This window comes from Kitasatospora sp. NPDC101108, from assembly GCF_055584725.1.
On the sequence record NZ_JBVJLM010000015.1, the window covers coordinates 101,111 to 155,603 of the forward strand.

Annotated in this window: 49 protein-coding genes and 1 riboswitch; of the genes, 27 read left to right on the forward strand and 22 right to left on the reverse strand. The window is 72.6% G+C overall.

What is annotated here, in order from left to right; translation table 11 throughout:
• Positions 1-119 precede the first annotated feature (119 nt).
• Positions 120-392 carry a DUF6343 family protein gene (locus tag ACZ6Z8_RS27995; RefSeq protein WP_465612796.1) on the reverse strand — a complete coding sequence of 91 codons (273 nt, stop codon included), beginning with the start codon at positions 390-392 and terminating at the stop codon, positions 120-122.
• Between the two features lie 76 nt (positions 393-468).
• Between ACZ6Z8_RS27995 and ACZ6Z8_RS28000 the strand changes: the two genes are divergently transcribed.
• Positions 469-687 carry an I78 family peptidase inhibitor gene (locus ACZ6Z8_RS28000; protein WP_465612797.1) on the forward strand — a complete coding sequence of 73 codons (219 nt, stop codon included), beginning with the start codon at positions 469-471 and terminating at the stop codon, positions 685-687.
• A gap of 35 nt (positions 688-722) precedes the next feature.
• On the opposite strand, the gene ACZ6Z8_RS28005 is transcribed toward ACZ6Z8_RS28000, so the two are convergent.
• A complete protein-coding gene (locus ACZ6Z8_RS28005; protein WP_465612798.1) occupies positions 723-1,565 on the reverse strand; it encodes a phosphatase PAP2 family protein in 843 nt (280 codons plus the stop codon).
• A 232-nt stretch (positions 1,566-1,797) separates the two neighbouring features.
• Positions 1,798-2,565 carry a 3-oxoacyl-ACP reductase FabG gene (fabG, locus tag ACZ6Z8_RS28010; RefSeq protein ID WP_465612799.1) on the reverse strand — a complete coding sequence of 256 codons (768 nt, stop codon included), beginning with the start codon at positions 2,563-2,565 and terminating at the stop codon, positions 1,798-1,800.
• Between the two features lie 402 nt (positions 2,566-2,967).
• On the opposite strand from fabG, the gene ACZ6Z8_RS28015 reads away from it, so the two are divergent.
• On the forward strand, positions 2,968-3,834 hold the full coding sequence (locus ACZ6Z8_RS28015; protein WP_465612800.1) for a MarR family winged helix-turn-helix transcriptional regulator: 867 nt from the start codon (positions 2,968-2,970) through the stop codon (positions 3,832-3,834).
• Positions 3,835-4,057: 223 nt separating this feature from the next.
• On the opposite strand, the gene ACZ6Z8_RS28020 is transcribed toward ACZ6Z8_RS28015, so the two are convergent.
• A complete protein-coding gene (locus ACZ6Z8_RS28020) occupies positions 4,058-4,921 on the reverse strand; it encodes an aldo/keto reductase (RefSeq protein ID WP_465612801.1) in 864 nt (287 codons plus the stop codon).
• A gap of 466 nt (positions 4,922-5,387) precedes the next feature.
• Here ACZ6Z8_RS28020 and ACZ6Z8_RS28025 point away from each other — a divergent pair, with 466 nt between their 5' ends.
• From ACZ6Z8_RS28025 to ACZ6Z8_RS28075, 11 genes are all read left to right on the forward strand, one after another.
• Complete coding sequence (locus ACZ6Z8_RS28025) at positions 5,388-7,148, forward strand: ABC transporter transmembrane domain-containing protein (protein WP_465612802.1); 1,761 nt, start codon at positions 5,388-5,390, stop codon at positions 7,146-7,148.
• A 73-nt stretch (positions 7,149-7,221) separates the two neighbouring features.
• Positions 7,222-8,994, forward strand: a complete 1,773-nt coding sequence (locus ACZ6Z8_RS28030) for an ABC transporter ATP-binding protein (protein WP_465612803.1) — start codon at positions 7,222-7,224, stop codon at positions 8,992-8,994.
• 138 nt (positions 8,995-9,132) lie between these two features.
• On the forward strand, positions 9,133-9,378 hold the full coding sequence (locus ACZ6Z8_RS28035; protein ID WP_465612804.1) for a LapA family protein: 246 nt from the start codon (positions 9,133-9,135) through the stop codon (positions 9,376-9,378).
• A gap of 47 nt (positions 9,379-9,425) precedes the next feature.
• The gene (locus ACZ6Z8_RS28040; RefSeq protein WP_465612844.1) at positions 9,426-10,154 is read left to right on the forward strand and encodes an amino acid ABC transporter ATP-binding protein; all 729 of its coding nucleotides are present in this window, start codon (positions 9,426-9,428) and stop codon (positions 10,152-10,154) included.
• 10 nt (positions 10,155-10,164) lie between these two features.
• Positions 10,165-11,100, forward strand: coding sequence for a glutamate ABC transporter substrate-binding protein (locus ACZ6Z8_RS28045; RefSeq protein WP_465612805.1), 936 nt, complete (start codon positions 10,165-10,167; stop codon positions 11,098-11,100).
• A gap of 12 nt (positions 11,101-11,112) precedes the next feature.
• The gene (locus ACZ6Z8_RS28050; RefSeq protein WP_465612806.1) at positions 11,113-11,757 is read left to right on the forward strand and encodes an amino acid ABC transporter permease; all 645 of its coding nucleotides are present in this window, start codon (positions 11,113-11,115) and stop codon (positions 11,755-11,757) included.
• Positions 11,754-12,620 carry an amino acid ABC transporter permease gene (locus ACZ6Z8_RS28055; RefSeq protein ID WP_465612807.1) on the forward strand — a complete coding sequence of 289 codons (867 nt, stop codon included), beginning with the start codon at positions 11,754-11,756 and terminating at the stop codon, positions 12,618-12,620. The genes ACZ6Z8_RS28050 and ACZ6Z8_RS28055 overlap by 4 nt, the downstream gene beginning before the upstream one ends.
• A 141-nt stretch (positions 12,621-12,761) precedes the next feature.
• A complete protein-coding gene (locus tag ACZ6Z8_RS28060) occupies positions 12,762-13,667 on the forward strand; it encodes a LysR family transcriptional regulator (protein WP_465612845.1) in 906 nt (301 codons plus the stop codon).
• Positions 13,668-13,777: 110 nt separating this feature from the next.
• Positions 13,778-14,359, forward strand: a complete 582-nt coding sequence (locus tag ACZ6Z8_RS28065; RefSeq protein WP_465612808.1) for a cysteine dioxygenase family protein — start codon at positions 13,778-13,780, stop codon at positions 14,357-14,359.
• 14 nt (positions 14,360-14,373) lie between these two features.
• Complete coding sequence (locus tag ACZ6Z8_RS28070; RefSeq protein ID WP_465612846.1) at positions 14,374-15,432, forward strand: YeiH family protein; 1,059 nt, start codon at positions 14,374-14,376, stop codon at positions 15,430-15,432.
• Positions 15,433-15,592: 160 nt separating this feature from the next.
• A complete protein-coding gene (locus tag ACZ6Z8_RS28075) occupies positions 15,593-16,303 on the forward strand; it encodes a spermidine synthase family protein (RefSeq protein WP_465612809.1) in 711 nt (236 codons plus the stop codon).
• Between the two features lie 145 nt (positions 16,304-16,448).
• Here the strand turns inward: ACZ6Z8_RS28075 and ACZ6Z8_RS28080 are convergent, their stop codons facing one another.
• The 3 genes from ACZ6Z8_RS28080 to ACZ6Z8_RS28090 all read right to left on the reverse strand — a co-directional run bounded on the left by ACZ6Z8_RS28080 (position 16,449) and on the right by ACZ6Z8_RS28090 (position 19,985).
• Complete coding sequence (locus ACZ6Z8_RS28080) at positions 16,449-18,320, reverse strand: hypothetical protein (RefSeq protein WP_465612810.1); 1,872 nt, start codon at positions 18,318-18,320, stop codon at positions 16,449-16,451.
• A gap of 139 nt (positions 18,321-18,459) precedes the next feature.
• Complete coding sequence (locus tag ACZ6Z8_RS28085; RefSeq protein ID WP_465612811.1) at positions 18,460-19,335, reverse strand: TetR/AcrR family transcriptional regulator; 876 nt, start codon at positions 19,333-19,335, stop codon at positions 18,460-18,462.
• A 131-nt stretch (positions 19,336-19,466) separates the two neighbouring features.
• Entirely contained in the window at positions 19,467-19,985 is a 519-nt protein-coding gene (locus ACZ6Z8_RS28090; RefSeq protein ID WP_465612812.1) for an NUDIX hydrolase, read from the reverse strand.
• Positions 19,986-20,070: 85 nt separating this feature from the next.
• Between ACZ6Z8_RS28090 and ACZ6Z8_RS28095 the strand changes: the two genes are divergently transcribed.
• Positions 20,071-21,291 (forward strand): serine hydrolase domain-containing protein, encoded by a 1,221-nt coding sequence (locus tag ACZ6Z8_RS28095; RefSeq protein ID WP_465612813.1) that lies wholly within the window; start codon positions 20,071-20,073, stop codon positions 21,289-21,291.
• A gap of 18 nt (positions 21,292-21,309) precedes the next feature.
• On the opposite strand, the gene ACZ6Z8_RS28100 is transcribed toward ACZ6Z8_RS28095, so the two are convergent.
• The 3 genes from ACZ6Z8_RS28100 to ACZ6Z8_RS28110 form a co-directional block, all read right to left on the reverse strand.
• Positions 21,310-21,633, reverse strand: coding sequence for a nuclear transport factor 2-like protein (locus tag ACZ6Z8_RS28100; RefSeq protein WP_465612814.1), 324 nt, complete (start codon positions 21,631-21,633; stop codon positions 21,310-21,312).
• 248 nt (positions 21,634-21,881) lie between these two features.
• Positions 21,882-23,405 carry an acetaldehyde dehydrogenase ExaC gene (exaC, locus tag ACZ6Z8_RS28105; protein ID WP_465612815.1) on the reverse strand — a complete coding sequence of 508 codons (1,524 nt, stop codon included), beginning with the start codon at positions 23,403-23,405 and terminating at the stop codon, positions 21,882-21,884.
• Between the two features lie 272 nt (positions 23,406-23,677).
• Positions 23,678-24,625, reverse strand: a complete 948-nt coding sequence (locus ACZ6Z8_RS28110; RefSeq protein ID WP_465612816.1) for a terpene synthase family protein — start codon at positions 24,623-24,625, stop codon at positions 23,678-23,680.
• 337 nt (positions 24,626-24,962) lie between these two features.
• Here ACZ6Z8_RS28110 and ACZ6Z8_RS28115 point away from each other — a divergent pair, with 337 nt between their 5' ends.
• Both ACZ6Z8_RS28115 and ACZ6Z8_RS28120 read left to right on the forward strand, forming a co-directional pair.
• Positions 24,963-27,962, forward strand: a complete 3,000-nt coding sequence (locus ACZ6Z8_RS28115; protein WP_465612817.1) for a helix-turn-helix transcriptional regulator — start codon at positions 24,963-24,965, stop codon at positions 27,960-27,962.
• A 237-nt stretch (positions 27,963-28,199) separates the two neighbouring features.
• Positions 28,200-29,276 (forward strand): aldose epimerase family protein, encoded by a 1,077-nt coding sequence (locus tag ACZ6Z8_RS28120; RefSeq protein WP_465612818.1) that lies wholly within the window; start codon positions 28,200-28,202, stop codon positions 29,274-29,276.
• Here ACZ6Z8_RS28120 and ACZ6Z8_RS28125 read toward each other — a convergent pair.
• Positions 29,269-29,781 (reverse strand): GNAT family N-acetyltransferase, encoded by a 513-nt coding sequence (locus ACZ6Z8_RS28125; RefSeq protein WP_465612819.1) that lies wholly within the window; start codon positions 29,779-29,781, stop codon positions 29,269-29,271. The genes ACZ6Z8_RS28120 and ACZ6Z8_RS28125 overlap by 8 nt on opposite strands.
• 311 nt (positions 29,782-30,092) lie before the next feature.
• Between ACZ6Z8_RS28125 and ACZ6Z8_RS28130 the strand changes: the two genes are divergently transcribed.
• The 5 genes from ACZ6Z8_RS28130 (at position 30,093) to ACZ6Z8_RS28150 (ending at position 36,218) form a co-directional block, all read left to right on the forward strand.
• A complete protein-coding gene (locus tag ACZ6Z8_RS28130) occupies positions 30,093-31,373 on the forward strand; it encodes an extracellular solute-binding protein (protein WP_465612820.1) in 1,281 nt (426 codons plus the stop codon).
• 79 nt (positions 31,374-31,452) lie between these two features.
• On the forward strand, positions 31,453-32,454 hold the full coding sequence (locus tag ACZ6Z8_RS28135; protein WP_465612821.1) for a carbohydrate ABC transporter permease: 1,002 nt from the start codon (positions 31,453-31,455) through the stop codon (positions 32,452-32,454).
• Between the two features lie 39 nt (positions 32,455-32,493).
• Entirely contained in the window at positions 32,494-33,402 is a 909-nt protein-coding gene (locus ACZ6Z8_RS28140; protein ID WP_465612822.1) for a sugar ABC transporter permease, read from the forward strand.
• Between the two features lie 55 nt (positions 33,403-33,457).
• Positions 33,458-35,173 (forward strand): glycoside hydrolase family 13 protein, encoded by a 1,716-nt coding sequence (locus ACZ6Z8_RS28145; protein WP_465612823.1) that lies wholly within the window; start codon positions 33,458-33,460, stop codon positions 35,171-35,173.
• Between the two features lie 25 nt (positions 35,174-35,198).
• A complete protein-coding gene (locus ACZ6Z8_RS28150) occupies positions 35,199-36,218 on the forward strand; it encodes a LacI family DNA-binding transcriptional regulator (protein ID WP_191093550.1) in 1,020 nt (339 codons plus the stop codon).
• An 83-nt stretch (positions 36,219-36,301) separates the two neighbouring features.
• Here ACZ6Z8_RS28150 and ACZ6Z8_RS28155 read toward each other — a convergent pair whose 3' ends face one another.
• The 3 genes from ACZ6Z8_RS28155 to ACZ6Z8_RS28165 form a co-directional block, all read right to left on the reverse strand.
• Positions 36,302-36,502: a hypothetical protein gene (locus ACZ6Z8_RS28155; protein WP_465612824.1), complete on the reverse strand. Its 201-nt coding sequence runs from the start codon at positions 36,500-36,502 to the stop codon at positions 36,302-36,304.
• A 315-nt stretch (positions 36,503-36,817) separates the two neighbouring features.
• Positions 36,818-38,158, reverse strand: coding sequence for a transglycosylase family protein (locus ACZ6Z8_RS28160; RefSeq protein ID WP_465612825.1), 1,341 nt, complete (start codon positions 38,156-38,158; stop codon positions 36,818-36,820).
• A 7-nt stretch (positions 38,159-38,165) separates the two neighbouring features.
• Positions 38,166-38,336, reverse strand: a riboswitch (cyclic di-AMP (ydaO/yuaA leader).
• A gap of 455 nt (positions 38,337-38,791) precedes the next feature.
• Positions 38,792-39,742, reverse strand: coding sequence for a sirohydrochlorin chelatase family protein (locus ACZ6Z8_RS28165; RefSeq protein ID WP_465612826.1), 951 nt, complete (start codon positions 39,740-39,742; stop codon positions 38,792-38,794).
• Between the two features lie 557 nt (positions 39,743-40,299).
• On the opposite strand from ACZ6Z8_RS28165, the gene ACZ6Z8_RS28170 reads away from it, so the two are divergent.
• The gene (locus ACZ6Z8_RS28170; RefSeq protein WP_350512811.1) at positions 40,300-40,563 is read left to right on the forward strand and encodes a DUF397 domain-containing protein; all 264 of its coding nucleotides are present in this window, start codon (positions 40,300-40,302) and stop codon (positions 40,561-40,563) included.
• 308 nt (positions 40,564-40,871) lie between these two features.
• Here the strand turns inward: ACZ6Z8_RS28170 and ACZ6Z8_RS28175 are convergent, their stop codons facing one another.
• Positions 40,872-41,516 carry an ATP-binding protein gene (locus ACZ6Z8_RS28175; RefSeq protein WP_465612847.1) on the reverse strand — a complete coding sequence of 215 codons (645 nt, stop codon included), beginning with the start codon at positions 41,514-41,516 and terminating at the stop codon, positions 40,872-40,874.
• A 367-nt stretch (positions 41,517-41,883) separates the two neighbouring features.
• Between ACZ6Z8_RS28175 and ACZ6Z8_RS28180 the strand changes: the two genes are divergently transcribed.
• Entirely contained in the window at positions 41,884-42,750 is an 867-nt protein-coding gene (locus ACZ6Z8_RS28180) for a helix-turn-helix domain-containing protein (RefSeq protein WP_030281333.1), read from the forward strand.
• Between the two features lie 127 nt (positions 42,751-42,877).
• Here ACZ6Z8_RS28180 and ACZ6Z8_RS28185 read toward each other — a convergent pair whose 3' ends face one another.
• Positions 42,878-43,483 (reverse strand): TetR/AcrR family transcriptional regulator, encoded by a 606-nt coding sequence (locus ACZ6Z8_RS28185; RefSeq protein ID WP_465612827.1) that lies wholly within the window; start codon positions 43,481-43,483, stop codon positions 42,878-42,880.
• Between the two features lie 228 nt (positions 43,484-43,711).
• Positions 43,712-45,226: an MFS transporter gene (locus tag ACZ6Z8_RS28190; RefSeq protein ID WP_465612828.1), complete on the reverse strand. Its 1,515-nt coding sequence runs from the start codon at positions 45,224-45,226 to the stop codon at positions 43,712-43,714.
• Positions 45,227-45,313: 87 nt separating this feature from the next.
• On the opposite strand from ACZ6Z8_RS28190, the gene ACZ6Z8_RS28195 reads away from it, so the two are divergent.
• Positions 45,314-45,760, forward strand: a complete 447-nt coding sequence (locus ACZ6Z8_RS28195) for a MarR family winged helix-turn-helix transcriptional regulator (protein WP_465612829.1) — start codon at positions 45,314-45,316, stop codon at positions 45,758-45,760.
• Positions 45,761-45,901: 141 nt separating this feature from the next.
• Here ACZ6Z8_RS28195 and ACZ6Z8_RS28200 read toward each other — a convergent pair whose 3' ends face one another.
• From ACZ6Z8_RS28200 to ACZ6Z8_RS28220, 5 genes are all read right to left on the reverse strand, one after another.
• Positions 45,902-46,849, reverse strand: a complete 948-nt coding sequence (locus tag ACZ6Z8_RS28200; protein ID WP_465612830.1) for a M56 family metallopeptidase — start codon at positions 46,847-46,849, stop codon at positions 45,902-45,904.
• A 215-nt stretch (positions 46,850-47,064) separates the two neighbouring features.
• The gene (locus ACZ6Z8_RS28205) at positions 47,065-47,634 is read right to left on the reverse strand and encodes a DUF5134 domain-containing protein (protein WP_465612831.1); all 570 of its coding nucleotides are present in this window, start codon (positions 47,632-47,634) and stop codon (positions 47,065-47,067) included.
• A 261-nt stretch (positions 47,635-47,895) separates the two neighbouring features.
• A complete protein-coding gene (locus ACZ6Z8_RS28210) occupies positions 47,896-48,654 on the reverse strand; it encodes an amino acid ABC transporter ATP-binding protein (protein WP_465612832.1) in 759 nt (252 codons plus the stop codon).
• Positions 48,651-49,559, reverse strand: coding sequence for an amino acid ABC transporter permease (locus ACZ6Z8_RS28215; protein WP_465612833.1), 909 nt, complete (start codon positions 49,557-49,559; stop codon positions 48,651-48,653). Before ACZ6Z8_RS28215 ends, ACZ6Z8_RS28210 begins: the two co-directional genes overlap by 4 nt.
• A 113-nt stretch (positions 49,560-49,672) precedes the next feature.
• On the reverse strand, positions 49,673-50,575 hold the full coding sequence (locus ACZ6Z8_RS28220; protein WP_465612834.1) for an ABC transporter substrate-binding protein: 903 nt from the start codon (positions 50,573-50,575) through the stop codon (positions 49,673-49,675).
• A 544-nt stretch (positions 50,576-51,119) separates the two neighbouring features.
• Here ACZ6Z8_RS28220 and ACZ6Z8_RS28225 point away from each other — a divergent pair.
• From ACZ6Z8_RS28225 to ACZ6Z8_RS28235, 3 genes are read left to right on the forward strand one after another with little or no spacing between them, the layout of a single operon-like run.
• Positions 51,120-52,520 carry a DUF6421 family protein gene (locus ACZ6Z8_RS28225; RefSeq protein WP_465612835.1) on the forward strand — a complete coding sequence of 467 codons (1,401 nt, stop codon included), beginning with the start codon at positions 51,120-51,122 and terminating at the stop codon, positions 52,518-52,520.
• Positions 52,517-53,275: an SDR family NAD(P)-dependent oxidoreductase gene (locus ACZ6Z8_RS28230; protein WP_465612836.1), complete on the forward strand. Its 759-nt coding sequence runs from the start codon at positions 52,517-52,519 to the stop codon at positions 53,273-53,275. Before ACZ6Z8_RS28225 ends, ACZ6Z8_RS28230 begins: the two co-directional genes overlap by 4 nt.
• A complete protein-coding gene (locus ACZ6Z8_RS28235) occupies positions 53,272-54,348 on the forward strand; it encodes a threonine aldolase family protein (RefSeq protein ID WP_465612848.1) in 1,077 nt (358 codons plus the stop codon). The genes ACZ6Z8_RS28230 and ACZ6Z8_RS28235 overlap by 4 nt, the downstream gene beginning before the upstream one ends.
• Positions 54,349-54,493 lie beyond the last annotated feature (145 nt).

The window sequence follows — 54,493 nt, forward strand, 5'->3', positions numbered from 1 at the left end:
GCTCGGCGTTTTGGTTGTTTTGGGGCCGCCCCGTGCTCCACCCGGGGGGCGCCACCGGGGTGGGGGGGGGGGGTGGTATCGGGGCGGGCCCGACCCCCCACTCCCGGGGAGACACCGCGTCAGAGCTCGGTCCGGCGGCGCCGGATCACCACCACGAGGTCGACGACGGCGAACAGGGTGATCAGCCCGAGGGCGATCGCGAAACCGGTCAGGGTGCCCCGGCTGGGCGCGCCGTCCACCGGCGAGGAGGCCGCCCAGAGCGCGAAGCCCACCGTTCCCAGCGCGAACAGCGGGGTGAAGGTCATCGCGAGCAGGTAGCGGAGCCTGAGGTCGCTGCGGGCGGTGGCCGGCTCGGTGCCGCTGCGCCACCGTCGCGGGGTGGTGGTGCGCATCGCCGTTCACCTCCGGGCCGCGCGGGTGCGGGCTACGATTCCAGCGTACGTCGAGGGGGAGAGCCGGGGAGGCGCGATGACGGGGTCGGACGCCGCGGGGGCGGGCACGGGCGGCGAGGACGCCGAGGGGTACGCGGGGCTGCGGATCGAGCGGGCCCGGGAGCTCGCCCGGCGGCACGGCTGGGCCTCGGTCCGGGTGCTGGAGCCGGGGCAGCTGATCACCATGGAGTACCGGGAGGGGCGGCTCAACCTCGCGGTGCGGGACGGTGTGGTCGAGCGCAGCTGGGAGGGGTAGCCCTCCCGGGCGTGGGGCTCAGCGGGCGTCGGGGCTCAGCGGGCGAACCGCCGGTGGAGGCGCTGCTCGGCGACGGCGAGCAGGGGTTCCAGCAGCGGCAGGGAGAGCAGTACCAGCAGCCCGGCGGCCCAGCCGGCCAGTACGTCGGAGACCCAGTGGGTGCCCAGGTAGACGGTGGTCAGGCCGATCGAGCAGGCGGTGGCGGCGGCGATCACCGCGCCGGTGCGCCGCCAGCGGGCGGCGAGGTAGGCGAGCACGCCCCAGGTGACCACGGCGTTGGCGGTGTGGCCGGAGGGGAAGATGGTGCCGCCGGAGAACAGCTCGGGCGAGCCGACGTACTGGGCGTAGTGCGGGCCGAGCCGGCCGGTGATGATCTTGACCGCCCCGACCGTGACGTTGAGGAGCAGCAGGGCGACGCCCATGACCAGCAGCGGGCGCAGCCGGCCGAGTCGACGGGCGCGCCAGAGCAGCCAGGCGAAGGCGGCGATGGCGCTGGGCCCGCGCTGGCCGACCACCACCCAGGCGTTGAGCAGCGGTTCCAGGCTGGGCCACCGCTCGTACGGGCGCAGCAGGCGGACCGACCAGTCGAGGTCGACCAGGTCGGTGTTGAGCAGCACCCCGGCCAGCACCAGGAGGTAGACCGCGAAGGTCCCGGCGAACAGGGCGGCCCGGCGGCGGCTCATCGGGGGCCAGCCGGGTTCGCCGTGGGCGCGGCCGGTCGGGCCGGGGCGGGTCGGACCGGGTCCGGTCAGGCCGGGGCGGGTCGGACCGGGCACGCGGGCCGGGGCGCGGTCGGCGGCCGGGAGTTCCCTGCGGTCGTCGGTGCGGTGTCCCGGCTCCTGCCGCGGAATGCGAGCGGCGGTACTTCTGGATTGCACGAGGGTGACCATACCCATCCGACCGGGGGTATCCCGGAGCAAATTGTCATTTTCCCGGGAAATCGACAATTGGGTCGCCCCAGGGTGACCCGGGGAGTGATTTCCAGTATTCCAGGATCGAATGCCCGTGTGGTCTTCGAATGATTCTGCAAAAGCCCCGGTAAAGGAAACGGAGCGGGAGGCCGGTTCGCCCGGCTTCCCACTCCGTGGTAACCCTGTGTAGGTTCCGTGCTCAGTCGAGGGGGCCGCCCGCGACGTAGATCACCTGGCCGGAGACGAAGCCGGCGCCCTCGCCGGCGAGGAAGGAGATGGTGTTGGCGACATCCTCCGGCTCGCCGACCCGCTGGACCGGGATCTGGGAGGCCGCAGCGCGCTTGAAGTCCTCGAAGTCCATGCCGACCCGGGCCGCGGTGGCCGCCGTCATGTCCGTGGCGATGAAGCCGGGGGCGACGGCGTTGGCCGTGATGCCGAACTTGCCCAGCTCGATGGCCAAAGTCTTGGTGAAGCCCTGCAGGCCGGCCTTGGCGGCGGAGTAGTTGGCCTGGCCGCGGTTGCCCTGGGCGGACGAGGAGGAGAGGTTGACGATGCGGCCGAAACCGGCGTCCACCATGTACTTCTGCACCGCGCGGGTCATCAGGAAGGCGCCGCGCAGGTGAACGTTCATGACCGTGTCCCAGTCGGACTCGGACATCTTGAAGAGGAGGTTGTCGCGGAGCACGCCCGCGTTGTTGACCAGGACGACGGGGGCGCCGAGCTCGGCGACCACCCGGTCGACGGCGGCCTGGACCTGCTCGGCGTCCGAGACGTCGGCGCCGACGGCCAGGGCCCGCCCGCCGGCGGCGGTGATCCGGTCGACGGTGTCCTTGCCGGCCGCCTCGTCCAGGTCCAGGACCGCGACCGCGTAGCCGTCGGCGGCCAGCCGCACGGCGGTGGCGGCGCCCAGCCCGCGGGCGGCGCCGGTGACGACCGCGACCCGGGGGGCGGTGCTCTGCTCGGTCATGCTCGCTCTCGTCTCTCTCGGGGGTGCCTCCGGGGAGTGCCCCCGGAGAGGGTGCCCACACCCTACCGGCGGGTAGGGGTGGCGGCCAGGGTGGAGAGGTGCAGGTGACGGTCGGTAAGGACCGACCGGTCGGCTTTGTGCTGAGAACGGGTTACTGCAAGGGCGTGGCAGCGCGTAAATATGCCAATGTTGCCGAACCTGCGTCTACTATCCGCCCCTGCCTGCCAGCAAGGGCCCGCCGTTTGTATAGTGTCCGCCAGCAGCCACCGGCTGCACGGCTGGAGCGCCCTCCCTCATAGCTGGACGCCCACTCGCCGTTACTGCCCCACCCGGGTGTCCCACACACACCGGGTGTGACATCGGGACGGATACATGGTGCTGGGGGAGATCCCGACAACCCGCGTGTCCGCGCGACTGCAGCAGTCGCCCGGACACCTCATTCGCGTTGCGCAGCAGGTCCACACCCGTCTGTGGTCCGAGCATGTCGGAGCCGATCTCACGGCTCCGCAGTTCGCCGTCCTGCTGGTGCTCGCCCTCGAACCGGGCGCGGACCAGCGGACGGTCGGCGAGCGCGCCTCGCTCGACAAGGCCACGATGGCGGAGATGGTCGCGCGGCTGGTCCGCCGCGGCCTCGTGCTGCGGAGGCGTGACCCGGCCGACGGCCGACGCAAGCTGCTCGCCCTCTCGCAGAGCGGCGCCCAGGCGGTGCGCGAGGCCACCGGTGGTGTGGTCCGCGTCCAGCGGGTGCTGTTCGAGCCCCTCACGCCCGAGGAGCAGGTCGAGATCGTCCGGGTGATGGCCAAGATAGCCAGGCTGGAGCCCGCGGCGGTGGCCGTCTTCTCCGACGCGCGGCCGATACTGGACGCCCAGCGGGCGATCGGCTACCTGATCAGGGTCGGTCAGCAGGTGCACACCAAGCTCTGGTCGGAGCGCGTCGGGGCGGAGTTGACGGCTCCGCAGTTCGCCGTGCTGGACGCGCTGGAGCTGGAACCGGGCGCGGACCAGCGCACGGTCGGCGAGCTGGCCTCGCTGGACAAGGCCACGATGGCCGAGATGGTCAGCCGGCTGGTGCGCCGCGGTCTGGTGCAGCGCCGGCGCGACCCCTCGGACGGGCGGCGCAACCTGCTCTCGCTCTCGCCGGCGGGTCAGGACCTGTTGCACCGCTCGGCCGCCGGGGTGGCCGAGGTCCAGCGGCTGCTGCTCGCGCCGCTGGCGGAGGAGGAGCACGAGGCTGCGCTCGCGCTCATCGCCAAGGCGGCCAGGCTCTAGCCCAAGCTTTGGTAACAATAGCCAAAACGATTCACCAAAGGTTCTGAAGTCCTCGGTCGTCGACGTCGGCCGACCGTGGGCACAGGTGAATCAGGGCACACCGAAGTGCCGCTCGTCCCTGACCGGAAGGAGCGGTGCTTCGATATGACCGACTGTCAGATCCGTTCCGACGGTCGTTGTCGGGGGCGCCGGGCCGGTTCGGCCGGCGCCCCCGCCGCCGTCGTCAGTTCCAGTCGAAGCCCTGCGGGTCCGGGCCGATCCGCTTGCCGGTGGCGACACCGGCGATGGCCGCGAGGTCCTCGCCGTCCAGCTCGAAGCCGGTGACGTCGAGGTTCTCCCGGATGCGGGACGGGGTGACCGACTTCGGGATGGCGATCACGCCGCTCTGCAGGTGCCAGCGGAGCACCACCTGGGCGACCGTGCGGCCGTGCTTCTCGGCGATCTGCGCGAGCGCCGGCTCGGCCAGCAGCTCCCCGCCCTGGCCCAGCGGGCTCCATGCCTCGGTGGCGATGCCGTGCCGGGCGTGGAAGGCGCGCAACTCCTCCTGCGGGAAGTACGGGTGCAGCTCGACCTGGTTCAGCGCCGGGGCGACCGAGGCCTCGTCCAGCAGGCGGGTCAGCTGCTCGGGGCCGAAGTTGGAGACGCCGATCGACCTGACCCGGCCGCCCTCCTTCAGCTGCTCCATGGCCTTCCAGACGTTCAGGAAGGTGCCGTGCATCGGGCGCGGCCAGTGGATCAGGTACAGGTCGAGGTAGTCGAGGCCGAGCTTCTCCAGGGAGGCGTCGAACTCGCGCAGCACCGCGTCGCGGCCCTGCTCGCCCGACCAGTCGCGGGTGCCCGAGTTCCACAGCTTGGTGGTGACGTAGAGGTCCTCACGGGCGAGGCCGCCCGCCAGCGCCTCGGTGATGGCCGCGCCGGTGCCGGTCTCGTTCTCGTAGATCGCGGCGGTGTCGATGGAGCGGTAGCCCGCCTCGATCGCGGTGCGGACCGCGGGGGTGGCCTCGGCGTCCGGCACCTGCCACACGCCGAATCCGAGCTGCGGGATCTGCGCGCCGTCGTTCAGGGTGACGCTGGGGATGTTGCTCACGGGAAGGGGTGCCTTCCTGGTCGTCCATTGGTTCCGAAAGGGGGCAACTGGTGCCCCGGCACGATTGTTCCCGCCGTCCGGGCGAATCCTTGCCGAGGCTTCACGACGGCGTGGCGTACGCCGGGGCGTGCGGCCCTGGCCGTACGCCGGGGCCGCGGAAAACCTGTTGCGCGGATCACACCGGGGTTGGCAGGCTCGCGGACATGACCTCCTGAGACCGGGTCCTTCGTGCCCACCCCGTGTCCGTCCGGCGTCTCCGCCGGACGCGTCGACGTCGCCGCGCAGTCGCGCCGCGCGTCCATCGCCCGTCCTCGTGCGTGAGCGGGGCGGCCGCGCCGTACGGCCCGCGCCCCTGTCTCCCGCATTCCGGTACCTCGCACCTCCGCTCCCCGGTACCTCCACTCCCTCGATACCTCCGTACCTCCGTACCTCCCAGGTACCTCCCGCACCTTCGCATCGGAGTGTCATGCCGCTCACCCCACTGCCGCTCGCCGACCCCGGCAGTCCCGACCTCTCCTCACCCCTGGCCTTCCTCCGCTGGCTGCAACGCGCCCAGCGCGGCGGGCAGATCCGCGCCACCTGCTGGGCGCTGGTCGAGATGGGCGCCCAGGCCGCGTTCCCGGTGGCGCTCGGGTCCGGCGTCCAGGCCGCCGTCGACGCCGACGCCGGCGGGATCTGGCGGGCCGGCGCCCTCGCGCTGCTGCTGTCCGCTGTCGCCGCGCTCGGCGCCGTGCTGCTGCACCGGCAGGCGGTCTGGAACTGGATCCACGCGGCCTGCCACGTACGGCAGTTGGTGGCCGGTCAGGCCTCGCACCTCGGGGCCGGGCTGTCCCGGCGGATCGCCACCGGCGAGGTGGTCGCGGTCGGCAGCGGGGACGTCGAGCGGATCGGCTGGTACGTCGAACTGGTCGCCCGGGTCCGGGCCGCGGTGATCGTCTGGCTGTCCGTCAGTTCGGTGGTGCTGGTGGTCCAACCGGTGCTCGGGGCCGGGGTGCTGCTCGGCGTCCCGGTGCTGGCCGCCTCGGTCTGGCCGCTGATCGGGCCGTTCGAACGGCGCTACGAGAAGCAGCGCGAGCTGGGCGGCAAGGCCACCGAGCTGGCCGCCGACACGGTGGCCGGGCTGCGGGTCCTGCGCGGCATCGGCGGCGAGGAGCTGTTCCTGGAGCGCTACCGGGCGGCCTCCCAGAAGGTCCGCGCGGCGGCGGTGCGCTCGGCCCGCACGTGGTCGCTGATGCAAGCCCAACAGGTGCTGCTGCCCGGCCTGTTCGTGGTCGGGGTGACGTGGTACGGCGCCCGCCTGGCGGCCTCCGGCGAGCTCGGCGTCGGCACCCTGATCGCGGTCTACGGCGCGACCGCCTTCCTCGCGGCGCCGCTGCGGATCCTGGGCGAGGCGGCGCACGCCTGGAGCGTCGCCCGGGTCTCCGCCGGGCGGGCCGTGCGGGTGCTCTCGCTCAGCCGGACCGGCGGCGGGGCCGAGGGCGTGCTGACCCGGCCGGGCCGGTCCGACCTGCACGACCCGGCCACCGGGCTGACCGCCCGGGCGGGCGAGCTGACCGCGGTGGTCTGCGGGGACCCGGACTTCGCCGGGGCGCTCGCCGAGCGGCTCGGCGGGCACGTCCCGCTGGCCGAGGGCGAGCCGGAACCGCCCTCCGTCCGGCTCGGCGGCACCGAGCTGGACTCCGTGCCGCTGGCCGAGGCCCGGGCCGCGGTGCTGGTCCACGACAAGGAGCCGGTGCTGCTCTCCGGCACGCTGGCCGAGCTGTTGGACATCCCCTCCTCCGGCCGGATCCCGGTTGCCGAGGCGCTCGCCGCGGCCCGCTCCGAGGACGTGCTGGAGGCGATCGTGGACGGTTCCCCGGAGTGCGCGGGGGATCCGATGCTCGCCCGGATCACCGAGCGCGGGCGCTCGCTCTCCGGCGGGCAGCGCCAGCGGCTGGCACTGGCCCGTGCGCTGCTGGTGGACCCGCCGGTGCTGGTGCTGGACGAGCCGACCAGCGCGGTGGACGCCCACACCGAGTCCCGGATCGCCGGTGGGCTGCGGGAGACCCGGGCCGGGCGCACCACCGTGGTGTTCGCGACCAGCCCGCTGCTGCTCGACCAGGCGGACCGGGTGGCGCTGGTGTGCGACGGCCGGGTGGTCGCGACCGGCCGGCACCGCGAACTGATGCGCACCGAACCGGCCTACCGGGCCGTGGTCACCCGGGACGAGGAGGCCGCGTCGGTATGAGCACCGCCGTCAACGGCGTCCGCGCCGTCCACCGTCCGGCTTGCTGTTCGGCCCCACGAGCGAGGAGTACGTCATGAAGCCCCCCGTCCACGAGGAACAGGGGCCGGCCACCACCCTGCCGGTCGGCTCCCCGGCCGCCGTCCGCCGCTACCTGGGACTGCTGGCGCGGCGGCACCGGCGCGGGTTCGCCGCCGTGGTGTCGCTGCACTCGGTGGCCACCCTGGCCGGGCTGGTCGGGCCCTGGGTGCTGGGCAGCCTGGTCGAGTCGCTGGCCACCGGCACCGCCGAGGCCACCATTGCGGCGGCGGTCGGCTGGTACCTGCTGGCGCTGGCGGTGCAGTCCGCCTTCACCGGCTGGTCCCGGATGCGCGGGTCGGTGCTCGGCGAACGGGTGCTGGCCGACCTGCGCGAGGACTTCCTGGTCCGCTCGGTCGCGCTGCCGACCGGAGTGCTGGAGCGGGCCGGCACCGGGGACCTGGTCTCCCGGGGCACCACCGACATCGACCGGCTGGACAAGTCGGTGCGCGAGGCGGTCCCCGAACTCGCCGTCGCGGTGGTGTCGTTGCTGCTGGTGATCGGCGCACTGCTGGTCACCTCGCCGTTGCTCGCGCTGACCTCGCTGGTCGGTCTGCCGCTGCTGCTGGCCAGCTCCCGCTGGTACTTCCGACGCGCCCCGCAGTCCTACCGCAACGAGGCGGCCGGGTACGCGGCGGTGAGCAACGTGCTGGCCGAGACGGTGGACGCCGGTCGTACGGTCGAGGCGCTGCGCCTGGGCGAGCAGCGGGTCCGGCTGACGGACCGCAAGCTGCGCGAGTGGCTGGCCTGGGAGCGCTACACCCTGTGGCTGCGTTCGGTCTGGTTCCCGACGATCGAAGCGGTCTACAGCTCGGCGGTGCTGGCCACCATGGTGGTCGGCGGGCTGCTCACCCTCAAGGGCTGGCTCACCGTGGGCCAGTTGACCACCGGCGTGCTGTACGCCCAGATGCTGATCGGCCCGGTGGACCTGATCCTGCGCTGGTACGACGAGCTGCAGATCGGGCAGGCCTCGCTGGCCCGGCTGGTCGGCGTGCACGAGGTGCCCGAGCACGAGGGGGACGAGTCGGCGCGTCCGGAGGGCCGCCGGGTCGAGGCCCGGGACGTCCGCTTCGGTTACCGCGAGGGCGCGGACGTGCTGCACGGGATCAGCCTGGACGTCGCCCCGGGCAGCCGGGTCGCGCTGGTCGGCCCGTCCGGGGCGGGCAAGTCCACCCTCGGGCGGCTGCTGGCCGGGATCTACGCGCCCGGCCGCGGCAGCGTCACCCTCGGCGGGGCGGTGCTGTCCCGGATGCCGGCCGAGCGGGTGCGCTCGGAGGTCGCCCTGGTCAACCAGGAGCACCACGTGTTCGTCGGCACCCTGCGGGACAACCTGCGGCTGGCCGCGCCCGGGGCGGACGACACCGAACTGCGGGCCGCGCTGGACGCGGTGGACGCCGGGGCCTGGGTGGACGCCCTCCCGGAGGGGCTGGACACCGAGGTGGGTTCGGGCGGCACCTCGCTGACCCCGCCGCAGGCCCAGCAGCTCGCCCTGGCCCGGCTGGTGCTGGCCGACCCCCACACCCTGGTGCTGGACGAGGCCACCTCGCTGCTGGACCCGCGGGCCGCCCGGCACCTGGAGCGCTCGCTGTCCCGGGTGCTGGCGGGCCGGACGGTCATCGCCATCGCCCACCGGCTGCACACCGCGCACGACGCGGACGTCATCGCGGTGGTCGAGGGCGGCCGGATCAGCGAGTACGGCAGCCACCCGGAACTGGTCGCGGCCGGCGGCCCGTACGCGGCACTCTGGCGCTCCTGGCGGGACGAACGGTGAGCGCGTCGGTCCGAGCGGGCGCGGCAGTGTAACGGGGTTCGAAACCCGTGCGGGGTCGGATTACCCCGTGCGGGTTACTCCTGGCCCGGAAGGGCGCGTAACCGGGCAAATCGTCAGCCCGGCCAGCAGACTGCTCCGGTGACCAAGATTTCAGACGGCTCGTCCCGCCCCCGGCGCAGCGAAATCGGCGGGATTCCCACGCGGTACATCGGGATCGGCGTCATCGTCGTCCTCGCGGTGTGGTTCCTCTTCGCCAACCTCGACAAGGTCAAGATCCAGTTCTGGGTGTTCACCGTGACCGCGCCGCTGTGGATCGCGCTGCTGGCGACGCTGGTCGCCGGCGGCGCGCTGGGCTGGCTGCTGAAGGGACGGCGCGCCCGGTGAGCACGGTTCCCGAACCGGCCCCGACGGGTTCCCCGGCCTTCGCGCCGCTGATCGAGATGCGCGGGGTCAACAAGCACTTCGGCGACGTGCACGTGCTGCGGGACATCGAGCTGACGGTCGGCCGGGGCGAGGTCGTCGTGGTGATCGGCCCGTCCGGCTCCGGCAAGTCCACGCTCTGCCGGGCGATCAACCGGTTGGAGCCGATCGAGCGCGGCACCATCCTGATCGACGGCCGGCCGCTGCCCGCGGAGGGCAAGGGGCTGGCCAAGCTGCGCGCCGAGGTCGGCATGGTGTTCCAGTCCTTCAACCTGTTCGCGCACAAGACCGTGCTGCAGAACGTCTCGCTCGCCCAGATCAAGGTCCGCGGCCGCGACAAGGCGGAGGCGGACGCCAAGTCCCGCTCGCTGCTGGACCGGGTCGGCCTCTCGGCGCACGCCGACAAGTACCCGGCCCAGCTATCCGGCGGCCAGCAGCAGCGGGTCGCGATCGCCCGTGCGCTGGCGATGGACCCGAAGGTGCTGCTGTTCGACGAGCCGACCTCGGCGCTGGACCCCGAGATGATCAACGAGGTGCTGGACGTCATGCGCCAGCTCGCCAGCGAGGGCATGACGATGGTCGTGGTCACCCACGAGATGGGCTTCGCCCGGGCCTCCGCGAACCGGGTGGTGTTCATGGCCGACGGACGGATCGTCGAGGACCGCGCCCCGGAGGACTTCTTCAGCGCTCCCGAGAGCGAGCGCGCCCGGGACTTCCTGTCCAAGATCCTGAAGCACTGAGGGCGGCGCCGTGAACCGTACGACGACGCCCGCCGCGCGGGCGCGCGGCCGCCTGGCCGCCGCCGCCCTGCTGCTCACCCTGCTGCACGTCCTGCTGGCCACCGGCTGCGGCAAGCCCGGCACCCCGCCGCCCAAGGGCCCCCAGCCCAGCGCGCTGCCCAGCTACCAGGTGCGGGACGCCTCCTCGATCACCGGTTCGCCGACCCTGGACGCCGCCCGCAGCCGGGGCCATTTGGTGGTCGGCGCCAAGGAGGACCAGCCGTACCTCGGCCAGAAGAACCCGGCCACCGGCGTGTACTCCGGCTTCGACATCGAGATCGCCAAGATGGTCGGCGCCTTCCTCGGCTTCCCGCCGGAGCGGATCCAGTTCAAGACCATCGCCTCGGCCAACCGCGAGACCGCGCTGCAGAACGGCCAGGTGGACTACTACGTCGGCACCTACACCATCAACGACAACCGCAAGAAGCTGGTCGGCTTCGCCGGGCCGTACTTCGTCGCCGGGCAGTCGCTGCTGGTGCGCAAGAACGACAGCAGCATCCACGGGCCGCAGGACCTGGACGGCAAGAAGGTCTGCTCGGCCTCCGGCTCGACCCCGTACCAGCGCATCAAGTCGCAGTACCCCAAGGCGCACCTGATCGGCTACGACACCTACTCGGCCTGCGTCGACAACCTGATCACCGGCCAGGTCGACGCCGTCACCACCGACAACGCGATCCTGCTGGGCTACGCGGCCAAGGTGCCGGACGAACTCAAGGTGGTGGGCCCGCTGTTCTCGACCGAGCCGTACGGGATCGGCACGCCGAAGAACGACACCGTGCTACGCGGGGCGCTGAACGACGCGCTGGAGCACCACGAGCAGAACGGTGACTGGAAGAAGGCCTTCGAGGCGACCCTCGGCCTGTCCGGGGAGCCGGCGCCGACCCCGCCGACGATCGACCGGTACTGAGAGGGCCGCGCCGTGAAAACGCTGACCGACAACTGGTCGACCTACTGGGACGGCTTCCTCGGCACGCTCTCGCTGTTCGCGGCGAGCGCCGTGCTGTCGCTGGTGCTGGGCGTGCTGATCGCGGGCTTCCGGGTCTCGCCGGTCCGGCCGCTGCGGGTGTTCGGAACGGTGTGGGTGACGGTGCTGCGCAACACGCCGCTGACCCTGCTGTTCTTCATCGTGGTGCTGGGCCTGCCCCGGTTCGACATCACCCTGCCCTTCTACACCTTCGCCGTGCTCGCCCTCGGCTGCTACACCTCGGCCTTCGTCTGCGAGTCGATGCGCTCGGGCATCAACACCGTGCCGTCCGGGCAGGGCGAGGCGGCCCGCAGCCTGGGCATGAGCTTCGGGCAGACGATGAGCCTGGTGGTGCTGCCGCAGGCGTACCGCTCGGTGGTGGCGCCGATCGGCAGTGTGATGATCGCGCTGGCGAAGAACACGGCGATCGCCGGCTCGTTCAGCGTCACCGAGCTGCTGGGCACCTACCGGACCATCAACGAACTGGGCTACAGCATCATCTGGACCTTCTTCTGGATCGCCGTCGGCTACCTGATCATCACCCTGGCCATCAGCGCCGTCTTCAACCTGCTGGAACGACGAGTGGCGGTGTCCCGATGAGCGGTGAATCCTCGGCGCTGTACGACATCCCCGGCCCCAAGGCGCTGGCCCGGCACCGGCTCTACGGCGGGATCGCGCTGCTGCTGATCGCGGCGCTGATCGGCTGGGTCGTCTACATGCTGTTCCACACCCACCAGTTCACCTCCGCCAAGTGGGAGCCCTTCACGTACCAGGGCGTGCAGGACCTGTTGCTGCGCGGGCTGGGGAACACCCTCCGGGCCTTCGGCTGGACGGTGCTGTTCGCGCTGCCGTTCGGCGCGCTGTTCGCGGCCGGGCGGCTGTCCGACCACCGGGTGGTGCGCTGGTTCGCCACGCTGGTGGTGGAGTTCTTCCGGGCCATGCCGCTGCTGGTGATGATCTTCTTCGTGTTCGTCGCCCTCAAGGTGCAGCCGCTCTGGGCGCTGGTCGCCGGGTTGGTGCTCTACAACGGCTCGGTGCTGGCCGAGGTCTTCCGGGCCGGGGTGCTCGCGGTGCCCAAGGGCCAGCGGGAGGCGGCGTACGCGCTGGGCATGCGCAAGACCCAGGTGATGACGTACGTGCTGGTGCCGCAGGCCAACCGGGCGATGCTGCCGGCCATCATCAGCCAGCTGGTGGTCGCGCTCAAGGACACCTCGCTGGGTTTCCTGATCACCTTCGAGGAGTTCCTGCACGCGGGCAAGCTGATCGCCACCAACCTCGACTACGACCTGCCGTTCATCCCGGTGGTGATGGTGATCGCGCCGATCTACATCGGCATGTGTCTGCTGTTGTCCTGGCTGGCCCGCTGGGTCGAGCGGCGCAGTCGCCGCAGCCCGAGCGTGCGGGGCGGGGCGCCGGTGGCCGAGGCCGGGGTCGCGATGGGGCTGCCGCCGTCGGTGCAGTAGCGCTGGTGCACCCCCTGGCGGGGGAAGACTGGTTCGAGTCTGAACCATAGGCGCGGCCGGGGTCGGGACCGGAACCTCCAAATTCCTCTTATGATTGCGGAGGCAGGCGTCAGACGACCGGGCGGAGGGGCCATGGAGCCGGTGTTCGACTCGCGGCACATCAGGACGTTCCACGAGGTCGTCCGGGCCGGTTCCTACTCGGCCGCGGCCCGGGAGCTCGGCTACACCCAGCCCGCCATCACCCAGCAGATGAAGGCCCTCGAACGCACCGTCGGCGTCCCGCTGTTCACCCGCGCCGGGCGCGGCCTGCGGCTCACCGAGGCGGGCGAGGCACTCTCCCGGCACGCCGAACTGATCCTCGGCAGCCTCTCCGCCGCCCAGCAGCAGCTCGCCGCGCTCGCCCGGCTGCGCGCCGGGCGGGTACGGGTCTGCGCCTTCCCCAGCGCCAACGCCACCCTGATACCGGAGGCGATGGCCCGGCTGCTCGCCGAGCACCCCGGCGTCCGGGTCGAGTTGCTGGAGGCCGAGCCGCCGGACTCCGTCCAGCGGCTGCTGCGCGGCGAGTGCGACATCGCGCTGGCCTTCCGCTACCCGGGCCAGGCCACCGAGGTGCCGGAGGGGCTGGACGAGGTCCCGCTGATGGAGGACCTGCTCACCGTGCTGCTGCCGGTCGGGCACCCGCTCGGCCGCCGGCACGCCGTCCGGCTGGCCGACCTCGACGGCGAGCGCTGGATCGCCGGCTGTCCGCGCTGCCGGGCCAACCTGCTGCACGTCTGCGCGGAGGAGGGCTTCGCGCCGGACATCGTGTTCTCCACCGACGACAACCTCGCGGTGCAGAGCCTGGTCGCCGCCGGGGTCGGGATCGCGCTGATGCCCGCACTGGTGCTCTCCTTCATGTGCCACCGCAAGGTCACCGGGCGGGCCGTCGAGCCGCATCTGCGCCGGCAGGTCAGCGCGTACGTGCTGCGCGAGCACCGGCGGATCCCGGCCACCGCGCTGGTGCTGGACCACCTGCGGCAGGCGGCGGCGAGCCGGGTCGGCTGCTGAGGCCGGTCCGAGCCCGGCACCCGGGGGCCGTTGACCCATAAGCGGGAGTGCGGGTGTCGCTTAGGAACCCTCGTTGGACCTGATAGGTCGGTCGGTCCGAACCTGCTGGTATGACACCCTCAGCCACGGTCGGCAGCGACCGGCTCACCGAGCGGATGACCGCACTGGTCAGCGAGATCCGCGCCGTAGTGGACCGCGGACTGCCTCCCGAACTCACCGCGTACCTGGTCGGCGAACGCCTCGCCCCGCACCTGCTCACCGCCCCCGAAGGGCCCGACGCCCTGCTCACCCCCGCCCAGCGCGAGGGCGACCCGCAGCGCTACCGCCAGCACGTCCTGCACGCCGAGGCGGACGGCAGCTTCTCCGTCGTCGCCCTGGTCTGGCTGCCCGGCCAGCAGACCCCGATCCACGACCACGTCTCCTGGTGCGTGGCCGGGGTCCACCAGGGCCAGGAGAGCGAGACCCGCTACCGGCTGGTCTCCGACGGGCGCAGCTCCCGACTGGTCGAGACCGAGCACGTGGCCGGCCCGGCCGGGACGGTCGCCGCCTTCGCCCCGCCCGGCGACATCCACCTGGTGCGCAACGCCTGCGGCACCACCGCCATCTCCATCCACGTGTACGGCGCGGACATCTCGCGGCTCGGCACCAGCGTCCGGCGGGTCTACCGGCTCCCCGCCGACCAGGAGCGGTGAGCGGCGGCGTGGCACTGACCCTCCGGGAGCGGGCCGCCCGCACCCGCTCACTGCCCCCGCTCGGCGGGGACGCCCCCGGCCTGCTGCTCGCGGCGGTCGGGGTGGCCGCCGCGATCGCCGTCCACGCGGCCGTCCCGGCCGTGCCCAAGCTCACCGCCGCCGTGGTGCTCGGCATGGCGGCGGCCCACCTGCCCGGGCTGCGCCCGGTCGTCCGCGGGGTCGCCCGGCCCGGGCTGTCGACGGCCGGGAAGCGGCTGATGCGGGTGGGGATCGTCCTCCTCGGGCTCAAGCTCGGCCTGGACGACGTGCTCGGCCTCGGCTGGGCCACCGTCGCCATGGTGCTCACCGTGGTCGCCGCCACCTTCGCCGGCACGCTCTGGCTCGGCCGGCGGCTCGGACTGCCCGGGGACCAGCCGCTGCTGGTCGCCACCGGCTACTCGATCTGCGGCGCCTCGGCGATCGGCGCGGTCAGCCAGGCGGCCGGCAGCGAAGAGGAGGACGTCGCCTCCTCGGTCGCGCTGGTCACCCTGTGCGGGACGCTGGCGATCGCCGTACTTCCGCTGCTGCAGCACCCGCTGGGACTCGGCGAGATCGAGTTCGGGCGCTGGGTCGGCGCGAGCGTGCACGACGTCGGGCAGGTGGTCGCCACCGCGCAGACCGGCGGACCCGGCGCCCTGCGCGAGGCGGTGCTGGTCAAGCTGATGCGGGTGGTGCTGCTGGCGCCGCTGGTCGCGGGCGTCGCCGTGGTGGCGCGGCGCAACGCGCGCGGGGTGTCGGGCGCCGGGGCGGACGGTGTGGCCAGGAGCGGCAGCCGGCCGCCGATCGTGCCGCTGTTCGTGGCCGGGTTCCTGGCGATGATCGTGCTGCGCACCACCGGGGTGCTTTCCGAGCGGGCGCTCACGCTGGCCGGGGACGCCCAGGAACTGCTGCTCGCCGCCGCGCTGTTCGGGCTGGGGAGCGCGGTGCACCTGCCGACCATGGTGCGGACCGGCGGGCGGATCGCGCTGCTCGGGCTCGGCTCGTGGGTGGTCGTCGCCGGGGTGTCCTACGCGGGCGTGCTGATCACGACCTGACGGTGGGCGGTTCGCGTCCGGGCCGGGTCCGCCAGGGGCCCGGCCCGGACCGTGGGGCCGTTCTGTTTCACGGGCCGGACGTGTGCGGACTCGGTTATTGTCGGGCGGGTGACCGCTCCCACCGGGTCGGTCCCGCCGCCGAGTTCGTCGAGGAGGACGCATGACCACCGCACTGCCCGAACGGGACGGCCACGAGGCCGTCGTCACGCTCGACCGGCGGGAGGGCCCGTTCGGCGAGGTGGTGTTGCGGCAGCGCGGACGGCACTTCGAGATCATCGCCAACGGGTGCTTCCTGATGGACACCGCGGACGGGCGCTCCGAGCGGCTGCTGATCCAGGCGGCGCTGGACGAGCTGGACCGGACCGGCGCCGGCGTGGCCGCGCCGTCGGTGCTGATCGGCGGGCTGGGGGTCGGCTTCTCGCTCGCGTACGCGGTGGCCGAACCGCGCTGGGGCCGGATCGCCGTCGTCGAGCGGGAGAGCGCGATCATCGACTGGCACCGCAGCGGCCCGCTGGGCGGCTTCTCCGGCGGTGCGCTGGACGACGAACGGGTCGCGGTGATCCACACCGACCTGCTGGAGTACCTGGCGGCCTCCGACGGCGAGCGCTACGACGCGCTGTGCCTGGACATCGACAACGGACCGGACTGGACCGTCACCGACTCCAACTCCGGGCTGTACGGGCCGGACGGGCTCGCGGTGCTGTGGCACCGGCTGCGGCCGGGCGGGGTGCTGGCGGTGTGGAGCGCGCAGCCGTCGCCGGACTTCGAGGAGGCGCTGCGGGCCGCGGGTTTCACGGACGTGGTCAGCCGGGAGGTCCCGGTGAGCCGGGGTGTGCCGGACGTGGTGCACCTGGCGCGGCGCGCCGGCTGAACCGGGCCGCCGTTCCCGCCTGTTGGCGACGACGGCCGTCAACCGGCCGGAGATTCCGCTGGACGGGGTGGGGCGCTGATCGAGGCGCGGGGGAAGGCCGACGGGTAACGGCTGACGGAGGGGCCGGGCGGCCCCTCCGTCGACCTCAGCCGAACGGCCGGTGCTCCGGCTCGGCGTCGGCCGCGGCCTCCGCCTGCGGTTCGTCCGAGGCCGGGGCCAGACCCGAGATACCGAAGGGGTCGAAGTCCGGCGGCGGGATCATCACCGGAGTGCCCTTGCGCTTGGCCGGCTCCTCGGCGTTCGCCGTGGGAGCGGTCGGGGGAGCTGCCACCGGGGCCTGGGCCGGGATCAGCGGCGGGGCGGTGGGCGGCGGCGGGACGGCCGGGCCCTGGGCGGCGACGGTGGTGCCGAAGGGGTCGGGCTTCTGCTCGGCCGCGACCGTCGTCCCGAACGGGTCGGGCGCCGCCGTACCGGCAGCGGGGCCCGGGGCAGCGGGCCCGTCCGAGGCCGGGGCCAGACCCGAGATGCCGAAGGGGTCGAAGTCCGGCGGCGGGATCATCACCGGAGTGCCCTTGCGTCCGGCCGGCCGGGCGCCGACGGCCGCGGCGGCGGCGTCCGCCGCCGCCTCCTCCTGCGCGACGGGTGCGAAGGGGTTGAAGTCCGCGGGCGGGATGCGCACCGGCGTCCCCCGCAGGTGCACCGGCTTCTCCTCCGGCTCCTCCGCCACGGGCGCAGCGGCCGGAGCCGCGGCCGGAGCGGTGGCGGGAGGGGCCGTGGGGACCGGCACCGGCGCGGCCGTCGAGGAGGGCGCGGCCGTCGAGGAGGGGGCGACCGCCGCCGTCAGCGGCACGCCGTCCCAGCCGAACTGGATGCTCCTCAGCAGCTCCGCGAACGCCTCCGTGTACAGCTCCCAGTCCTCCGGCCGGGCCGTGGACAGCTGGGCGCACAGCACCGTTCCGCCGTCCGGCAGCGGTACGAAGGCCTGGACGACCGAGGTGACGACCCAGCGGCGCTGCCCGTCGGCGGCCAGCGGTCCGGGCACCGGGACGGTCCGCCCCTCCACCAGGACGGCGGCCGGACCGGCGGGCAGCAGCACCGTCCAGACCTCGGCGTGCCGCCGTACGGTGGCCAGCTCGGTGGCGAACGCGGTGATCGGCAGCGGGTGGCGGGCGAGCGAGATGACCAGGGTGGCGTCGGAGGCGCGCCCGTCGACCTCCAGCGCGCACACCCCCGCGTAGCGGACACCGGCGTCCTGCACCAGGTCGGTCAGGGTCGCCGCGATCACCGCGAAGTCGCGGCGCTGCTCCGGGCCGGTGGCGCTGAACAGTTCCTCGGCGACCTCGGCCAGATGCCCGGTCAGCTCGGCGGCCGCCGCCGCGGTGGCCCGGTCGGCCCCGTCGGCGTTCGCGGAACCGCCGCCGTCCGGCAGCGGTGGCACCGTACGGGCGGTGGCCCCGGCGGGCCCGCCGGGGGAGGTCAGCGGGTGGAAGCCCGGCGGGACGACCAGCCGGACCTCGGTGCCCGCGCCGGTGGCGAGCTCGACCGGCTGGCGGGTCTGCTGCCCGGCCGCCAGCGCGGCCAGCGCCGGGGCGAACGGCGGGCGCAGCTTGGCGTCCGCGAACTCGCCGGTGACCGGCAGCTGGAACAGCGCGGCCGAGGTGGTGCCCCGGTCGGCGATGGCGCCGCGTACGGCGCCGCCGCCGTAGCGCTGGTGCAGCGCGGCCGTGACCCGGTCGGCGACCCGCGCGCCGGTGCCCGGCCGGGCCGTGCCGGCGGTGATCACCGTGCCGAGCCGGTCGAGGGCCTCGTGCACCGGTCCGTTGGGGGCCAGTGGCAGGCCGAACAGCGCCTCGGCGGCGGGGTGTTCAGCCGGCTTCAGGGCGCTCAGGGCGGCCGCCGGATGACGCGAGGTGTGCTCGTCGAAGAGGGCGTCGGTGAGGGTGCCGAGAGTCGCGCAGACCTGCTCGGCCGCCGCGAAGGGGTTGGCCTCCGCGCTGAACTGGACGTCCTGGGTCAACTGGTGAGCCCCCCGCTCTGCTCCGTCTGCCGTCGGTGGTTCGGGTGGGACCGTCCCCGCCCGGACGGCGGGCCGTCAGGTCCCCGCCCATTCCTATCAGAGCCCACCGTCGTCGCCGAACCGCAGGATCACCCGATGATCACTCCGTGGGGCCCGCGCCGGAACCCTCCGGGGCCTGCGCGGACGCCTCGTCCACCGACCCGGCGGGCCGCGCCCCGCCGGCCAGGGCGGTGACCGCGTCGAGGAGGCCGGGCACGGCGAACAGCCCGGCGAGGTCCTGGACCAGCCGCCCGCTCGGCCCGTCCGGCCGCTCGTCGGCGAGGAAGGAGGCCAGCTCGGCGGCGAGCGCGGGCTCCCGGGCGGCGGTCAGGGCGAGCGAGGCGACGAACTCCTGCACCAGGTGCAGCTGCAGCTCCTCCAGCGGAACGGACCGCTCGGCCAGCCACTCCAGCGAGGTGATCTCGGCGTTGGCGATCCAGGCCCGGACGGTCAGCCGCAGGCCGGGGCTCGGCGCGGGGATCGCCAGGTGGGCGAGGATCTGGTCGTGCGCGGCCCGGCGCACCTCGTCGATCACCGCCGAGGTGCCCGCGCTGGCCGCGACCGAGCCGCCCCGCAGCAGCGCGGCGAAGCCCGGCCCGTGGCTCTGCACGAAGTCCAGGTAGCGGCCCATCACCCGGTACAGCCGGTCCGACAGCGGCCCCTCCATCGGCTCCTCGAACCGGGCCGAGAGCTCCCGCCCGGCGCGCCGCAGCGACGCCTCGTACAGCGCCTGCTTGCCCGGGAAGTAGTGGTAGACCAGCGGCCGGGAGGCGCCCGCGGCGGCGGCGATGTCGTCGATCGACACCTCCTCCGGCGGGCGCCGGCTGAACAGTTCCAGCGCCACGGCGATCAGCTGCTCCCGCCGCTCGTCCACGCTCAGCCGCCGGCGCGGCCGCTCACCCGCGGCGCCCCGGTCGGGGGCGGGGGCGGTCCGTGCTGCGCGGTCGGCCGTCGGCGACGGCGTACGGGAGGCCATGCGCGTCAGCCTATCCGGCGGCCGCCCCCGGGCCCATGCGGCCGGGCCCGGTCCTGTGCCGGCCGCAGGCCCGGGCTCGGTCGGACGGGCGGCGCGGTCGGACGGGCGCGGTCGGGCCCGGTCGGTCCGCCCTAGCCGGCCCGGAGCTCAAGGTAGCGGCGGTAGGCCTCCAGACCGTCGGGCACGAAGGTGTCGCGGGCGAGGCGCTCGGACAGTTCGGCCGGGGTGAGCCAGGCGTGCCAGGCGACCTCGGACTCCTGCGGGGAGACCGGGCCGTCCCACTCCGCCTCGTACATGTCGCACCACCAGGAGAGCCTGCCGCCGTCGGGTTCCCGGAAGAGGAACTTGAAGATCGGCTGTGGGGCGATGCCGTGCACCCCGAGCTCCTCCTCGGCCTCGCGGACGGCGGCCTCGGCGTAGGTCTCGCCGGAGCCGACCACGCCGCCGACCCACATGTCGTACGCGCCGGGGGCGAACAGCTTGGTGTCGGTACGGCGGTGGACGAAGATCCGGCCGGCCGGGTCGCGGACCATGATGAAGACGCAACGGTGGGTCAGCCCCTGCCGGTACACCTCCCCGCGCAGCGCGGTCCCGATCACCCGGTCGTTGTCGTCGACGATGTCCAGCAGCTCTTCGGCGGGGTTGCTCATGAGCGACAGGTTAGGGTTTCGGAGCCCGCTTCGAACGCGGGATCGATCAATTGGGCGGCGACGAACGACCTGAGGACGGCACGCGGTGGTGGACATCTGGGGCGAGACGGCCGAGGGGTTCGAGCCCGTACGGGAGGCCTTCGCACGGAACTTCGCCGTGTACGGCGAACTGGGCGCGGCGTTCGCGCTGTACCTGCGCGGACGCAAGGTGGTCGACCTGTGGGGCGGGGACGCCCGGCCCGAGGTCGGCGGGCGGCCGGCGCCCGCGGTGCCCTGGACGGCGGACACCGCCCAGGTGCTGCGCTCGGTCACCAAGGGCCTGACCGCGGCCACCGCGCTGCTGCTGGCCGAGCGCGGCCAGCTCGACCTGGACGCGCCGGCGGCCTCGTACTGGCCGGAGTTCGCGGCGGCCGGCAAGGGCGCGGTGCCGGTGCGCTGGCTGCTCTCGCACCAGGCCGGGGTGCCGGCCCTGGACGTGCCGCTGCGCCTGGAGGACGTGCTGACCTGGGAGCGGGCGGCGGCCGCGGTGGCCGCGCAGGCGCCCGCCTGGGAACCGGGGACGGCGCACGGCTACCACCCGTACACCTTCGGCTGGCTGGTCGGTGAGGTGGTGCGCCGGGCGAGCGGCCGTACGGTCGGCCAGTACTTCGCCGAGGAGATCGCCCGGCCGCTCGGGCTGGACCTGTGGATCGGGCTGCCGGCCGGCGCCGCGCCGCGGGTCGGCAAGCTGGTCGACCTGCCCGCCCCGGAGGCGGCCCGGACCGGGCCGAGCGGGTTGCGGCTGCGGCCCAAGCAGTCCGTCCGGGACGCCTACCAGGACCCGACCTCGCTGACCGCCCGTGCCTTCGCCTCGGTGCTGCCCGGGGTGAACATGAACGACCCGGCGGTGCAGGCCGCCGAGATCCCGGGCGCCGGAGGCATCGGCACCGCCCGTTCGGTGGCCCGGTTCTACGCGGCGCTGATCGGCGCGGCCGACCGCCCGGACGGATCCGGCGCGCTGCTGCCGCCGCTGCTCGGCCCGGAGGTGCTGGCCCGCGCGGTCGGGCCGGTGGTGCACGGCCCGGACCGGGTACTGATCGTCAACTCGACCTTCGGCCTGGGCTTCTGGCGGCACGGCCCGACCGCGCCGATGGCCTCCCCGGCGAGCTTCGGCCACCCGGGCCGGGGCGGCTCGCTGGGCTTCGCCGACCCGGAGCTCGGGCTCGGCTTCGGGTACGTCACCAACGGCATGCAGCCGGGTGTCACCGGGGACGTCCGCTCGCGCAACCTGATCCGCGCGGTGCGGGAGTGCCTGGGGCTGTCCTGACGCCGGTCGGCCGCCGGCTCAGGCCTGGCCGGTCTCGAAGCGGCTGATCCTCCCGCCGTCGACGGTGAACCGCCAGGCGGTGCGCATCTCGCCCCAGGTCTCGTTGGTGAAGTTGGCGACCAGCGCGTGGCCGCCGGAGGACTCGGTCTGGACGTCCATCCGGCCTTTCGGCCCGAAGATCTCCCGGTCCACCCACTCGCCGAGGTCGCGGTCGGAGCCGTCGTCGGACATGGTGGCGTCCGGGGTGAGCACGCGGAAGAAGGCCTCGCGGTCGCCCGCGTTGACCGCGGTGACGAAGGCCCGCACGGTGGGGTCGGTGAGCTTGGCGGGGGCGATGGTCATGCCGGACTCCCAGGGCGGGATCGGGAACGGGGAGTCCTGTCTACGGCGTTCGCGGGGGCCGTCCGGGCATGTCGGCGGCGCGTCGGGAAAATCAGCCGATTGATGTGCTTGGATCCCGAACCAGGCGGAATTCCCGGAACTGGGGATTTGCCCCGAAAGCCGCCGCGGGGAGTGGCGGTGGAGCGGGAGACCGGACGAGGTCTCCCGCTCCACTTCTGTCCGGGGCTACGCTCCACTTCTGTCCGGGGCTAGAAGAAGCCGACCGCGTCGGGGGAGTAGCTGACCAGCAGGTTCTTGGTCTGCTGGTAGTGCTCCAGCAGCGCCTTGTGGTTCTCCCGTCCGATGCCGGAGTTCTTGTAGCCGCCGAAGGCCGCGTGTGCCGGGTAGGCGTGGTAGCAGTTGGTCCAGACCCGGCCGGCCTGGATGGCGCGCCCGGCCCGGTGGGCGGTGTTGATGTTCCGGGTCCACACGCCCGCGCCGAGCCCGTACTGGGTGTCGTTGGCGAGCGCGACCGCCTCGTCGAAGCCGTCGAAGCGGGTGACCGAGACGACCGGTCCGAAGATCTCCTCCTGGAAGACCCGCATGCTGTTGACGCCCTCGAAGACCGTCGGCGTCACGTAGTACCCGCCGGCCAGCGAGCCGCCGAGGTCGGCGCGCTCGCCGCCGACCAGGACCTTGGCGCCCTCGGCCTGGCCGATCTCGAAGTAGGAGAGGATCTTCTTCAGCTGTTCGGCGCTGGCCTGCGCGCCGACCTGGGTCTCGGTGTCCAGCGGGTCGCCCTGGCGCATCGCGCGCACCCGGGCCAGCCCGTCGCCGAGCAGCCGCTCGTAGACCGGGGACTCGATCAGCGCCCGGCTGGGGCAGGTGCAGACCTCGCCCTGGTTGAGGGCGAACATCGCGAAGCCCTCGACGGCCTTGTCGTAGAAGGCGTCGTCGGCGGCGGCGACGTCCGAGAAGAACAGGTTGGGGCTCTTGCCGCCGAGTTCGAGGGTCGCCGGGATCAGGTTGTCGGCGGCGGCGCGGGCGATCAGCCGGCCCGTGCCGGTCTCGCCGGTGAAGGCGAGCTTGCGGACCCGCTTGCTGGCGGCCAGCGGGGCGCCGGCCTCCTCGCCGAAGCCGGTGACGATGTTGACCACGCCCGGCGGCACCAGGTCGGCGGTCAGCTCGGCCAGCAGCAGCACCGAGGCCGGGGTCTGCTCGGCGGGCTTGAGCACCACCGCGTTTCCGGCCGCGAGTGCCGGGGCGAGCTTCCAGATCGCCATCAGGATCGGGAAGTTCCACGGGATGATCTGGCCGACCACGCCCAGCGGCTCGTGGAAGTGGTACGCCACGGTGTCCTCGTCCAGCTGGGAGAGGCTGCCCTCCTGGGCGCGCAGCGCGCCGGCGAAGTAGCGCAGGTGGTCGACGGCGAGCGGGAGGTCGGCGGCCAGTGTCTCGCGCACCGGTTTGCCGTTCTCCCAGCTCTCGGCGACGGCCAGCTGCTCCAGGTTGGCCTCCATCCGGTCGGCGATCCGCAGCAGGACCTGCGCCCGCTCGGCGGCGGAGGTGCGGCCCCAGGCCGGGGCGGCGGCGTGCGCCGCGTCCAGGGCGGCCTCGATGTCCTCCGCGGTGCCGCGGGCGACCTCGGTGAACACCTCGCCGGTGACCGGCGTCGGGTCGCCGAAGTACTCGCCGCGCACCGGGGGCTTCCATCCGCCGCCGATCCAGTGGTCGTACCGGGAACGGTAGGCGACGATGCTGCCGGGCGCGCCGGGGGGCTGGTAGACCGTCATGCTCTGTGTCTCCTCGCGACGTCGGGCGTCCCCGGGGCCGGTCGGACCGGGGGCGGCGCGCCGGGCCGCCCGGTCAGGGGGCGGTCCGGCGGGAGGGTGCGGACACGCAGTCGGGCGGCGCCCCGCCGGGGCGCCCGCCGACGAGCACGATAGCCGCCGGGCGTGCGCCGCGGCTACGGTCCGTACGCCGGGCCCGTACGGAGGGTCCGCGTTGCGGCCGGTCGCGGGCGGCCGCGCCCGGCGGTTCCCCGCCGTCCGAGGGCGGGGGCCGCTCAGACGGCGTGGTACCGGCCGGTGCGGGCCTCCCAGCTCAGATAGCCGGCCAGCCAGGTGATCAGCCCGTCGGCGTAGCGCTGGGCGATCGTGCGTTCGATCCGCGAGAGGCCCAACTCCCGGAAGACGTCGGGCAGTCGCTCGTGCAGCTCGGCGCATCGCTCGACCATCAGCTGCGCCTCCGCCATCACCGCGGAGCAGGCCTCCTCGGCGGAGCACTCGCGCTCGCGCTGGACGATCATCACCAGGTTGTTGACGTCGCCGCGCGGGGCTTCGAGCGGGAAGGAGCGCACGTCGTTGCTGAGGGACGGTATGTCGGCGGCCAGCTGGCGGATCTGACGGAGCACCGGATGGTGCAGCACGGAGGCCGGGACCTCGAACTGGCCGATCCGTTCGACCATGTCGAAGATGGTCTCCATCGCCGCGGTGCCCCGTCTGAGCTCAAGGTAGCCGTCGCGGTCCGGCGGTCGGGCGGAGATCCGGCCGGCCGCCTCCGCCGGGTGGCTGGCGAAGTAGTACTCCCAGTTGTAGGCGGCCCGGGCCTGCCAGCGGGCGGGCATGCCGCGCACGCTGCGGGCCCACAGATCGGCGAAGGCGGTCTCGACCGGGGAGTGCCGGTCGGGCCGGGCGCCGTGCAGGACGGCGATCAGGCGCTCGCAGATCGGGGCGACCTCGGCGGGGCGGCGTCCGAGCGGCCCGTCGAACTGGTCGTCGAACAGGAAGTAGAAGCCCATCAGGTCGGCCGCCAGGGCGAGTTCGTCCGGACCGGCGTCCGGGTAGCCGAGCGCGGCGAGGTCGACCACCTCCCAGTGCGCGTAACCGGGGTGGTCGGCGTCGGGGAGGAGTGGGTGGCGGATCAGCCAGTCCCGGTGCAGAGCGGTGGCGTACGGGCCGTGCGGACTGCGGCGGTACGGGAACGGGATCTGAAGTGAGCTGTCGTCAGACATCGGACTCCCGGTGCAGCGGATGGTGGGGGCGCTTGTGGTTCGAGCACTTCTCGTGGGGGAGTTGACGCGAGGGGGCGCGGCGGGTGAGGGTGGATCCCGCAAGATCATCCGCGCCTCGGCGGACCGTAGGGTATCTGATGCAATGATCGGACGTTAGGGATATAGGGCAATTGCCCTTGGCAAGCCGTCCGAACCCTCACCGTCCGCCCCAGCCTGCACGAATGCCCCACGGCGAGCCCTACGCGGCGCTAACCTCGGCACCACGAACAGTGATGGACCGGCTCCCACCGCGCGGCGGCGGAGCCGTGCCGCGAGCGGGTGAGGCGGAGGCACGACGGTGACCGATCAGGGCAACGAACTTCGAACGGGAGCCGGGTTCGACCGGGTTGACGACGGACCGGCCGTCCGGGTCCGGCTGCGCGACCGCGACGCCGAGCTGCGCTCCGTCGAAGCGGCCGTCGACCGGCTCTGCCGCGAGTTCGCCGCCGGCGGCACCGAGATCGGCGAACTGCTCGCCTTCTCCGGCCGCCCCGGCATCGGCAAGACCAGCCTGCTGCACGAGGTCCGGCGGATCGCCAGCCTGCGCGAGGGCGCCAGCGTGCTGTTCGCACGCGGTGGCGAGCAGCAGTTCAAGGAGCCGTACCACGTGCTGCGCCAGCTCCTCCAGCCCGTCCTGACCAAGCTGGAGGCCGACGAGTTCCGCCAGGTCATGGGCACCTGGGAAGAGGTCGTCGGACCGGCCATGGGGCTCAAGCAGCCCAAGGCCGGCGCCCGCCGCCTCGACCCCCAGGGCGTGCGCGACGGCCTCGACTACGTCCTCACCCAGCTCGCTCCGCGCCGCGCGCCGATGGTGATGATCGTCGACGACCTGCACTGGGCGGACGCCGAATCCCTCTCCTGGCTCGCCAAGTTCGCCGTCCGCTCCGCCGAACTGCCGGTGCTGCTGGTCTTCGCCTTCCGCGAGGACGAGAACGACTGGCCCGCCGAGACCCAGGACCTGCGCCGGGGCGTCCTCAACCTCGCCAGCCGCAAGCACGAGCTCAGCCGGCTCACCCTGAGCTCCGTCACCGACATGATCCGCGCCGAACTCGGCGACAAGGCCGAGGACGCCTTCTGCTACGAGTTCTGGAACGTCGTCAACGGCAATCCGTTCGAGGCCGGCCGCCTGCTCGACCAGGTCCGCGAACAGGAGCTCGAACCGGTCGAGGAGAACTCCCGGCAGCTGCGGGAACTCGCCGTCGACGCCACCGGGATGACCCTCAAGAGCTGGCTGGACCGGCTCGGCCCCGCCACCCTGCGCTTCGCCTGGGCCTGCGCGATGCTGGGCACCGACATCCGGGTCGACCTCGCGACCCGGATCTCCACCCAGAGCTCCGAAGGCGCCCGCGAGTCCATCAAGCAGCTGCGCAAGCAGCGCGTGCTCACCCAGGCCCCCAACGGCAACCTGGAGTTCGTCCACCCGCTGATCGCCAGCTCCATCTACAACACCATGCCGGACGCCACCCGCCTCGGCATGCACGGCATCGCCGCCGTCGAGATCGAGAACGCCGGACTCGGCCTGCTCGCCGCCTCCCGCCACCTGGTCGAGACCCACTCCGGCGAGGGCGACGACCGGATCGTCAAGAAGCTGCGCCGCGCCGCCGTCGAGCACCAGCTGATCGGCGCCCCCGAGGCCGCCCAGCGCTGCCTGCACCGCGCGCTCAACGAGCCGCCCGCCGACGACATCAAGGCCGAGGTGCTGTACGAGCTCGGCTGCTCCGCACTGCTCACCGACCCCGGCGCCACCGTCAACCAGCTCCGGCTGGCCCTCGACCCCGACGAGGGTCCGCTGCGCCCCGAACTGCGGGTGGACGCCACCTTCCGGCTCTCCGAGGTGCTCGCCCACAGCGGTGAGCTCGGCCAGGCCGCCCTGGTCTGCCAGGAGGAGGCCGAGAAGACCGCCGACCCGGTCCGGCGCCAGCGGCTCCAGGCGGCCTCCTTCATGTGGCACGCCTTCCGCAAGTCCGAGGAGGACGGCCCCGGCCGCTCCGCCCGGCTCGCCGAGCTGTGCCGGAACCTGACCGGCCGGGAGGCCGCCGACCGGGCCGTGCTCGCCATGCGCGCCTGGGACCTGACCCTGCGCGGCGACTCCTCGGCCGAGGCGCTGGCGCTCGCCGACGAGGTCCTGGACGGCGGCCGGCTGCCCAAGGGCCTTGGCTGGACCGACACCACCTGGGGCTTCGAACTGCCCTCGATGCTCTGCCTCACGTACATCTACAACGACCGCATCGCCCAGGCCGAGCGGCTGGCCGCGGACGCCATCATCCAGTTCGAGGTGGCCGGCTGGAGCGGCGCCCACCGGGGCTTCGCGTACTTCCTGATGGGGCTGGCGCGGTTCCGCCGCGGGCTGCTCGCCGAGGCCGAGGACTTCCTGCGCCGGGCCTACCGGATCTCCGAGCGGATCGGGCCCAAGCTGCCGCTGGCCTGGGACGCCGTCGGCGTCCTGGTGGACACGCTCATCGCGCGCGGCCGGGTCGAGGAGGCCTGGGAGGAGGCCAACCTGTTCGGCTTCCACCCGCCGTACCACGCGACCGCGATGGTGCTGCCGGACGCCGCCTCGCTGTACGGCAAGCTGCTGGTCGCCAAGAACCGGCACGCCGGGGCGGCCGCCGCGCTCACCGAGGCCGGGGCCCAGCTGGAGGTCCGCGGCTGGCGCAACACCGTCTGGGCGCCGTGGGCCGGCCACCTCGCGATCGCGATCGCGACCGACGAGCCCGACCGCGCCCGCGAGTACGCCCAGAAGGCCGTCCGGGACGCCCGCACCTTCGGCACCGCCTCGGCGGTCGGCAGCGCGCTGCGGCTGCAGGCGTGGATCGAGGACGGCCAGCAGGCGGTGGAGCTGCTGGAGCAGGCCGTGGAGCACCTCGGGCAGTCCCCGGCCGGGTACGAGCACGCCGTCGCGCTCGTCGACCTGGGCGCCGCGCTGCGCCGGGTCGGACGGCTGGAGGACGCCCAGGAGTACCTGTACCAGGGCATCGAGCTGGCCCAGCACTGCTCGGCGGAGAAGCTGGTCGACCGGGCCCGGCGGGAGCTGGCCAACTACGGGCTGCGGCCCAACCGGCTGGGGCTGCACGACTTCCAGGAGACGCTGGAGGCGCTCAGCGGGCCGGAGCGGGAGGTCGCCAACCTGGCGGTCAAGGGCGTGCCGCCGCAGCGGATCGCCGAGCAGCTCGGGGTGCCCCTGAGCCTGGTCAACCGGCGGCTGGCGGCGGTCTACCGCAAGGCGGGCACCGGGCCGGACGGGCTGGCCTCGGCGCTGGGGCTGCAGCAGCGGAAGGGCGAGGAGCCGGCGGAGTAGCGGTGGGCGTGGGCACGGCGAGGGCCCGTGGCGGACGGCGGTGGGCGGCGGCCGTGAGGGGCGGCCGTGAGGAGCGGGCGGCCGGGAGCGTTCGGGCGGCGCGCGGAGGCGTGGAAGCGCCCCCAGCGGCGCCGCCCTCGCTAGGCTGACCGGACACCACGGGGCCGCCGGGACGCCCCTGGACGGACCGGGACCGGGCGGAGGCGGCGCACTGCCGCCGCCAGTGAGGAGCAGGCCATGGCGAGCGAGGCCACCACGGTGCGCCGCGAACCCCTCAACCCCTCGGGCGCGGGCGCGGCGATCCAGCGCTGGACGCTGACCGCCGGCCCGTACGAGGCGAGCGTGCTCACCCTCGGCGCCACCCTGCACACCCTGAGCGCGCCGGACCGGGCCGGCCGTACGGCCCAACTGCTGCTGTCCTCCGACGAGTTGGCGCAGATCCTGGGCCCCGCGCGGCACTACGGCACGGTCGTGGGCCGGTACGCCAACCGGATCGACCGTTCCAGCGTCACCATCGACGGCCAGGAACACCCGCTCGCTCCGACCGGCGGCGGGATGACCATCCACGGCGGCCCGGACGGCTTCGCCCAGCGGATGTGGGCGGCCGAGCCGGTCGAGGACGGGGTGCTGCTGCGGCTGCACAGCCCGGACGGCGACCAGGGCTTCCCCGGCGCGCTGGACGTCACCGTCTCCTACACCCTGTCGTACGCTCCGGGCGCGGCCGGCGAGCTGGTGATCGACTACCGGGCCGTCACCAACCGGCCGACCGTTGTCAACCTGACCAACCACGCCTACTTCAACCTCGCGGGTGAGGGCAGCGGCGACGTCCTCGGTCATCTGCTCACCCTGGACGCCGACGAGTACACCCCGGCCGACGAGCGGCAGATCCCGTACGGGCGGACCGAGCCGGTGGCGGGCACGCCCTTCGACTTCACCGTGGCCACCCCGATCGGCAAGTCGGTGCACGACGACCACCCCCAGCTGGCCGGTCCGGGCGGCTACGACCACAACTGGGTGCTGCGCGCCCGCCCGGCGGACGGCCGACCGGCCCGGGCGGCGCTGCTGGAGGACCCGGTCGGCGGCCGCACCCTGGAGGTGCTGACCACCGAACCGGGCGTCCAGGTCTACACGGCGAACAAGTTCCAGGGCGCGGTCACCGGCGCGAGCGGGGTGCCGTACGGGCCGTTCGCCGGGATCGCGCTGGAGACCCAGCACTTCCCGGACTCCCCGCACCACCCGGCCTTCCCGAGCACCGAGCTGCGGCCGGGGGAGGAGTTCCGCTCGACCACCGTGCTGCGGCTGGGGGTCAGCTGACCGGTCGGCCGAGGTCCCGGCGCATGCAGAGCCGGGGCCAGCGGTCGAGGCCGTGCTCGGCCTCCCTGCGGCGGATCTCGCGCAGGCCGGGGGTGAGCTCGGCGTCGGCCAGCGGGCGGAAGCCGCACCGGGCGTAGTAGGGGGCGTTCCAGGGGACGTCCGCGAAGGTGGTCAGGGTGAGCGCGGGGGCGTCGGTGCCCTCGGCGAGGTGCTCGATCAGCGCCCGGCCGATGCCCCGGCGGGCGTGGTCGGGGTGGACCGAGACCTGTTCGACGTGCAGCGCGCCGTCCACCGGCTCGGCCAGCAGGTAGCCGGCGACGGTTCCGTCCGCGGCCTCGGCGACCAGGGCGGTGCCGTGCTCCAGGTAGCGGGCGAGCTCCTCCGGGGCCGGGGGTTCGTCCTCCGCGATCTCCCGCATCCCGATCGCGGCGAAGGGGGCTCCGGCGGCCCGCTCCAGCTCGCCCAGCAGGGGCAGTTCGTCCTCGGTGACGGCTCGGATGCGCATGCGTCCAGTCTGCTGCAAGCGCCTTTCAGCCACCGAGGGTGGTCGTGCCGGCCACCCCGGATCGGGGTGAAGCGGACGAAGCCGGACATTGCGCCGCGCAGTCAACTACCGTGCGGCTACGCGCAGGACACGTGGGCGTAACAATCGGCGTTTCTTGCAGAAACTTGCTGCAAGGACTTTCCGTCACTCTTGCGCCGCTGTTAACTTCCTTCCGAGCCCGACGGCAGCAACGGTGCGGTCGGCACGAGGCAGCCATTATGCGCCTGTCTCCGAACATCTCGGGCACCCCCCACCCCTCCCAAGGAGTTCTCATGCGGCGTGGCATCGCGGCCTCTGCCCTCGTTGTGGCCCTCGCGGTCTCGATGGCTGCCTGTGGCAGCAATGGCGGCTCCGGATCGGACAGCAAGGCCGACGGCCCGGTCACCCTCACGTACTGGGACACGTCGAACGCCACCAACGAGGCTCCGAACTACCAGGAACTGGCCAAGAAGTTCGAGGCGGCCAACCCGAACATCAAGGTCAACTTCGTCAACGTGCCGTTCGACCAGGCGCAGAACAAGCTGCAGACCGCCATGGGGGCCAAGGGCGCGCCGGACGTGTTCCGCTCCGACGTCGGCTGGACCGCCGCCTTCGCCAAGGCCGGCTTCCTGGAGCCGCTGGACGGCACCCCCGCCGCCGCCGACACCTCCGCCTTCCAGCCCAGCCTGATCCAGCAGGCCAAGTACCAGGGCAAGCTGTACGGCGTCCCGCTGGTCACCGACACCCTCGGCTTCCTCTACAACAAGGACCTGTTCGCCAAGGCCGGCATCACCGACGCCCCCAAGACCTGGGACGAGCTGAAGACCGACGCCGCCGCCATCAAGGACAAGGCGGGCGTCGACGGCTTCTGGCTGAAGGCCGCCGACGGCTACTACGCGATGCCGTTCCTGTTCGGCGAGGGCACCGACACCGTCGACGCCGCCAACAAGAAGATCACCATCACCTCGCCCGAGGCCGTCAAGGGCATCGAGACCTACAAGTCGATGTTCACCTCGCCCGGCACGGCCAAGGCCGACGTCACCACCGACGCCTACGCCCACATGATGGACGCCTTCAACAGCGGCAAGGTCGCGGCGATCATCCAGGGCCCCTGGGAGATCACCAACATCTACAAGGGCTCCGCCTTCGCCGACAAGAAGAACCTCGGCATCGCCCCCGTCCCGGGCGGCTCCGGCGGCAAGGCCGGCGCCCCCACCGGCGGCCACAACATCGCCGTCTACGCCGGCGCCGACAAGGCCCACAAGGCCGCCGCCGAGAAGTTCGCCGCCTTCATGACCTCGGCCGAGAGCCAGGCGTTCATCGCGCAGAAGAACTCCACCCTGCCGACCCGCTCCGACGCCTTCACCGCCGACGTCAAGGCCGACCCGGGCATCTCCGGCTTCCAGGCCATCCTCGGCAGCGCCAAGCCGCGCCCCGAACTGCCCGAGTACGGCTCGCTGTTCGACTCGCTCGGCACCAACCTGGGCAAGGCCGTCCAGGGAACCGGCACCCAGGACGCGCTGAACACCGTGGCCACGGACTACGCCAAGCTCCTGCCGGGCTTCGCCAAGTAGTCCCCGCAGCCCGGCCCGCCGACACCGGCGGGCCGGGCCGTCGGCTCCCCCGAGACTTCCCCCCGAGAAGGTGCAAACGATGTCAGTCGCCGTGCAGGGCGCCACCGGCAAGGGCAGCCGGGAGCGCGATCAGCGTCCGGGCCTGCTGGAACGCCTCAAGCGCTCCTACGCCAAGCACTGGTACGCCTACGCGATGATCGCCCCGGTCGTGCTGGTGCTCGGCGTCCTGGTGTTCTACCCGCTCGTCCAGGGCATCTGGCTGACCCTCACCGACGCCAACAGCCTCAACGTCGCCCGCCACATCGGCGTCAACGAGATCCCGGCCAGCTACCAGTACATCGGCTTCCACAACTACGCCGACATCCTCTGGGGCCCCGGCTCCTACGACCGGTTCTGGTCCCACTTCGTGTGGACCATCGCCTGGACGGTCATCTGCGTCTGCCTGCACTACACCCTCGGCCTCGGCCTCGCCGTCCTGCTCAACAAGAAGCTGCGCGGGCGCGCCGCCTACCGGATGCTGCTCATCCTCCCGTGGGCCGTCCCGACCTTCGTCACCGTCTTCTCCTGGCGCCTGATGCTCTCCGACGGCGGCGTCGTCAACACCGTGCTGTCCGCCCTGCACCTGCCCGAGCCCGGCTGGCTCACCGACCCCTGGGCGCAGAAGGCGGCCGCGATCCTGGTCAACACCTGGGCCGGCGTGCCGTTCATGATGATCTCGCTGCTCGGCGGCCTGCAGGCGATCCCGGCCGAGCTGTACGAGGCCGCCGAGATGGACGGCGCCACCCGCTGGCAGCAGTTCCGCCACATCACCCTGCCCGGGCTGCGCAGCGTCTCCTCCACCGTCGTGCTGCTCGGCGTGATCTGGACGTTCAACCAGTTCAACGTCATCTTCCTGCTGTTCGGCAAGGGTGCCCCCGACGCCCAGCTGCTGGTCACCTGGGCCTACCGCCTCGCCTTCGGCCAGATCCCCCAGGACTTCGCGCAGTCCGCCTCGTACGGCGTGATCCTGCTGTCCATCCTGATCGTCTTCACCGCCTTCTACCGGCGCTGGCTCGCCCGCAACGAGCAGGCCAACGGCTGAGGCTCCGGACCCAGTTGACCCACGAAGGCAGGTAACCAGATGAGCACCACCACCGAACGCCCCGCCGCCGCCGCGGCGACCGCGGCCCCGGCCGCCCGGCCCGCCAGGTTCCGGCCGCGCGGCGAGAGCAGCCCGCTGTCCAAGACGCTGTCCCACGGCGTCCTGATCCTGGCCAGCCTGATCGCGCTGTTCCCGGTCGGCTGGATCCTCTTCGTCTCGCTCGGACCGGACAAGACCGACTACCTCCACCCCGCCGGGATCTTCGACAAGCTCACGCTGTCGAACTACCAGCACGTGCTGGCCGACACCGACTTCTTCACCTGGTTCGGCAACGCCCTGCTGGTCTCCGGCGTCACCACCGTGTTCGGCGTGCTGCTCGCGGCCACCACCGGCTACGCCGTCTCCCGGATGAAGTTCCCCGGGCACAAGCCGCTGATGTGGTCACTGCTGGTCACCCAGATGTTCCCGATCGCGGTGCTGATCGTGCCGATGTACACGATGCTCTCCGAACTCGGGCTGCTGGACAGCTACACCGGCCTGATCCTGGTCTACTCGACCACCACCGTGCCGTACTGCGCCTGGCTGCTGAAGGGCTACTTCGACACCATCCCGGTGGAGATCGACGAGGCCGGCCGGGTCGACGGGCTCAGCCCGTTCGGCACCTTCTGGCGGCTGGTGCTGCCGCTCGCCCGTCCGGGCCTGGCGGTCGCCGCCTTCTACTCCTTCCTCACCTACTGGGCCGAGGTGCCGTTCGCCTCCACCTTCATGCTCAGCTCCGACAAGTACACGCTGGCCGTCGGCCTGCAGAGCTTCGTCAGCGAGCACGACGCCCAGTGGAACCTGATGGCCGCCACGGCGGTGCTGATCGCGATCCCGTCGGCGGCCTTCTTCTACCTGGTGCAGCGCCACCTGGTCACCGGCCTGACCGCCGGTGCCTCCAAGTCGTGACGCCCCCGCACCCCTCAGCGCTCCTCGCTCCTCTAGTCCCCAAGGGATACCGTCCATGACCCAGAACCTGGCCGACACCTCCCGGCCTGCCGTCGACGCCGCTCACGAGGCGGCCGCCCTGGATCCTGTGACCGGCAGCGCGTCCAGAGACTGGTGGCGGGACGCGGTCATCTACCAGGTGTACCCGCGCAGCTTCGCCGACTCCAACGGGGACGGCATGGGCGACCTGCCCGGCATCCGCAGCCGCCTGCCGTACCTGCGCGACCTCGGTGTGGACGCCGTCTGGCTCTCCCCGTTCTACGCCTCCCCGCAGGCCGACGCCGGCTACGACGTCGCCGACTACCGCGCCGTGGACCCGATGTTCGGCACCCTGCTGGACGCCGACGCGCTGATCCGCGACGCCCACCAGCTGGGCCTGCGGATCATCGTCGACCTCGTCCCCAACCACTCCTCGGACCAGCACGAGTGGTTCCAGCGCGCCCTGCGCGAGGGCCCCGGCTCCCCGCTGCGCGAGCGCTACCACTTCCGCCCCGGCAAGGGTGAGCAGGGCGAACTGCCGCCCAACGACTGGGAGTCCATCTTCGGCGGCCCGGCCTGGACCCGCACCGCGAACCCGGACGGCACCCCCGGCGACTGGTACCTGCACCTGTTCGCCCCGGAGCAGCCCGACTTCAACTGGGAGAACCCGGCCGTCGCCGACGAGTTCCGCTCGATCCTGCGGTTCTGGCTGGACATGGGCGTGGACGGCTTCCGCATCGACGTCGCCCACGGCCTGGTCAAGGCGCCCGGCCTGCCCGACCTCGGCGGCGCCGACCAGCTCAAGCTGCTCGGCAACGACGTCATGCCGTTCTTCGACCAAGACGGCGTGCACGAGATCTACCGCAGCTGGCGCCGGATCCTCGACGAGTACCCGGGGCAGCGCATCGGCGTCGCCGAGGCCTGGACCCCGACCGTCCAGCGCACCGCCAACTACGTCCGCCCCGACGAGCTGCACCAGGCCTTCAACTTCCAGTACCTGGGCACCGATTGGGACGCCGCCGCGCTGCGCGAGGTGATCGACCTCTCGCTCGACTCGATGCGCCCGGTCGACGCCCCCACCACCTGGGTGCTGTCCAACCACGACGTCACCCGGCACGCCACCCGCTTCGCCAACGAGCCCGGCCTCGGCACCCAGATCCGCACCCCCGGCGACCGGGCGCTCGGCCTGCGCCGCGCCCGCGCCGCCACCCTGCTGATGCTCGCGCTGCCCGGCTCCGCGTACGTCTACCAGGGCGAGGAGCTCGGCCTGCCGGACGTCACCGACCTGCCGGACGAGGTCCGCCAGGACCCGTCCTTCTTCCGCCAGGCCGGCCAGGACGGCTACCGCGACGGCTGCCGCGTCCCGATCCCGTGGTCCGGCAGCGAGGCACCGTACGGCTTCGGGCCGGTCGCGGGCGGGCCGTCCTGGCTGCCGCAGCCGGCCGAGTGGGCCGAGCTGAGCGTCGAGGCGCAGACCGGCGACCCGTCCTCCACCCTGGAGCTCTACCGCAGCGCGCTGGCCGTCCGACGGGCGCAGCCCGACCTGGGAGCCGGCACCGAGGTCGAGTGGCTGGACGGCCCCGAGGGCACCCTCTCCTTCCGGCGCGGCTCCTTCGTCTGCACGGTGAACACCACCGGCGAGCCGGTGCGGATCGCCGCCCCGGGCCGACTGCTGCTCGCCTCGACCGAAGTCGTGGTGGACGGCGGCGAGACGGTGCTCGCTCCGGACGCCACCGGCTGGTGGGCGGTCTGACGTGGTTGCAATAGGCTCTGGGACCGTGACTACGGCGCGACTCTCAGACATCGCGGCACAGGCGGGGGTCAGCGAAGCCACCGTCTCCCGCGTGCTCAACGGCAAGGCGAACGTCTCCGCCGCCACCAGGCAGACCGTCCTGGCGGCGCTGGACGTGCTCGGCTACGAGCGGCCGACCCGGCTGCGCCAGCGCAGTGCCGGGCTGATCGGGCTGATCACGCCGGAGTTGAGCAACCCGATCTTCCCCGCGCTGGCGCAGGTGATCGAGCAGGTGCTCAGCCGGCACGGCTTCACGCCGGTGCTGTGCACCCAGACCCCGGGCGGGTCCACCGAGGACGAACTGGTCGAGATGCTGGTCGACCGGGGCGTGGCGGGCATCGTCTTCGTCTCCGGGCTGCACGCCGACTCCACGGCGGACCACGACCGTTACGCCCGGCTGGCCGGGCGCGGGGTGCCGTTCGTGCTGATCAACGGTTTCAGCGAGAAGATCGACGCGCCGTTCATCTCGCCGGACGACCGGTCCGCGATGTGGATGGCCGTCCAGCACCTGGCCGAACTCGGGCACGAGCGGATCGGTCTGGCGGTCGGGCAGCGGCGGTACGTGCCGGTGCTGCGCAAGATCGAGGGCTTCACGGCGGCGATGCGCGAGGTGCTCGGGCTCGGGCAGGAGGAGGCGGAAGGCCTCGTCCACCACACGCTGTTCAGCGTGGAGGGCGGGCACGCGGCGGCCGGAGCGCTGCTCGACAAGGGCTGCACGGCGATCGTCTGCGGGAGCGACATGATGGCGCTCGGGGCGATCCGGGCGGTGCGGCAGCGCGGGCTGTCGGTGCCGCACGACGTCTCGGTGGTCGGCTTCGACGACTCACCGCTGATCGCCTTCACCGAACCGCCGTTGACCACGATCCGCCAGCCGGTCGAGGCGATGGCGACGGCGGCGGTGGACGCGCTGCTGGAGGAGGTCGGCGGGAACGCCGCCCAGCGCGGGGAGTTCATGTTCCAGCCGGAGCTGGTGATGCGGGGCTCCACGGGGGCCTGCGCGCGCTGAGCCGGCCGGTCGGCGGGAACGGGCCAACTGACGGGCCCCGGAGGGCGGTTGCTCTCCGGGGCCGGTCGGCGTTCGCCGGCCGGTCAGCCCTCCTGGACGTTCCGGCGGTCGGTGGAGACCCGCCGGCCGTCGGCCGCGTCGCCGGTCCGGGTCTCGGTGCGGCGGCCGCGGGCCAGGTAGTCGCGCAGTACCAGCTCGACGGCGTCCTGGGGGTTCTTGGTGCCGGAGAGCAGCATCGCGTCGATCGCGAGGTTAGCGTCGATCGTGACGGTGACCTGGGCCATGGTGACTCCTCCTCGGGTGCGGAGCAGCAGCATGCCCGCTGCGGGGGAGTTCGACCATGCGGAACCGGGAGCTGCGGAACCGGGAGCTGGGGGACCGGGGACTGCGGCCGGGCCGCGGGGCCGGCCGTCCGGGTACGCCGAAGCCCCGGGAGGAGTGAGCGGGCTCTTTCCCGGGGCGGTCGGGCGAGGCTGACGGGTGGGGCAGACGGCTGTCGGATGACAGATGACAGATGATGAAATCTGTTATCCGTTATCTGTTACCGTCAGCTGTCGTCTGCCGGCTGTTTCCTGTCAGCTGTTCGGCGTTCGCGGTGCTCAGACCCGGCCGGCGAAGTCCGGGGCCCAGTTGGCGATGGTCTGGAGCCGGACGCCCGAGCTCGGGTTGGCGGCCTCGACGTACTGGCCGCCGCCGACGTAGATGGCGACGTGGTAGACGCCGGAGTCCTGGCCGTTGTTCGACCAGAAGAGCAGGTCGCCCGGCTGGAGGCTGTCCAGCGACACGTGGGTGCTGGCGGCGGCCTGGTCGGCGGCGACGCGCGGGATGTTGATGCCCGCGGCGCGCAGCGCGGCCTGGGTCAGCCCGGAGCAGTCCCAACCACCGTTGCCGGTGCCGCCGTAGACGTACGCCTGGCCGACCTTCGACTCGGCGAAGGCGACCGCGGCGGCCATGCTGCCGGTGGCGGCCGGGGCCGAGGCCTGGGTCTGCGCCGGGGCGGCCGGCTTCGCGGCGGGCTTCGCGGCGGGCTTCGCGGTCGGGGCCGTGGTCTGGGCGACCGGCTTGGCGTCCACGGAACCGCCGTTCGAGGCCTGGCCGGACTTCTGCGAGCGGTCGAACCAGTTGAAGTCCGAGCCGGACTTGGTGGCGGTGGAGGACTGGTCGGCCTGGGCCGCGGTGCCGTCACCGAAGGTCAGCTGCTGGCCCGGGTAGATGGTGTCCGGGCCATCGGTGAGGGTGCCGCGGTTGAGCTCGTACAGGTGCTGCCAGCCGCCCTGGACGTTGTGCTTGGTGGCGATGGAGGACAGCCAGTCGCCCTCGACGACGGTGTAGGCGCCGGCCTGGGCCTGCGCCGGGTGCTGCTTCGCCCAGTTGCCGGTGGCGGGCTTGGCGGAGGCGGAGGCGGAGGCCGAGGCGGAGTCACCGGAGGCCTGGGCCTGGGCCTGGTCCTGGGCGGGCGCGGACGGCTTGGCGGACGCCGCGGCCGGGGCCGGGGTCTGGGCCGGCTTGGCGGCGGGCTTGGCGGCGGGCTTGGCTGCCGTCGAGGTGTCGACGGCGGCCGGGGCGCCGCCCTGGGTCAGACCGGCCTGGACCGAGCAGACCGGCCAGGCGCCGGGGCCCTGCGAGGCCAGGACCTTCTCGGCGACGGCGATCTGCTGGTCCTTGGTGGCGAGGTTGGCCTGCGGGGCGAACGCGGTGCCGCCGAAGGCGGCCCAGGTGCTGGAGGTGAACTGCAGGCCGCCGTAGAAGCCGTTGCCGGTGTTGATGCTCCAGTTGCCGCCGCTCTCGCACTGGGCGACCTTGTCCCAGGTGGCGACGGAGGCGGCGTTGGCGGTGCCGGTGGTGAGGCAGGGGACGGTGAGGCCGACGCCCGCGACGCCGAGGGCGGCGATCACGCGGCGGGTGCGGCTGGACAGGCGGGTGCCGTTGGAAGGCAGCATGAAGACGCGGTCCTCTCCCACGCCTGCGAGGTGAGCTGTCGGATTCGGGCTGGAGTTGCCCGGCCGCGCTGTGGCACGGCTTCACCCCTAGCCCAGGACCGTTTCCGGGAAGCGGTCCGGGGCGACTTACCTGTGGTTCCCCCGCTCCTGCCGTGATGCGATTTCGCGCTGCCAGGACATCCGACGGCAGGACTCGGCGTCGCGGATGACCTGGGTCCGTGTGGTCACGAACGGGGAGCACGTTAAGCAGACTTAAGTTCAAACTGCAAATACCTGTGATGCGCATCACGGTTTACGAAAAAAGGCCGAACGGCTTGAATTCCATGATCGGAAATGATCGTTTTCCGGCAATTCCGCGATGAATTCTCAAAACTGGCTCCGCCTCAGAAGTGATGTGACGGAGCGTTGAGGCGCGGAGGGGGCGCGTTCGCCGGACCGGGGGAGCGCCCCGGATCCGAGCGCCCGATGATGGGTCGACTATTCATCGACAAAAGGCATCAGAACGGACATTGCATGGCAATGACCGCTTAACTCCCCTGCGGGGCAATCCGAACAAACGGAAAGGGCCCGGAACGCGGTCGTTCCGGGCCCTTCGGTGGTGCGGGTGCGGCGACGGGTGGCCGCGGGTGTCCGTCAGCCCTCCACGGGCCCCTGAGCGGCCGCGTGGGCGCGCCGGGAGCCCTCCCCGGCCCCGGCGGTGGCGGCGGCCTCCGCCTCGGCCTCGGCCAGCTCCTCCGCCGACGGCGTCGGCAGCGCGGCCAGGTAGGTGGAGGCGATCAGCTGGCCGACGGTCGGGTACGCGCCCAGCGGCGCCGCCGACGGGCAGCCGGTCTCCTCGGCGGCCGCGGCGAGCAGTTCGGAGTCCGCCTCCGGGCCGATGACGAGCGGGGCCAGCGCCGGGCGCTCGGAGCCGGTCTCCTTGAGGTGCTTGACGGCCCCGGCGACCGAGCCGGGCACGTCGAGCGCCGCGGCGACGACCGGGACGGCCAGTCGGGCGGCCAGCAGCACGCCGGTGATGCCGGCCGCGGCGGCCGCGTCCTCGCCGCCCACGGTGGTCAGTACGACGCCGTCGGCGGCGGTCGCGATGGCGAACAGCCGGGCCCGGTCGGCCCGGGCCAGTCCGGCCTCGGACAGCCGCACGTGGACGGCCTCGGCGAGCAGCGGGTGCGGGCCGAGGGCGTCGGTGACGGTCGCGCCGTACTCGGCGGCGAGGGCGTGAAGTCCGGTCAGGAAGCCGTGCGGGCCAGGCACCAGCGGCACCACGACGGGCGTCGGCAGTCCGGCCTCGGCGGCCGCCGCCAGCAGCTCCGCGACGGTGCGGTCCTCGGAACCGCCGTCCCCGGCGCCGTCGGCCGGAAGGTAGCCGACCGCGGCCTGGACGCCGACGTGCTCGCTGCGGACGATCGACAGCAGCTCCTCGACGACCGAACGGGACTCGGGCCCCGCGGTCGCGGGCACGGCGAGCACCAGGGCCGGCGAGCCGGTGCGGATCTCGGGGCGCTCGGGGCGGCGGTGGCGCCCCCGCGCACGGGAGCCTGGAGTGCGGACGGGCAGTGGCGCGCCCGGGATGGCTGCGGTGCTCATGCCGGAGATCGTAGGACATCGGCCCGTCAGGCCTGCAGTCGGCTGCCGTACGGGTTTCGGGTGGTCGTGGTGCGGAGGTCGTGTCGCCGCCCCGACGGTCCGGGCGGTTTGCCTACAATCCGGACATTCCTCGCCCAATGTCCGCCAGGGCCCGCATTGTTGCCCTGACGTGTCCGGAGGGGCGGCGCGTTGCATCCGGAGCGCGTGAGATGTCTCACAGGCCGGAGGTGGCCTGACGGAGGGTCACGGCGGTGCGACTCCCGGCATTCGAAGATCAACATTTAGCGGGGGGATGCTCACGGCCGGTTATGGACGAACCGACGATTCCATCGGCTATGTCCGTTTACGTACCGTCAGGAGAAGAGCCCGTGAAGAGTTCGGGGCGACCGTAAAAGCCCCCGTGCACCTGCAATGTCCCGTGCTGATGCACGTGCACTGGAGCTATCATCGCGTCAAGTGAGGCGTTGCGCCGGACCGGTACGGGGCCGGTCCTCTCGTTCGGCGGGTGCCGGGGCGCCGCGCTGGACGACAACTCCGGAGCTCTTCGGGAGACTTCTATGCACGACTCGCAGGACACGCACGGCTCGAACCACACCTACAACGGGATGGCCGCCGCCGACCTCCAGGGGGTGGTCTGGCAGAAGAGCCGGCACAGCAACTCCCAGGGCAACTGCGTCGAGTTCGCGGCCCTGCCGGGCGGCGACGTCGCGATGCGCAACTCGCGCTTCCCGGACGGTCCGGCGCTCATCTACACCCGGGCGGAGATCGCCGCCCTGCTGCTGGGGGCCAAGGACGGGGAGTTCGACCACCTGGCGGTCTGACCGGCTGCTGCTCCATCATCGGGGGGCCGTCGTGGGTGCTGACACCACGACGGCCTTTGTCTTTGCCCGGCGGCGGCCCGTCCCGCTCCCGTCCGGTCCCGTGGTGGACCGTGCGGCGGGGCCTGCCGGGGTGCCGCGGGTGCTCCCGCGGGCCGGCCGCTTCCTCCGGGGCCGGAGCCGGAACCGGAGCGCCCGGTGCGGTGAGCCGGTGCCGGGACCGCGGTCCGGACCGGCGCGGGGGCCTGGCTGAAGGGCCCGGGGCGTGGTCCTCCCGGATCGTCCCTCGGCCGGCCGTGCGCCGTGCGGCGCTAGGCCGAGCGCCGGTGCCGTCCACCGATTTCGACTCGTCCGTCGAGCTTGCCCAGCTGGTGGCCCTCCAGGGGGCCGCAGTCGAGCCCGGCGCCGTCGAGCCTGCTGCCGCCGGCCGGCTCCTCCTCGAACACGGCCCAGACCACCTTGCCGCTGCCCAGCGGGTGCCAGCCCCAGGCGCGGCTGAACGACTCCACCAGGTGCAGCCCGCGGCCCGACTCGGCGACGAAGTCCGCCTCCCGGGCCACCGGGCCGATGCTGCTCGGATCGCTCACCGCGCAGACCACCTGGGGCGCGCGGTGCACCAGGCTTATTCGGATCGGCAGCCGTCCCTCCGGGGTCGGCTGTGTGGGAAAGTCGTACTCGCCCAGGGCGCCGCCCGAGGGGCCGGGCCGTGCGCCGATCGCATGCCGGAGCGCGTTGGTCACGAGTTCCGAGGCCACCAGCGCGACATCGTCGAACAGCTCCGTCAGGCCCCAGCGCTGAAGAGTGGTCCGGGCGAAGTCGCGCGCGGTTCTCACGGCTTCGAAGCGAGGAGCGAGCGTACAGGTGACCACAAGGGGGTCAACCGCCAAAGCCGTACCGGTGCTCATGAAGAGCTCCTCCCATAAGGGGGCGGACACGGCTGGACCCGCCGGGGTCATGCCGGTCACCTCCGACTCGCTCGGCCGCTCGGCCGCCCCCTCGACCAGGCGCGCGCGCACTCGAACGCCCGATGGCGCGGGGGACGCCGTCGAGCCGGTGCGCGGAGTCGCGCGTGCGGTCGACGCGGAGCCCGCGGGATTGCCAGGGATGTGCAGGTGCACGTGCACCATGGTGGTGTGCGCTCACTGCAGATGCAAGAGTCGATTCACGTGCAGTCGCACTATTGGCATATGCAAGCGCCGGATGCACGTGCATCCTGGTGTGCGGAGCGCGGAACTGATAGGAACATCCGTCAGTATCGGCACCGTGAGCGCTCAACTGATGGCAGACTGTGCGCTGTTTGCCCTAGGTGGAGGTTTCGACCGCATGACCACAGTTCAGCCGGGCGGCGGCTCGATGGTCCGCCGGATCCTCCTCGGCTCGCAGCTGCGCCGCCTGCGCGAGGCGCGCGGGATCACCCGTGAGGACGCGGGCTACGCGATCCGCGCGTCCGAGTCCAAGATCAGCCGCATGGAGCTCGGCCGGGTCAGCTTCAAGGAGCGGGACGTCGCCGACCTGCTCAGCCTCTACGGCGTCGACGACGGACTGGAGCGGGAGGCCCTGCTCGGCCTGGTCCGCGAGGCCAACAAGTCCGGCTGGTGGCACAGCTTCAACGACGTGCTGCCGGGCTGGTTCCAGACCTACGTCGGCCTGGAGGAGGCCGCCCAGCTGATCCGCACCTACGAGGTGCAGTTCATCCCCGGACTGCTGCAGTCCGAGGAGTACGCACGGGCGGTTTTCGGTCAGAGTCGGCCGGTCATCAGCGAGGAGGAGGTCGAGCGGAGGGTCAGCCTCCGCCTGCGCCGCCAGAAGCTGCTGACCGAGGGCGCGAGCCCGCGGCTGTGGGCGGTCATCGACGAGGCGGCGCTGCGCCGGCCGGTCGGCGGCCCCAAGGTGATGCGCGGTCAGGTCCAGTACCTGATCGACGTCGCCGAGCAGGCCAACGTGGTCATCCAGGTCATGCCGTTCCGCTTCGGCGCGCACGCGGGCGAGTCCGGGGCGTTCACGATCCTGCGCTTCCCCGAGCAGGACCTCGCGGACGTGGTCTACCTGGAGCAGCTCACCAGTGCGCTCTACCTGGACAAGCGGGACGACGTCGACGCGTACGTCCAGGTCATGGAGCGGCTCTGCGTGGACAGCCTCACGCCCGAGCGCACGATAGACCTGCTCGCCTCGATCCTGAAGGAGCGCTGAGCAACTCCCGGACGGGACCCGGGGGAGCCGGGCCCGGCTGCCGACCCGCCGTCGACCGGCCGTCGACCGGCCGTCGACCGGCCGCCAATTCGCCGTCAGCCTCCGTCAGTCCGCCGTCGGTCCGTCGTCAACCGCGGGCCGGCGGCCGTTCGCGTTCCGGGGGCAGCGGCTGCGGCGGGCGGCCCAGCTCCCAGGCGAGGCCGTAGCGCCCGAACAGGTCGGCCCGGATCGGCGCCAGCGGGATCTCCGCGCCCGGCAGCAGCACCCCGATGCAGCCGCCCATCAGCGCGCTGCGCAGCACCCCGTGCTCGGCGACCGGATCCGGCGCCCCCCAGTCCTCCAGCAGGCCCTGCAGGATCGCGCCGACCTGCTGCTGCTCCGGGTCCTGGACGAAGGCGCCGGTGTCCGGGTCGAGGATCAGCGCCAGGTGGGAGCGCATCACCCGGGGGTGGTCCATGGCCAGGCTGAGGACGGTGTCGATCGCGCGGGCCAGCCGCGCCTCGGGGGAGGCGCCCGGCGGCAGTTCGGCCAGGGCGCCGGAGAGCGCCTGGTGCATCATCCGGTGTGTCGCGGACTGCATCAGCAGTCGTTTGCCGTCGAAGTAGTACGACAGCAGGCCGCGGGCGAGTCCGGCCCGCTCGGCGATGTCGGTCAGCGTGGTGCCCGCGTAGCCGCGCTGGTCAACGAGTTCGATGGTGGCCCGCATGATGCGGCGGCGGGAGCGTTGCCGCATCTCCTCATTGACCGAATCCCCGCGGGGTGCCATCGTGTCTGCTCCGAACGTTCGTTGGCTCCGGGCCAATATACTTGCGGAGCCGGCAGCCGCGCCGTGGAACCGTGCCCTTGGGGGCGCCGCCCGGGCGGCCCGTACAAAGACGGCCGGCTCCACCAACACGGGGGTTTGGTGGAGCCGGCACCGGTGCCCGGCGGTCAGGGTCGACCGTGGGCGGGAGCCAGTGGGTCAGCGCTCGGTGAGGACTTCGGTCCGGGCCACGGCCGGGCCGGCAGGCGGATAATCATAGTCCGGCACCGACACGGGAGTTGAATTCCGGTGCCGGTCCACCACGGCACCGACCGCGGCCACCAGAAGTCCGAGCAGCGCGACCGCGGTGACCAGGATCAGGGCCGGCCGGTAGCCGTCCAACTGGGCCCGGGCGCTGTCGCCGCCCGCGCTCCCGGCAGTGATCATCGCCGTCGCCCCGGCCAGCACCACGGCGGTGCCGACCTGGATCGCGGTGTTCACCAGCCCCGAGGCCAACCCCTGCTCCTCGTCGGTCACTCCGTCGGTGGCGGCGATGTTCACCGAGGGGAAGGCCAGGGCGAAGCCCACGCCGAGCAGCAGCATCGAGGGCAGCACCAGGACCGGGTAGGAGCTGTGCTCGTCCAGGCGCAGGAACAGGGCGAAGGCGCCGGCCAGGGCCAGCAGGCCGATCGGCAGCAGGCGGGCGGTGCCGAAGCGGTCCACGATCGGGCCCATGAACGGCGCGGAGAGCGCGATGAAGGCGCCGGCGGGCAGCAGCCCGAGGGCCATCTGCAGGGCCGACCAGCCGAGCAGGTGCTGGAGGTAGAGCGTGACGACGAACTGGAAGCCGCCGTACGCGCCGGTCATGGTGAAGGCGACGACGTTGGCCCGGGCCACCGAGCCGTTGCGGAAGATCCCGAGCCGGACCAGGGGGTGGGCGGTGCGGCTCTCGACCAGCAGGAACGCGGCGGCCAGCGCGGCGACCACCGCCAGTGAGCCGAGGGTGCGCAGGCTCAGCCAGCCCGCGCCCTGGGCCTCGGTCACGGTGAACACCAGCAGCAGGACGGTCGCGGTGCCGGTGATCGCGCCGAGCACGTCGTAGCCGCCCTTGGCGGGCGCCTCGACCGGGCGGGGGAGCAGGCGCACGGCGAGGACCAGGGCGAGCAGCGCGACCGGGACGGGCATCAGGAAGGTCCAGCGCCAGCCGACCGAGGTGAGCAGGCCGCTGAGCACCAGTCCGAGCGAGAAGCCGCTGGCACCGCAGGTGGTGTAGATCGACAGCGCCCGGTTGCGGGCGGGGCCCTCGGCGAAGGTCGTGGTGATGATCGACAGGCCGGCCGGGGCGGTGAAGGCGGCGCTCGCCCCCTTGAGGAAGCGGGCCGCAATCAGCAGGCCGCCGTCGTCGACCAGGCCGCCGACCAGCGAGGCGGCGGCGAAGGCGCTGAGGGCGACCAGGAAGACCCGGCGGCGGCCGAGCAGGTCGGCGGCGCGCCCGCCGAGCAGCAGCAGGCCGCCGTAGCCGAGCACGTAGCCGGAGACCACCCATTGCAGGGTGGACGTGGAGAGGTGCAGTTCGGAACCGATGGAGGGGAGGGCGACGCCCACCATCGAGACGTCCAGGGCGTCCAGGAACATGGCGGCGCAGAGCACGACGAGGGTGCCCCAGAGGCGGGGTGTCCAGTTCAGCCCGCTGGTTGACGGGGCGTCGGGTGACGTGACGGTCGCGGTGGTCATGGGGAGGACAGTACATGCACGTGCATTCAATGCAAATGAATTAGATGTGAACGCATAAATTTACGCTGCACGTGCTAGTCTGGCGGCGTGGCTGAACTCGACTCCCTCGAAGCCTCGGCGGAGGCCGGTCTCATCGCGGAATGGCGCGAGCTGCTCGCTCGTCATGCCGCGGCCGTCTGCGCGCTCGACCGTGAGCTCGGCGAGAAGTACGGGCTGGGCATGAGCGAGTTCGAGGTCCTGGAACGCCTCGTGGAGGGGTGCGAGGCCGAGGCTCGGCACGCCCTGCGGGCGAGCGAGCTGGCGTCCATCGTCCATCTGAGCCAGAGCGCGCTGTCCCGGTTGATCGCCCGCCTGGAGAAGGCCGGGCTGGTGACCCGGGCGATGTGTCCGAGCGACCGGCGGGGGATCATGATCGCCCTGACCGAGGCCGGGCGGGAGCGCTACGAGCAGGCCCGGCCGCTCCACCGCGAGGTGCTCGGGCAGACGCTCGGCGGGCGGTTCGCTCCGCTCTGCGGGGGTCCGGCGGCGCGCTGACTTCGCGCTGACTCACCTGCCGCGGTTCTTCGTCGATCGGTGACGCCGATGACCTGCGGCGTCCGTGACCCGCGCGTCGGTTACCGCGGCGTCCGTGATCGGCTCGTCGGTTACCGCGGCGTCCGTGATCGGCGGCGTTCGTCAGAGGAGCGAGTGGATTCCCGGGGCAACGGCCAGCAGGACGGCCCCGACGGGTGCGGCCACGGCGACGGCGGTGAGCCGCAGCCGCTGCGGGACGGACAGTCGGGGGCGGCCCGCGAGCAGCCGGTCCACCCGTTTCGGGGATTGTGCCAGGCCCGGCGGGCAGGAGCCGAACACCCCGCGGTCCAGGTTGAGTTCGGCCAGTGCGAGGGCGGTGGTGTGCCGGCCGTGCCGGCGGGCGGCCCGGTCGTCGGCCGCCAGCTCGACCAGCTCCGCCACCTGGTCCCGGAAGGCGCGGAACACGCCGATGCCGGGAAAGCCGGAGGCGAGCGCCTGGGCGAACTGCTGGAGCCAGTGGTGCCGGGCCCGGACGTGTCCGCGCTCGTGACTCAGTACGGCCGCCAACTCCCGGTCGGTGAGCTGCTGGAGGGCGCCGGTGGTGACCACCAGGCGGGAGTTCGGGCCGGGCAGTGACCAGGCCTCGGGTCGGACGTTCTCCAGTACCACCAACCGCTCCCGGCGGCTCCGGGCGGACTCGATCGCCTCGGGCAACTCCGGCGCGCGGGTCGCCAGTTGGGCGTGCCGACGGTTGCGCAGGGCCTTGGCCGTACGGACCTCGCGGGTGAGCGCGAGCACCGTCTGCAGCGCGCCTGCGGCGAGGACGGCGGCGCACAGCCGGCCCCAGCCCTCGGCGTCCTGGAGGCCGTAGGCGTCCTCCACGCCGTGCGGGGCGCCGGAGAACACCCAGGCGCGAAGTTCGGGCTCGGCGGCGGAGGCGGCGAGGACGAGGCCCAGGGCGCAGCACAGCAGGACGGCCACCACGATGCACTGCCACACCAGCAGCGCCAGCACCGGTTCGCGCTCCACCCAGCGGGCCCGGGCCAGCGCCCGGGGCACCACGGTGGAGAGCAGCAGGCCGAGCAGCAGCAGGCCGATCAGGGCAGTCATCGCATGGGCTCCCCGAGTACGCACGGAGCGCGACAACGCGCTCCCTGCCAACCTATGCGCTGGCGACGTCCGGTGGAACGGCTTTCGACGGGCCAGTGACCAACGCCACGCGCGGGAGCGGGCTTTGGCGGGGGCTCCAGCTCTGGCGCCGACGTGGGCGCCGACGTGGGCGGCGGCGTCGGCGGCGACGTGGGCGGCGGTTCGTACGGGGTGGATCACATGGTCAGGAGCATGGCGAACATGCCGATGCCCATCGTCAGCCGGCAGGCCCGGGGCAGGCCGGTGGTGCCGAGCACGAGGGTGCCGGACGGGGTGCGCAGCAGGCGGGCTCCGGCCCAGAGGGAGTAGCCGCCGAAGTAGAGCAGCAGGGTGCCGGTCAACAGGGGAGTGCCGAGCGCGGTGGCGTGGTGGTGTCCGCCGCCGGGGGAGGCGGTCATCGCGAGGGCCATGTACGTCATGGCGAGCGCGCCGACCGCGTGGTGCAGCCGGTGCGCCCGGCCGGCGGGGGCGTGCAGGGCGGCGAGCAGGAAGGCGGCGGCCGGGAGACCGAACAGGCAGGCCCAGACGGCGGCCGGGACGGTGGTGCCGGTGACGGCCATCGCCGCCATGCCGAGCCCCATCAGGGCTTCGGCGGCGTCGGATTCCCGGGCGAGTGACGGACGGCCGGGGCGGGCGCCCGGGGCGGCGGTGACGCAGGGGGCGTGCCGCAGGCGGGTCAGGCAGTAGGCGCCGGCGGTGGCGGTGAGGAGGGCGAGGAGCCAGTTGACCAGGGTGGGTCCGTGCAACGGCGGCCTCCCGGGGGTGGCGGGCGGCGAACGACGGGCAGCGAACAGCTGACGGAGAACAGATGACAGATTTCAGAGAACAGATTTCAGAGAACAGATGTTGAAATCTGTCATCCGTCAGCTGACAGTTGTCCGCCGTCGCCCGCTCCCCGCCGTCCCTCCGCCACGGCGACGATCGTCCCGTCCACGATCACCGCTGGGCCCCCGGCGCGGCCAGGGCGCGTGCAGGGGCGCACAGTGGTGACCACCGTGGTGCGGCGCTCAGCCCTGGAGCCGCCCCGACGCCACGACCCGGCTGAGGAACTGCCGGGTCCGCTCCTCCTGCGGGTCGCCGAACACCTGCTCCGGCGGCCCCTGTTCGAGCACCACCCCGCCGTCCAGGAAGCAGACCCGGTCGGCGACCTCGCGGGCGAAGCCCATCTCATGGGTGGAGAGGACCATCGTCATCCCCTGTTCCTTGAGGTCCCGCACGACCGCCAGCACCTCCCCGACCAGCACCGGGTCGAGCGCCGCCGTGATCTCGTCGAGCAGCAGCAGCCGGGGTCCGGCCGCCAGCGCCCGCACGATGGCGACGCGCTGCTGCTGCCCGCCGGAGAGCCGGTCCGGGTACTCCTTCGCCTTCGCCGCCAGCCCGAGCCGGTCCAACAGCTCCAGCGCCCTGGCCTCGGCCTCCGCCCGTCCGACGCCGTGCACCCGGCGCGGCGCGAGCGTGATGTTCTCCAGCACGGTCAGGTGCGGGAACAGGTTGTACGACTGGAACACCACCCCGATCCGGCGCCGCACCGCGTCCTCGTCCGCGCGGGGGTCGGTGATCTCCTCGCCGTCCAGGAAGATCGCCCCGTCGTCGATCCCCTCCAGCAGGTTGACGCACCGCATCAGGGTGGACTTCCCGGAGCCGGACGCCCCGATCAGCGCCGTCACCGAGTGCTCGGGCACGGCGAGGTCCACGTCGCGCAGCACCACCTGGCTGCCGAAGGTCTTGCGCACCGACTCCAGCCGGAGCACCTCGGTCCCGCTCACACCGCACCCCCCTGCAGCTGCCGACGGTTCATCCGCCCGGTCAGCCAGTCGGCGAACCGGGTCAGCGGAATGGTCAGCACGATGAACACCAGCCCCGCCACCAGGTACGGCGTGAAGTTGAAGGAGTGCGCCGCGATGATCTTCGCCGCGTACACCGCGTCGATCGCGCCGCCGATCGAGACGAGCCCGGTGTCCTTCTGCAGGCTCACCAGGTTGTTGATCAGCGGCGGCACCACCCGTCGGACCGCCTGCGGCAGCACCACGTACCGCATCGCCTGGGCGTTGGTCAGCCCCAGCGACCGCGCGGCCGCCCGCTGGCTCGGGTGCACCGACTCGATGCCCGAGCGGAACACCTCCGACACGTACGCCGAGTACGTCAGCACCAGCGCCGCGCCGCCGAGCAGCAGCGGATCGGTGGTCACCCCGGTGAGGCGCAGGGCCGGCACCCCGGTGATCATCACCAGCAGGCAGATGATCATCGGCAGCCCGAGGAAGAAGTCCACGTACGCGGTGGCCAGCAGCCGCCCCGGCAGGAACACCGGCCCGCGCAGCGTCCGCAGCACCGCGAGCAGCAGCCCGAGGACCAGGATCAGCACCCCGCAGCCGACCATCAGCTCCAGGTTGAGCCGCAGACCCCGCAACACCTCGGGCAGCGCCTGGCGGGCGTAGTCCAGGTTGAAGAAGGTTCGCCGGGTCACCTCCCAGCCGGGGGAGTTGACGACCAGCAGGTACAGCGCGACCGCCGTCAGCGCGGTCGAGGCGGTGGCGATCAGCGCCGAGCGGCGGGCGCGGGAGCGCCGGTACGCCTCGTGCGCCAGCCGCCGCTCGGACGGACGGTACCCGTCCTGCTCCACCCCGGCCGCGAAGGCCTCCGCCGCCCCTGCCGCGGTCGCCCTCCTCGCCAAGGTCGCCCTCCTCGCCCCCGTCAGCTCCTTCGGCTCCTTCGGCTCCTTCGGCTCCTTCGGCTCCGTCGGCTCCGTCGCGAGCTCGACCGGTCCGGCCGCGCCCGTCTCCCCGCTCACTTCAGCACCGGCGCCGAGACGGCGTCCGACAGCCACTGCTTCTCCAGCTTCGCCAGCGTCCCGTCCGCGCGCAGCGCGTCCACCGCTCCCGACACGCACGAGGTCAGCCGGGACCCCTTGTCCAGCACCAGCCCGAACTGCTCACCCTGCGAGGCCGATTCGAACTGCCCCACCACCTGGGCCTCCGGCACCTCGGCGCCGGTGATGTAGAAGGCCGTCGGCAGGTCGACCACCAGCGCCTCGACCTGACCGTTCTTCAGCGCGGCCTTCGCCAGGTCGTTGGAGTCGAACACGGCCGGCCGGCCGCTGGGCTTGATGGTGTTGGTGATGGTGTCCAGGCTCGTGCTGCCGATCTGCGCGCCCAGCTTGGCGTCCTTGAGGTCGGCGATGCTCTTCGCCCCCGCGGCCTTGGAGCCCTTCAGGGCGATCACGGCCTGGCGCACGGCGTAGTAGCCGGAGGAGAAGTCGACCGCCTGCTTGCGCTCGTCGCTGATGGACACCTGGTTGATGTCGAAGTCGAAGTCCTTGGCCCCCGGCGCGGTGGCCTTGCCGAACGGCGCGACCACCCAGCCGACCTTGTCCTTCGGGTACCCCAGCTTCTCCGCCACGGCGTACGCCACCGCCGACTCGAAGCCCTTGCCGTTCGCCGGGTCGTCCCCGGAGAACCACGGGTCGTACGCCGGCTTGTCGGTGCCGACGGTCAGCTTCCCGGCGGTCCGCGTGGTCAGTGCGCCCGGCGTGCAACTCGCCGCCGCACCGGCCGGACCGGAGGCGCCCGAGGCGCCCGCGGCGGCGGCCCCGTCGGACTTGGCGTCCTGCGGGGCGCATCCGGTGAGCGCGGCGGCGGCCACCACCAGTGCGGCGAGGGGCAGGACGGCGGACGGCTTGCGGAGGCTCATGGCAGGACTCCAGGGGAAGGACCGACGGGAAACAGGGAGGGGCCGGGCGGGCGGCGGCGGTACGGGCCGGGCGGGCCGCTTCCCGGCGGGTCACTTCCCCCGGTGGCGGCGCCGGAACACACGCGGCATGGTCGGCGTACGGGCCCGCCTCCGCGGCGCCCCGAGCGGATCAGCGGCAGCCGGTGGGCCGTGGCCGGGCCGAGGGCCGCGGCCGGGTCAACGACAGCGGCGACAGCGGCCGTGCGTGCGGCAGCGGCAACGACAACAGGCCTGCTGACGGGAGGGCACCCGGAACGGGCTGTCGTGGCGCTCGGCCACCGTGATCACCGCCGGGAACATGCGGGGTGGTTCGCATCACAACCGCGCATCTGTCCAGAGCATCCAGGACACCGTCCACATGCCGGACATCCGCTGCTTCGGCGCAGGTTTTGGTGCCGGAGCGGCAGCACGCCGGAGGTTTGTCGGTCCGGACCCCCTTGAACGGGAGAACCTTTCGTACTTATGGTGTCCTCGTTGAAATAACTCCTGTCGAAGTGAGTCCACGATGCAGAATCTTTCGCCAAGGCTCGCAGCGGCGGCCGACGCCCCGGTCTCGACCCTCGCCGTCCACCCGGCGTGGCTGCGCCTGAAGGAGGCCGTCGAGACGCTGCGCCCGCTGCAGTCCAAGGACGGCTCGATCGACCTGTCCGCCGTCCAGCGGCAGACCGTCGACCCGCTGGTCGCCACCGTCCGGGCCTCCGTCAAGGAGCTCGCTCCGCACTTCCCGCACGATGCCGCCTACCTGGCCGCCGTCGACGCGGACCTCGCCAAGTGGGCCGACACCGGTTACCGGGAGCCCGACTTCCTGGACTCGCTGCTCGCCTTCCAGCCCGCCGAGCAGCGCGAGGACGGCCTGGAGCACCTCGTCGTCTTCCCGATGTACACCCAGAACGGCAACCCGGACCGCAACCTGGAAGCCGTCCTGCTGCGCGTGGTGTGGCCCGAGTGGCTGGACGAGCTGGAGCGGACCCGCTTCGACAACCCGATGTTCGTGCCGATCACCTTCACGGACTTCACGGCCGGCTACGACACCAACTCCGCCGTCCTCTTCCCCGAGACGGTCGCAGTGCGCAAGGCGCCGGAACGTTTCACCTGGGGCGGCATCTTCTGCGACCGCGAGGCCGCCCGCTTCCGCGCCGTGTCCACCAGCGCCATCGAGCAGCTCGGCCTGCAGATCCCGGCCGACGCCGAGGGCCTGCTCAAGGACCAGCACCGCGCGCAGGAGACCTTCGTCCTGTGGGACCTGGTCCACGACCGCACCCACAGCCACGGCGACCTGCCGTTCGACCCCTTCATGATCAAGCAGCGCAGCCCGTTCTGGATGTACGGCCTGGAGGAGCTCCGCTGCGACCTCACCACCTTCAAGGAGGCGGTGAAGCTGGAGATCGAGGGTAACCCGCACGCCCGCGACGTCCAGTACGCGATCCTGTTCGACCGCCTGTTCCGCTTCCCGGTCACCGGCGACCGCGTCCGCAACTACGACGGCCTCGGCGGCCAGCTGCTCTTCGCCTACCTGCACAAGCACGACGCCCTGCGCTGGCGCGACAACCGCCTGACCATCGACTGGGAGCGCGCCCCGCAGGTCACCAACGAGCTCTGCGGCGAGATCGAGACCCTGTACCGCGACGGCATCGACCGGCCCAAGCCGGCCCACTGGATCGCCGCCTACGAGCTGGTCTCCCGCTACCTCACCCCGCACCCGGCCTCCACCTGGGCCAAGGGCCCCGAGGCCCTCCCGCTCGACATCACCGACGGCAAGGCCCTGAACAAGGCGCTGTGCGACGCCGTGCTCCCGGACGAGTTCCCGCTGAGCATGTTCTACGAGGCCCTGTCCAAGAAGCTCCGCGGCGTCATCGCCGCCACCGCCGGCATCACCGGCGCCGGTATCGAGGGAGTCGCCGCGTGACCACCACCACCTCCACCAAGCTGGCCGGCAAGGTCATCGCCGTCGCCGGCGCCAGCGGCCCGGCCGGGCAGGCCGTGCTGCGCCGCCTCACCGCCGAGGGCGCGACCGTGATCGGCGCCGACATCGACGCCCAGCGCCTTGATTCCGCCCTGGACGCCACCCGTGTCGCGGTGCGCGGAGCCAAGGTGAGCGGCCAGGTGATCGACCTGCTCGACCCGCAGGAGGTCCACGACTGGGCCGACCACCTGGAGGCCGAGCACGGCCACGTCGACGGCCTGTTCCACCTGGTCGGCGGCTGGCGCGGCAGCAAGACCTTCTTCGACACCCGCCTGGACGACTGGGACTTCCTGCACGACACCGTCGTGCGGACCCTCCAGCACACCTCGCTGGCCTTCCAGCCCGCGCTGGTCCGCAGCCAGGCCGGCCGCTACGCCATGGTCTCCGCCGCGGCCGCGCACAAGCCCACCGCCGGCGGCGCCGCCTACGCGGCCGCCAAGGCCGCCACCGAGGCCTGGACCCTCGCCATGGCCGACTCCTTCAAGAAGGAGACCACCTCCCCGGACGGCGAGCCCACTGCGGCGGCTGCGATCCTGGTCATCAAGGCGCTGGTCAGCCCCGAGATGCGGGCCGAGAAGCCGGAGGCGAAGTTCGCCGGCTTCACCGACACCGCCGACCTCGCCGGACACCTGGCGGACCTCTGGGACCGCCCCGCAGCAGAACTGAACGGACAGCACCTGTGGCTGACAGCCCGATGACCGACCTCACCCGTACGGACGCGGTACGGCGGCACGACCCCGCCGTCCGCGGCTTCGCCAGCGACAACTACGCCGGCGTGCACCCCGAGGTCCTCGCCGCGATCGCCCTGGCCAACGGAGGCCACCAGATCTCCTACGGCGAGGACGACTACACGGCGCACCTCCAGGACGTCTTCCGCCGCCACTTCGGCGACAAGGCCGAGGCCTACCCGGTGTTCAACGGCACCGGCGCCAACGTGGTCGCCCTCCAGGCGCTGCTGCCCCGCTGGGGCGCCGTGGTCTGCGCCGACACCGCCCACATCCACGTGGACGAGGGCGGCGCCCCGGAGAAGATGGGCGGCATCAAGCTGCACACCGTCCCCACCCCGGACGGCAAGCTCACCCCCGAGCTGCTCGACCGCCAGGCCTACGGCTTCGGCGACGAGCACCGCGCGCAGCCGCTCGCGGTCTCCATCACCCAGAGCACCGAACTCGGCACCCTCTACACGATCGAAGAGATCCGCGCGGTCGTCGACCACGCCCACCAGCTCGGCATGCTCGTCCACATGGACGGCTCCCGACTGGCGAACGCCGCCGCCTCGCTCGGCCAGCCGATGCGGGCCTTCACGACGGACCTCGGCGTCGACGTGCTGTCCTTCGGCGGCACGAAGAACGGCCTGCTGCTCGGCGAGGTCGTGGTGGTGCTCAACCCGGAGCGGGTGCGCAACATCAAGTACCTGCGCAAGACCTCGATGCAGCTCGCCTCGAAGATGCGCTTCGTCTCCGTCCAGTTCGAGGCCCTGCTCGCGGGCGACCTCTACCTGCGCAACGCCGGCCACGCCAATGCGATGGCCAGCCGGCTGGAGGCGGCGGTCCGGAAGATCGACGGCGTCGAGGTCGTCCGTCCGGTCCAGGCGAACGCGGTGTTCGCGATCCTCCCACGTGAGGTGAGCGAGCGGCTGCAGAAGCGCTACCGCTTCTACTTCTGGAACGAGCACACCGGTGAGGTGCGCTGGATGTGTTCGTACGACACCACGGAGGCGGACATCGACGCCTTCGCGGCAGCCATCGCGGAGGAGATGGGCCGCGTCTGACGACGCTCCTGACGACGCGCCGACCACGCGCGAACGGCGATCGCCTCCGCCCGGGACCCCGGGCGGAGGCGATTTGCATGTGGCGGGCCGGTGCCCGTACAGTTCCGGAGTCGCCGCGGGAGACCGGGGCGACAAAGCGGAAAGC

Bases quoted from the DNA above. Each gene is read 5' to 3' on its own strand.
- ACZ6Z8_RS27995 (WP_465612796.1), bottom strand. From the start codon at position 392: ATGCGCACCACCACCCCGCGACGGTGGCGCAGCGGCACCGAGCCGGCC.
- ACZ6Z8_RS28000 (WP_465612797.1), top strand. From the start codon at position 469: ATGACGGGGTCGGACGCCGCGGGGGCGGGCACGGGCGGCGAGGACGCC.
- fabG (WP_465612799.1), bottom strand. From the start codon at position 2,565: ATGACCGAGCAGAGCACCGCCCCCCGGGTCGCGGTCGTCACCGGCGCC.
- ACZ6Z8_RS28025 (WP_465612802.1), top strand. From the start codon at position 5,388: ATGCCGCTCACCCCACTGCCGCTCGCCGACCCCGGCAGTCCCGACCTC.
- ACZ6Z8_RS28030 (WP_465612803.1), top strand. From the start codon at position 7,222: ATGAAGCCCCCCGTCCACGAGGAACAGGGGCCGGCCACCACCCTGCCG.
- ACZ6Z8_RS28055 (WP_465612807.1), top strand. From the start codon at position 11,754: ATGAGCGGTGAATCCTCGGCGCTGTACGACATCCCCGGCCCCAAGGCG.
- ACZ6Z8_RS28065 (WP_465612808.1), top strand. From the start codon at position 13,778: ATGACACCCTCAGCCACGGTCGGCAGCGACCGGCTCACCGAGCGGATG.
- ACZ6Z8_RS28075 (WP_465612809.1), top strand. From the start codon at position 15,593: ATGACCACCGCACTGCCCGAACGGGACGGCCACGAGGCCGTCGTCACG.
- ACZ6Z8_RS28085 (WP_465612811.1), bottom strand. From the start codon at position 19,335: ATGGCCTCCCGTACGCCGTCGCCGACGGCCGACCGCGCAGCACGGACC.
- ACZ6Z8_RS28090 (WP_465612812.1), bottom strand. From the start codon at position 19,985: ATGAGCAACCCCGCCGAAGAGCTGCTGGACATCGTCGACGACAACGAC.
- ACZ6Z8_RS28100 (WP_465612814.1), bottom strand. From the start codon at position 21,633: ATGACCATCGCCCCCGCCAAGCTCACCGACCCCACCGTGCGGGCCTTC.
- exaC (WP_465612815.1), bottom strand. From the start codon at position 23,405: ATGACGGTCTACCAGCCCCCCGGCGCGCCCGGCAGCATCGTCGCCTAC.
- ACZ6Z8_RS28110 (WP_465612816.1), bottom strand. From the start codon at position 24,625: ATGTCTGACGACAGCTCACTTCAGATCCCGTTCCCGTACCGCCGCAGT.
- ACZ6Z8_RS28120 (WP_465612818.1), top strand. From the start codon at position 28,200: ATGGCGAGCGAGGCCACCACGGTGCGCCGCGAACCCCTCAACCCCTCG.
- ACZ6Z8_RS28125 (WP_465612819.1), bottom strand. From the start codon at position 29,781: ATGCGCATCCGAGCCGTCACCGAGGACGAACTGCCCCTGCTGGGCGAG.
- ACZ6Z8_RS28130 (WP_465612820.1), top strand. From the start codon at position 30,093: ATGCGGCGTGGCATCGCGGCCTCTGCCCTCGTTGTGGCCCTCGCGGTC.
- ACZ6Z8_RS28135 (WP_465612821.1), top strand. From the start codon at position 31,453: ATGTCAGTCGCCGTGCAGGGCGCCACCGGCAAGGGCAGCCGGGAGCGC.
- ACZ6Z8_RS28140 (WP_465612822.1), top strand. From the start codon at position 32,494: ATGAGCACCACCACCGAACGCCCCGCCGCCGCCGCGGCGACCGCGGCC.
- ACZ6Z8_RS28145 (WP_465612823.1), top strand. From the start codon at position 33,458: ATGACCCAGAACCTGGCCGACACCTCCCGGCCTGCCGTCGACGCCGCT.
- ACZ6Z8_RS28155 (WP_465612824.1), bottom strand. From the start codon at position 36,502: ATGGCCCAGGTCACCGTCACGATCGACGCTAACCTCGCGATCGACGCG.
- ACZ6Z8_RS28160 (WP_465612825.1), bottom strand. From the start codon at position 38,158: ATGCTGCCTTCCAACGGCACCCGCCTGTCCAGCCGCACCCGCCGCGTG.
- ACZ6Z8_RS28165 (WP_465612826.1), bottom strand. From the start codon at position 39,742: ATGAGCACCGCAGCCATCCCGGGCGCGCCACTGCCCGTCCGCACTCCA.
- ACZ6Z8_RS28170 (WP_350512811.1), top strand. From the start codon at position 40,300: ATGCACGACTCGCAGGACACGCACGGCTCGAACCACACCTACAACGGG.
- ACZ6Z8_RS28175 (WP_465612847.1), bottom strand. From the start codon at position 41,516: ATGACCCCGGCGGGTCCAGCCGTGTCCGCCCCCTTATGGGAGGAGCTC.
- ACZ6Z8_RS28180 (WP_030281333.1), top strand. From the start codon at position 41,884: ATGACCACAGTTCAGCCGGGCGGCGGCTCGATGGTCCGCCGGATCCTC.
- ACZ6Z8_RS28185 (WP_465612827.1), bottom strand. From the start codon at position 43,483: ATGCGGCAACGCTCCCGCCGCCGCATCATGCGGGCCACCATCGAACTC.
- ACZ6Z8_RS28190 (WP_465612828.1), bottom strand. From the start codon at position 45,226: ATGACCACCGCGACCGTCACGTCACCCGACGCCCCGTCAACCAGCGGG.
- ACZ6Z8_RS28200 (WP_465612830.1), bottom strand. From the start codon at position 46,849: ATGACTGCCCTGATCGGCCTGCTGCTGCTCGGCCTGCTGCTCTCCACC.
- ACZ6Z8_RS28220 (WP_465612834.1), bottom strand. From the start codon at position 50,575: ATGAGCCTCCGCAAGCCGTCCGCCGTCCTGCCCCTCGCCGCACTGGTG.
- ACZ6Z8_RS28225 (WP_465612835.1), top strand. From the start codon at position 51,120: ATGCAGAATCTTTCGCCAAGGCTCGCAGCGGCGGCCGACGCCCCGGTC.
- ACZ6Z8_RS28235 (WP_465612848.1), top strand. From the start codon at position 53,272: ATGACCGACCTCACCCGTACGGACGCGGTACGGCGGCACGACCCCGCC.